This is a genomic window from Streptomyces sp. NPDC054765, assembly GCF_053612065.1.
The window spans coordinates 1-57671 of record NZ_JBSHBP010000004.1; the positions used below are offsets into that span (position 1 = coordinate 1).

The 57671-nt window shown below is 71.8% G+C and carries 38 protein-coding genes (1 of these 38 running past the window's edge); 13 read left to right on the forward strand and 25 right to left on the reverse strand.

Features of this window, described 5'->3' with window-relative positions:
* Nucleotides 1–45: 45 nt before the first annotated feature.
* The 3 genes from pyk to pta form a co-directional block, all read right to left on the reverse strand.
* A complete protein-coding gene (gene pyk / locus ACWGJY_RS04095; RefSeq protein WP_453259229.1) occupies nt 46–1473 on the reverse strand; it encodes a pyruvate kinase in 1428 nt (475 codons plus the stop codon).
* 61 nt (nt 1474–1534) lie between these two features.
* Nucleotides 1535–2746, reverse strand: a complete 1212-nt coding sequence (locus tag ACWGJY_RS04100; RefSeq protein WP_453259230.1) for an acetate kinase — start codon at nt 2744–2746, stop codon at nt 1535–1537.
* A 63-nt stretch (nt 2747–2809) separates the two neighbouring features.
* Complete coding sequence (gene pta / locus ACWGJY_RS04105) at nt 2810–4960, reverse strand: phosphate acetyltransferase (protein ID WP_453259231.1); 2151 nt, start codon at nt 4958–4960, stop codon at nt 2810–2812.
* A 234-nt stretch (nt 4961–5194) separates the two neighbouring features.
* Between pta and ACWGJY_RS04110 the strand changes: the two genes are divergently transcribed.
* Nucleotides 5195–6220: an ATP-dependent 6-phosphofructokinase gene (locus ACWGJY_RS04110; RefSeq protein WP_453259232.1), complete on the forward strand. Its 1026-nt coding sequence runs from the start codon at nt 5195–5197 to the stop codon at nt 6218–6220.
* A gap of 88 nt (nt 6221–6308) precedes the next feature.
* On the opposite strand, the gene ACWGJY_RS04115 is transcribed toward ACWGJY_RS04110, so the two are convergent.
* The 4 genes from ACWGJY_RS04115 to ACWGJY_RS04130 all read right to left on the reverse strand — a co-directional run bounded on the left by ACWGJY_RS04115 (nt 6309) and on the right by ACWGJY_RS04130 (nt 12481).
* A complete protein-coding gene (locus ACWGJY_RS04115; RefSeq protein WP_453259233.1) occupies nt 6309–8861 on the reverse strand; it encodes an ABC transporter permease in 2553 nt (850 codons plus the stop codon).
* Between the two features lie 79 nt (nt 8862–8940).
* The gene (locus ACWGJY_RS04120) at nt 8941–9741 is read right to left on the reverse strand and encodes an ABC transporter ATP-binding protein (protein ID WP_453259234.1); all 801 of its coding nucleotides are present in this window, start codon (nt 9739–9741) and stop codon (nt 8941–8943) included.
* A 351-nt stretch (nt 9742–10092) separates the two neighbouring features.
* The gene (locus ACWGJY_RS04125; protein WP_453259235.1) at nt 10093–10782 is read right to left on the reverse strand and encodes a response regulator; all 690 of its coding nucleotides are present in this window, start codon (nt 10780–10782) and stop codon (nt 10093–10095) included.
* 37 nt (nt 10783–10819) lie between these two features.
* On the reverse strand, nt 10820–12481 hold the full coding sequence (locus ACWGJY_RS04130; protein ID WP_453259236.1) for a sensor histidine kinase: 1662 nt from the start codon (nt 12479–12481) through the stop codon (nt 10820–10822).
* Between the two features lie 167 nt (nt 12482–12648).
* On the opposite strand from ACWGJY_RS04130, the gene ACWGJY_RS04135 reads away from it, so the two are divergent.
* The gene (locus ACWGJY_RS04135) at nt 12649–14055 is read left to right on the forward strand and encodes a cation:dicarboxylate symporter family transporter (RefSeq protein WP_453259237.1); all 1407 of its coding nucleotides are present in this window, start codon (nt 12649–12651) and stop codon (nt 14053–14055) included.
* Nucleotides 14056–14154: 99 nt separating this feature from the next.
* On the opposite strand, the gene glgB is transcribed toward ACWGJY_RS04135, so the two are convergent.
* From glgB to glgX, 11 genes are all read right to left on the reverse strand, one after another.
* Nucleotides 14155–16635 (reverse strand): 1,4-alpha-glucan branching enzyme, encoded by a 2481-nt coding sequence (gene glgB, locus ACWGJY_RS04140; protein WP_453259238.1) that lies wholly within the window; start codon nt 16633–16635, stop codon nt 14155–14157.
* A gap of 95 nt (nt 16636–16730) precedes the next feature.
* On the reverse strand, nt 16731–18239 hold the full coding sequence (locus ACWGJY_RS04145) for a maltokinase N-terminal cap-like domain-containing protein (protein ID WP_453259239.1): 1509 nt from the start codon (nt 18237–18239) through the stop codon (nt 16731–16733).
* A 327-nt stretch (nt 18240–18566) separates the two neighbouring features.
* Nucleotides 18567–20285: a maltose alpha-D-glucosyltransferase gene (gene treS / locus ACWGJY_RS04150; protein ID WP_453259240.1), complete on the reverse strand. Its 1719-nt coding sequence runs from the start codon at nt 20283–20285 to the stop codon at nt 18567–18569.
* Nucleotides 20282–22285, reverse strand: coding sequence for a maltotransferase domain-containing protein (locus ACWGJY_RS04155; RefSeq protein WP_453259241.1), 2004 nt, complete (start codon nt 22283–22285; stop codon nt 20282–20284). Before ACWGJY_RS04155 ends, treS begins: the two co-directional genes overlap by 4 nt.
* 795 nt (nt 22286–23080) lie before the next feature.
* A complete protein-coding gene (locus tag ACWGJY_RS04160) occupies nt 23081–24712 on the reverse strand; it encodes a M4 family metallopeptidase (protein WP_453259242.1) in 1632 nt (543 codons plus the stop codon).
* 288 nt (nt 24713–25000) lie between these two features.
* The gene (locus ACWGJY_RS04165; RefSeq protein ID WP_453259243.1) at nt 25001–27280 is read right to left on the reverse strand and encodes a M4 family metallopeptidase; all 2280 of its coding nucleotides are present in this window, start codon (nt 27278–27280) and stop codon (nt 25001–25003) included.
* Nucleotides 27281–27888: 608 nt separating this feature from the next.
* Entirely contained in the window at nt 27889–29724 is a 1836-nt protein-coding gene (locus ACWGJY_RS04170) for an ABC transporter ATP-binding protein (RefSeq protein WP_453259244.1), read from the reverse strand.
* Entirely contained in the window at nt 29721–31550 is a 1830-nt protein-coding gene (locus tag ACWGJY_RS04175) for an ABC transporter transmembrane domain-containing protein (protein WP_453259245.1), read from the reverse strand. Before ACWGJY_RS04175 ends, ACWGJY_RS04170 begins: the two co-directional genes overlap by 4 nt.
* A 45-nt stretch (nt 31551–31595) precedes the next feature.
* On the reverse strand, nt 31596–33557 hold the full coding sequence (locus ACWGJY_RS04180; protein ID WP_453259246.1) for an ATP-binding cassette domain-containing protein: 1962 nt from the start codon (nt 33555–33557) through the stop codon (nt 31596–31598).
* The gene (locus ACWGJY_RS04185) at nt 33554–35518 is read right to left on the reverse strand and encodes an ABC transporter ATP-binding protein (protein WP_453259247.1); all 1965 of its coding nucleotides are present in this window, start codon (nt 35516–35518) and stop codon (nt 33554–33556) included. The genes ACWGJY_RS04180 and ACWGJY_RS04185 overlap by 4 nt, the downstream gene beginning before the upstream one ends.
* Nucleotides 35519–35642: 124 nt before the next feature.
* Nucleotides 35643–37898, reverse strand: a complete 2256-nt coding sequence (glgX, locus tag ACWGJY_RS04190; protein WP_453259248.1) for a glycogen debranching protein GlgX — start codon at nt 37896–37898, stop codon at nt 35643–35645.
* Nucleotides 37899–38140: 242 nt separating this feature from the next.
* Between glgX and ACWGJY_RS04195 the strand changes: the two genes are divergently transcribed.
* The 8 genes from ACWGJY_RS04195 (at nt 38141) to ACWGJY_RS04230 (ending at nt 47678) form a co-directional block, all read left to right on the forward strand.
* Nucleotides 38141–39457 (forward strand): Ig-like domain-containing protein, encoded by a 1317-nt coding sequence (locus ACWGJY_RS04195; RefSeq protein WP_453259249.1) that lies wholly within the window; start codon nt 38141–38143, stop codon nt 39455–39457.
* Nucleotides 39458–39629: 172 nt separating this feature from the next.
* Nucleotides 39630–40862, forward strand: coding sequence for a L,D-transpeptidase (locus tag ACWGJY_RS04200; RefSeq protein WP_453259250.1), 1233 nt, complete (start codon nt 39630–39632; stop codon nt 40860–40862).
* 83 nt (nt 40863–40945) lie between these two features.
* A complete protein-coding gene (locus tag ACWGJY_RS04205; protein WP_453259251.1) occupies nt 40946–41713 on the forward strand; it encodes an enoyl-CoA hydratase/isomerase family protein in 768 nt (255 codons plus the stop codon).
* A gap of 264 nt (nt 41714–41977) precedes the next feature.
* Nucleotides 41978–42529, forward strand: a complete 552-nt coding sequence (locus ACWGJY_RS04210) for an ATP-binding protein (protein ID WP_453259252.1) — start codon at nt 41978–41980, stop codon at nt 42527–42529.
* 392 nt (nt 42530–42921) lie between these two features.
* On the forward strand, nt 42922–45003 hold the full coding sequence (locus tag ACWGJY_RS04215) for an alkaline phosphatase family protein (RefSeq protein WP_453259253.1): 2082 nt from the start codon (nt 42922–42924) through the stop codon (nt 45001–45003).
* A gap of 260 nt (nt 45004–45263) precedes the next feature.
* Complete coding sequence (locus ACWGJY_RS04220) at nt 45264–45800, forward strand: hypothetical protein (protein WP_453259254.1); 537 nt, start codon at nt 45264–45266, stop codon at nt 45798–45800.
* Nucleotides 45801–45855: 55 nt separating this feature from the next.
* A complete protein-coding gene (locus ACWGJY_RS04225) occupies nt 45856–46641 on the forward strand; it encodes a DsbA family protein (protein ID WP_453259255.1) in 786 nt (261 codons plus the stop codon).
* Nucleotides 46638–47678 carry a cytochrome c biogenesis CcdA family protein gene (locus tag ACWGJY_RS04230; RefSeq protein WP_453259256.1) on the forward strand — a complete coding sequence of 347 codons (1041 nt, stop codon included), beginning with the start codon at nt 46638–46640 and terminating at the stop codon, nt 47676–47678. The genes ACWGJY_RS04225 and ACWGJY_RS04230 overlap by 4 nt, the downstream gene beginning before the upstream one ends.
* 159 nt (nt 47679–47837) lie before the next feature.
* Here ACWGJY_RS04230 and dgt read toward each other — a convergent pair whose 3' ends face one another.
* The 5 genes from dgt to ACWGJY_RS04255 all read right to left on the reverse strand — a co-directional run bounded on the left by dgt (nt 47838) and on the right by ACWGJY_RS04255 (nt 52951).
* Entirely contained in the window at nt 47838–49163 is a 1326-nt protein-coding gene (gene dgt / locus ACWGJY_RS04235; RefSeq protein ID WP_453259257.1) for a dGTP triphosphohydrolase, read from the reverse strand.
* Between the two features lie 80 nt (nt 49164–49243).
* Nucleotides 49244–49597, reverse strand: a complete 354-nt coding sequence (locus ACWGJY_RS04240) for a hypothetical protein (protein ID WP_453259258.1) — start codon at nt 49595–49597, stop codon at nt 49244–49246.
* A 350-nt stretch (nt 49598–49947) separates the two neighbouring features.
* The gene (nadE, locus tag ACWGJY_RS04245) at nt 49948–50778 is read right to left on the reverse strand and encodes an ammonia-dependent NAD(+) synthetase (protein WP_453259259.1); all 831 of its coding nucleotides are present in this window, start codon (nt 50776–50778) and stop codon (nt 49948–49950) included.
* 131 nt (nt 50779–50909) lie between these two features.
* Nucleotides 50910–51464: a GH25 family lysozyme gene (locus ACWGJY_RS04250; protein ID WP_453259260.1), complete on the reverse strand. Its 555-nt coding sequence runs from the start codon at nt 51462–51464 to the stop codon at nt 50910–50912.
* Between the two features lie 266 nt (nt 51465–51730).
* Nucleotides 51731–52951, reverse strand: a complete 1221-nt coding sequence (locus ACWGJY_RS04255) for a glycosyltransferase family 4 protein (protein ID WP_453259261.1) — start codon at nt 52949–52951, stop codon at nt 51731–51733.
* A 236-nt stretch (nt 52952–53187) separates the two neighbouring features.
* On the opposite strand from ACWGJY_RS04255, the gene ACWGJY_RS04260 reads away from it, so the two are divergent.
* Together ACWGJY_RS04260 and ACWGJY_RS04265 are read left to right on the forward strand one after the other, a co-directional pair.
* Nucleotides 53188–53952: a response regulator transcription factor gene (locus ACWGJY_RS04260; RefSeq protein ID WP_453259262.1), complete on the forward strand. Its 765-nt coding sequence runs from the start codon at nt 53188–53190 to the stop codon at nt 53950–53952.
* A gap of 1 nt (nt 53953) precedes the next feature.
* Complete coding sequence (locus ACWGJY_RS04265) at nt 53954–55528, forward strand: ATP-binding protein (RefSeq protein ID WP_453259263.1); 1575 nt, start codon at nt 53954–53956, stop codon at nt 55526–55528.
* A 159-nt stretch (nt 55529–55687) separates the two neighbouring features.
* On the opposite strand, the gene ACWGJY_RS04270 is transcribed toward ACWGJY_RS04265, so the two are convergent.
* Nucleotides 55688–56647, reverse strand: a complete 960-nt coding sequence (locus ACWGJY_RS04270) for a M56 family metallopeptidase (protein WP_453259264.1) — start codon at nt 56645–56647, stop codon at nt 55688–55690.
* Entirely contained in the window at nt 56644–57072 is a 429-nt protein-coding gene (locus tag ACWGJY_RS04275; RefSeq protein ID WP_453259265.1) for a BlaI/MecI/CopY family transcriptional regulator, read from the reverse strand. Before ACWGJY_RS04275 ends, ACWGJY_RS04270 begins: the two co-directional genes overlap by 4 nt.
* A gap of 113 nt (nt 57073–57185) precedes the next feature.
* Here ACWGJY_RS04275 and ACWGJY_RS04280 point away from each other — a divergent pair, with 113 nt between their 5' ends.
* Nucleotides 57186–57671 carry the 5' portion of a DedA family protein gene (locus ACWGJY_RS04280; protein ID WP_453259266.1) on the forward strand. 210 nt of this gene lie beyond the right edge of the window, so only the first 486 of its 696 coding nucleotides appear in the window; the start codon lies at nt 57186–57188; the stop codon falls past the right edge of the window.

Sequence of the window (57671 nt, forward strand, 5' to 3'; positions counted from 1 at the left end):
GCCCCTCGAAGGGGGCGGCCCACCGCCGTTCCGCGTGCCGGGCGCTCAGCCCTGCTGGCTGCCGAGGTGGTGCACCCGCACCATGTTGGTGGTGCCGGGGACACCGGGGGGCGAACCGGCGGTGATCAGCATGGTGTCGCCCTCGCTGTAGCGCTTGAGCTTGAGCAGCTCGGCGTCGACCAGGTCGACCATCGCGTCCGTGTTGTCGACGTGCTGCACCACGAAGCTGTCCACGCCCCAGCTCAGCGTGAGCTGGTTGCGGGTGGAGCTGTCGGTGGTGAAGGCCAGGATCGGCTGGGTCGCGCGGTAGCGGGAGAGCCGGCGGGCGGTGTCGCCGGACTTGGTGAAGGCCACCAGCGCCTTGCCGTCCAGGAAGTCGGCCATCTCGCAGGCCGCACGGGCCACCGCGCCACCCTGTGTACGCGGCTTCTTGCCGGGCACCAGCGGCTGCAGGCCCTTGGAGAGCAGCTCCTCCTCGGCCGCCTCGACGATCTTCGACATCGTCTTGACGGTCTCGATCGGGTAGGCGCCGACGGACGACTCGGCGGAGAGCATGACCGCGTCGGCGCCGTCGAGGATGGCGTTGGCGACATCGGACGCCTCGGCGCGGGTCGGCCGGGAGTTGGTGATCATCGACTCCATCATCTGGGTCGCGACGATCACCGGCTTGGCGTTCCTGCGGCACAGCTCCACCAGGCGCTTCTGCACCATCGGGACCTTCTCCAGCGGGTACTCCACCGCCAGGTCACCACGGGCGACCATGACGGCGTCGAAGGCCATCACGACCTCCTGCATGTTGGCCACCGCCTGCGGCTTCTCCACCTTGGCGATGACCGGGACCCGGCGGCCGACCTCGTCCATGACGCGGTGCACGTCCTGGACGTCCTTGGCGTCGCGCACGAAGGACAGGGCGACCATGTCGCAGCCCATCTTCAGGGCGAACTTGAGGTCCTCGATGTCCTTCTCGGACAGCGCGGGGACATTCACCGCGGCGCCGGGCAGGTTGATGCCCTTGTGGTCGGAGATGACCCCGCCCTCGATGACGATGGTGCGCACCCGCGGGCCGTCGATCTCGACGACTTGGAGGGCGACATTGCCGTCGTTGATCAGGACCGGGTCGCCCTTGGAGACGTCGCCGGGCAGGCCCTTGTAGGTCGTCCCGCAGATGGTCCGGTCGCCGGGCACGTCCTCGGTGGTGATGACGAACTCGTCGCCGCGCACCAGCTCCACCGGGCCGTCGGCGAAGGTCTCCAGGCGGATCTTGGGGCCCTGGAGGTCGGCCAGCACGCCGACCGCGCGGCCGGTCTCCTCGGAGGCCTTGCGGAGGCGGTGGTACCGCTCCTCGTGCTCCGGCTGGGTCCCGTGGCTCATGTTGAATCGGGCCACGTTCATGCCGGCTTCGATCAGCGTCTTCAGCTGCTCGTAGGAGTCGACGGCGGGGCCCAGGGTGCAGACGATTTTGGAACGGCGCATGGGCGGAATCCTATCGGTTTGTTTCGGAGCGGAATATTTCGGTAGGCGGAAACACCGAGTCCTAGGCGCTGACCAGGGCGTATGTCTGCTGGGCGATCTCCAGCTCCTCGTCCGTCGGCACGACGGCGACCGCGACCCGAGCGTATTCCGGCGAGATCAGCCGGGGCTCGTCGGACCGTACGGCGTTGCGCGAGACGTCCACGGCCATCCCCATTTCCTCCAGGCCCGCGAGGGCGGCCTCGCGCACCGGGGCGGCGTTCTCCCCGACGCCCGCGGTGAACGCCACCGCGTCGACGTGGCCGAGCACCGCGCTGTAGGCGCCGATGTACTTCTTCAGCCGGTGGATGTAGATGTCGAAGGCGAGCCGGGCGCGCGCGTCACCCTCGTCGATCCGGCGCCGGATCTCCCGCATGTCGTTGTCCCCGCACAGCCCGGTCAGACCGCTCTTCTTGTTGAGCAGCACATCGACCTCGTCCTCCGACATCCCGGCCACCCGCTTGAGGTGGAAGGTCACCGCCGGGTCGATGTCACCGGAGCGGGTACCCATGACGAGCCCTTCCAAGGGGGTCAGCCCCATCGAGGTGTCCACACAGCGGCCGCCGGCCACCGCCGAGGCGGAGGCGCCGTTGCCCAGGTGCAGCACGATGACGTTGACCTCGGAGGGGTCCTTGCCCAGCAGCGCCGCGGTCTTGCGGGAGACATAGGCGTGCGAGGTGCCGTGGAAGCCGTAGCGGCGGATGCGGTGCGCGTCGGCGGTCTCCACGTCGATGGCGTAGCGGGCCGCGTACTCCGGCATCGTGGTGTGGAAGGCGGTGTCGAAGACCGCGACCTGCGGCAGGTCGGGGCGCAGCGCGCGGGCGGTCCGGATGCCGGTGATATTGGCCGGGTTGTGCAGCGGGGCGACCGGCACCAGCCGCTCGATCTCCTGGAGCACCGCGTCGTCGATCACGGTCGGCTCGGTGAACTTCAGCCCGCCGTGCACCACCCGGTGCCCGATCGCGGCCAGCTCGGGGGAGTCGAGGCCCAGCCCGTCGGCGGCCAGCTCGGCGGCGACGGCCTTCAGGGCGGCCTCGTGGTCGGCGATGGCGCCCTCGGTGTCGCGTGTGGCGCCCCCGGAGTGCAGCGGGCTGTGGGCCAGGCGCGAGGCCCCCTCGCCGATCCGCTCCACCAGCCCGGCGGCGAGCCGGGAGCCGTCGTGCATGTCGAGCAGCTGGTACTTCACCGACGAAGAGCCGGAGTTGAGGACGAGGACGCGGGTGGCGGTGGCAGTCATGGAGCGCTTTCCGATGGGGTGCGGGGACGGGGGTGTGGGGGTGGGGATGGGGGAGCCGCCGGGTCAGGCGGTGTGGCCGGCGCCGGGCTGGGCGCCCTGTGCCTGGATGGCGGTGATGGCCACGGTGTTGACGATGTCCTGGACCAGGGCGCCGCGCGAGAGGTCGTTGACCGGCTTGCGCAGCCCCTGCAGGACCGGGCCGACGGCGACCGCACCGGCCGAGCGCTGCACGGCCTTGTAGGTGTTGTTGCCGGTGTTGAGGTCCGGGAAGATCAGCACGGTGGCCTTGCCGGCCACGTCGGACTCGGGGAGCTTGGTCCGCGCGACCGCCGCGTCCACCGCCGCGTCGTACTGGATCGGGCCCTCGACCAGCAGGTCGGGGCGCAGCTCGCGGACGATCTCGGTGGCCTTGCGGACCTTGTCGACGTCCGCGCCGGAGCCCGAGGTGCCCGTGGAGTACGACAGCATCGCGATCCGCGGCTCGACACCGAACTGGGCGGCGGTGGAGGCCGACTGGATGGCGATGTCCGCGAGCTGTTCGGCGTCCGGGTCCGGGTTGACCGCGCAGTCGCCGTAGACCAGCACCCGGTCGGCCAGGCACATGAAGAACACCGAGGACACGATCTGGGCGCCCGGCCTGGCCCGCCCGTCGCCCGCCACCGCCCCACCTGACGCGCTCCGCGCGGCACCAGTCGTTTTGATGATCTCGAAGGCGGGCCGGATGGTGGCGGCGGTGGAGTGCACCGCGCCGGAGACCATGCCGTCGGCCAGGCCCTCCTGGACCATCAGGGTGCCGAAGTAGGAGACGTCCGCGACCACGTCGAAGGCCAGCTCGATGCTGACGCCCTTGTGGGCGCGCAGCGCGGCGTACCGCTCGGCGAACCGCTCGCGCAGCCCGGAGGTCTGCGGGTCGATGATCTGGGCGCCCGCCAGGTCGATGGCCAGGTCGGCGGCGCGCCTGAGGATCGCCTCCTCCTCGCCCAGCAGCGTCAGCTCGCAGACATCGCGGCGCAGCAGGACGTCCGCGGCCCGCAGCACCCGCTCCTCGCTTCCTTCCGGGAGGACGACCCGGCGGCGGCCGGAGCGGGAGCGCTCGATCAGCTCGTGCTCGAACATCATCGGTGTGACCCGGCCGGAGCGGGCGACGGAGATGCGGTTCGTCAGCTCCACGGTGTTCACATGCCGCTCGAACAGACCGAGCGCGGTCTCCGCCTTCCGCGGCGAGGCGGCGTTCAGCTTGCCCTCGATGGCGAACAGCTCGGCCGCGGTCGGGAAGGAGCCGCCGGGCACGGAGACCACCGGGGTGCCGGGGGCGAGCCGGGCGGCCAGCGCCATGATGTCGGGGCCGGGCTTCTCGTCGAGGGTGAGCAGCACACCGGCGATCGGCGGGGCGCCGGCACTGTGCGCGGCGAGCGAGCCGATGACCAGGTCCGCCCGGTCCCCGGGGGTCACCACGAGAGCGCCGGGGGTGAGCGCCTTGAGGAAGGTCGGCAGCATGGCGCCGCCGAAGACGAAGTCCCGGGCGTCCCTGGCGAGCCCGGAGTCGTCGCCGAGCAGCACCTCGGCACCGAGGGCCTGCACGATCTGGCCGACGGTCGGCGCGGAGAGCGAGCCGTCCTCGGGGAGCGCGTAGCAGGGCACGGGGAGCTGCGCGGAGAGCCGGTCGACGACGGCCTCACGGTGCCCGGGGGCGACCCGGTTGACGACCATGGCCACGACATCGCAGCCCAGCGAGTGGTAGGCGCGGTAGGCGTTGCGGGCCTCGGCGCGTACCGACTCGGCCTGCTGGCCCTGGCCGCCGACGACGGCCAGCACGGAGGCGCCGAATTCATTGGCGAGCCGTGCGTTGAGGTTCAGCTCGGCCGGGAGGCTGGTGGCCGCGAAGTCCGAGCCGAGGACGAGCACGTACTCGTAGTCCCTGGCCACCGCATGAAAGCGGTCGACGAGCCGGGAGACCAGCTCGTCGGTGCCGCGTTCGGCCTGGAGGGCGGCGGCCTCCGCGTAGCCGAGGCCGTAGACCGTGTCGGGGGACTGGGTGAGCCGGTAGCGGGCCCGCAGCAGATCGAACAGCCGGTCGGGCCCGTCGTTGTGGATCAGCGGGCGGAAGACCCCCACCCGGTCGACATGGCGGGTCAGGAGCTCCATGACTCCCAGCTCGACGACCTGGCGGCCGTCGCCGCGGTCGATACCGGTCACGTACACGCTCCGCGTCACGCGTGCTCTCCGATCCATTCCGTGGGCGGCAAGGCGCAAAATTCAGCCGTTATGGTGAGCTTGTCCCTCTTGACAATACCTGCGTATGTGGATAAGTCGCTCTCCCAGTTTCCCTTGCGGAGCCCGTGCGAGGACAGTAGGGGTGAGGTCCGTGTACGAGGGGAGGGCCGGTCGTCCGTGAAACAATCGGACCGGCTCACACGAACCAACAGCGAGCACAGGAGACACAGCACGATGCGTATCGGAGTCCTCACCGCAGGCGGCGACTGCCCCGGCCTGAACGCTGTGATCCGGTCTGTTGTCCACCGCGCCCTCACCGGACACGACGACGAGGTCATAGGTTTCGAGGACGGCTTCAAGGGCCTGCTCGAAGGACGCTTCCGCAAGCTCGACCTCGACGCGGTCAGCGGCATCCTCGCCCGCGGGGGCACCATCCTCGGCTCGTCCCGTCTGGAGCGCAACCGGCTCCGTGAGGCCTGTGAAAAGTCCAAGGACCTCTCCAAGGACTACGGCATCGACGTCCTGATCCCGATCGGCGGCGAGGGCACCCTCACCGCCGCCCGGATGCTGGCGGACGCCGGAATGCCGGTCGTCGGCGTCCCCAAGACCATCGACAACGACATCTCCTCCACCGACCGCACCTTCGGCTTCGACACCGCCGTCGGTGTCGCGACCGAGGCGATCGACCGCCTCAAGACCACCGCGGAGTCGCACCAGCGGGTCATGGTCGTCGAGGTGATGGGACGGCACGCGGGCTGGATCGCGCTGGAGTCCGGAATGGCCGGCGGAGCCCACGGCATCTGTCTGCCCGAGCGTCCCTTCGATGTGGACGACCTGGTCACGATGGTCGAGGAGCGCTTCGCCCGGGGCAAGAAGTTCGCGGTCGTCTGTGTCGCCGAGGGCGCCCACCCGGCCGAGGAGACCATGGAGTACAAGAAGGGCGCGATCGACCAGTTCGGGCATGAGCGGTTCACCGGTATCGGCAACCACCTCGCCGTCGAGCTGGAAAAGCGCCTCGGCAAGGAGGCCCGCCCGGTCATCCTCGGCCATGTCCAGCGCGGCGGTACCCCCACCGCGTACGACCGGGTGCTCGCCACCCGCTTCGGCTGGCACGCCGTCGAGGCCGCGCACCGCGGCGACTTCGGCAAGATGACCGCACTGCGCGGCACCACCATCACGATGGTGCCGCTGCACGAGGCGGTCACCGAGCTCAAGACCGTGCCCGCGAGCCGGATGGACGAGGCCGAGTCGGTCTTCTGATCCCGGCGGTTCCCGCAACCACCAACGGCGGCGCGCCGTCCCGCGGTTGAGGGGCGGCGCGCCGCCGTGGTGCGGGGCGGTCGGGCGGTCACTGCGCGCCGATGGCCGCCAGCACGTTCAGCCGGGCCGCCCGGCGGGCCGGCCAGAGGGCGGCCAGCACGCCTACCACCAGCGCGATCAGCAGGAACAGCCCCAGCCTGCCCCAGGGCAGCAGCAGTTCGTACGTGGGGAGCCCGTGGCTGATCAGGTTGCCGGAGGCCCAGGAGAGGAAGATGCCCACGCCGATGCCCAGGATCGCGCCGAACAGCGAGATGACCACGGATTCCAGCCGGACCATCTGCTTGATGCCGCTGCGGGCCAGTCCGATCGCCCGCAGCATCCCGATCTCGCGGGTCCGCTCGAAGACCGACATGGCGAGGGTGTTGACGACGCCCACCACCGCGATGATCACGGCCATGCCCAGCAGTCCGTAGACGATGTAGAGCACGGTCTCGATCTCCCCGGCGTTCTCCTTGCGCAGGTCGGCGTGGTCCTGGACCTTCAGCAGCGGGCTGTCGCCGAGGGCGTGCCGGATCTGCTTCTCCAGCGCCTGGGTGCTGCCGGCCTCGGTCTTCACCAGCAGCTCGTCGTTCTTCAGCTGGGTCAGATGCGGGTCCACCAGCGACGTGCCGCTGATCGCCTCGCCGACCACCGGGTTGTCCGCGTAGATCCCGACGATCTTCAGCTTCGTCTTCTTCTTGTCCAGGAAGGTCCCGTCGAAGGTGTCGCCGGTCCGCCAGCCGTGCTCCTTGGCCGCGGACCGGGAGACCGCGATGCCGTCGGCGCCGGGCGCCGTCAACGAGCCGCTCGTGAAGTCCAGTTGGGCGACCTTGCCGATCGCCGCGAGGTCGGTGCCGGTCAGGCTCAGGGAGGAATTGCCGGTCGCGACGCCCGAGTGGCGCAGCGGGGCCATCGCCTCGACGCCGGGGATCTGCGCCACCTTCTGCGACAGCTTGGTGTCCAGACCGATGTACGTCAGGGTCGCGATCTTGTAGTCGGCCTTCAGCCCGTTGGCCGTCATCTTGTCCATGGCCTGCTGTGCCGAGTTCCCGACGACCGTCATGCCGGTCATCAGGGTGAGGCCGATCATCAGCGCCGATGCGGTGGCCGCCGTACGGCGCGGGTTGCGCAGCGCGTTCTCCTTGGCCAGCTTGCCGCCGATACCGAAGAGCCGGGTGGTGACCACGCCCGCCAGCGAGACCAGGGGCCGGGACAGCAGCGGCGCGAGGATGATGACGCCGGTGAGCGTCAGCATCGCGCCCGCCATGGCGACCGGCAGGTCGTCGGAGGACTTCAGCGTGGTGACGTAGAGCATGACCGCGACACCGAGGCCGGTGATGACCGCGCCGAGGGAGTTGCGGATCACCAGACTGCGCGGCGCCGGGGGCGCCTCGACGGTGCTGAGCGCCTCCACCGGGGCGATCTTCGCCGCCTTGCGGGACGGCAGCCAGGCGGCCAGTACGGTCACCACGACACCCACGCCGAGCGAGGAGAGCACCGCGGTCGGGCTGATGATGACCGGCCCGTCCGGGAAGCCCGCGCCGTTGGCGTCGAGCACCGCCCGCAGGCCCACCGCGATCGCCGTGCCCAGCCCGAGCCCGATCACGGACGAGACCAGGCCCAGCACGGCCGCCTCGATGAGTACCGAGCGCACCACCTGCCGGCGGGAGGCACCGACCGCGCGGAGCAGGGCGATCTCCCGGCTGCGCTGGGAGATCAGCATGGTGAAGGTGTTGGCGATGATGAAGATGCCGACGAAGAGCGCGATACCGGCGAAGACCAGCAGCGTCTGGCTCAGGGACTTGTTCCGTTCGGTGACCATCCGGGACTGTTCGGCGGCGAGTTCGGTGCCGCTGGTCGCCTCGGCGCGGCCCTTGGGCAGCACCTCGCGGACCTTGCCGGTCAGCGCCTGCTGATCGGCGCCGGGCGCGGCGCCCACCACCAGGTCGTCGAACTGGCCGGGGTGCAGATACAGCTTCTGTGCGGTGGCGGTGTCGAAGAGCGCGAGGCTGCCGCCCGCGGTCACCTGCGGGTCGTCGGTCGTGACGATGCCGACCAGCTTCTTCGTCAGCACCGGGCCGTCGGTGGCGAACCGCACGGCGTCGCCCACCTTGTGGCCGGCCGCCTTGGCGGTGGCCTCGTCCAGCGCGATCTCGTTCCCGGCGACCGGTCCGCGGCCCTGCAACAGCGGATAGCGGGCGTCGTAGCCGTCCTTGTCCGGCTGGAAGTTGACGGCGAGGTTCTGCCAGCCGTTGCCGATCGGGATGCCGTCCGGGCCGGCCAGGGTGGCCGTGCCGGTGACATTGGGCCGCACGGACTCCACACCGGGCAGTGCGCGGACGGTGCGCACCAGCTTGTCGTCGAGGAGGGTGGTGCGCTTGCCGTCCTTGCCGGTATCCGGCCCGTTTTCGCCGGAGACGGCGTGGACGGAGACGGCCACGTCCTTGAGGTTCTTGCTGGAGGCCTTCTTGATGGCCTCGCCGACGGTGTCACTGAAGATGAGGGTGCCGGCGACGAAAGCGACGCCGAGCAGCACCGCGAGCGCGGTCATCATCAATCGGGCTTTGTGCGCAAGGACATTGCGCAGGGCGGTTCGCAGCATGGTGGTGTCAGTCCTGGGTCCGGTGGGCTCGGGAGGAGGGCAGCGCCCCGGGGGGGGGCGGCGGTGCGGCGCGCCGGCGTCAGCGCGTACGGCCCTTGGCGTCGAACAGCCGCATCCGGTCCAGGACGGCGTCCGCGGTCGGCTCGTGGAGTTCCTCGACGATCCGGCCGTCAGCGAGGAAGACCACCCGGTCCGCATAGCTCGCGGCGACCGGGTCATGGGTGACCATCACGACCGTCTGCTCCATCGCCCGCACCGACTCCCGCAGGAAGCCCAGCACTTCGGCACCGGAGCGGGAGTCGAGGTTGCCGGTCGGCTCGTCCGCGAAGATGATCTCCGGCTGGGCGGCCAGCGCCCGTGCGACCGCGACCCGCTGCTGCTGGCCGCCGGAGAGCTGCGCCGGCCGGTGCGTGAGCCGCCCGGACAGGCCGACGGTCTCGATCACGGCGTTGAGCCACTCCCGGTCGGGCTTACGGCCCGCGATGTCCATCGGCAGCGTGATGTTCTCCAGCGCGCTCAGCGTCGGCAGCAGGTTGAACGCCTGGAAGATGAAGCCGATCTTGTCCCGGCGCAGCCGCGTCAGCTGCTTGTCGTTCAGCGACGCCAGCTCCATGTCGCCGATCCGGGCCGAGCCGGAGGAGATCGCGTCCAGGCCGGCCATGCAGTGCATCAGCGTGGACTTGCCGGAGCCGGACGGGCCCATGATGGCCGTGAACCGGGCCTTGCCGAACTCGACCGAGACGGAGTCCAGCGCGACCACGCGGGTTTCCCCCTGACCGTAGACCTTGCTCAGATCCGTGGCGCGGGCGGCGACGGCGGCACCGGCACGGGTGGGGGCGGGGGAACCGGGGTAACCCGGGAAGGCAGCCGCGTGGGACACGGGGACTCCTGGAGAGGGGACGGAAGACTCGATGTCCCTATTCTCGAATGTGCAGGTCAGCGTGGACCTCAGCCGCAAGGCCCGAAAGCCGTACCGGCCGGAAGTGCCATCGCCGTGCCCGGTGTCATTCTCTGGACGGACGGCCGTCCGACCTGCGGCCGACGGGGCATCCCGGGGCGTCTGGGGGATGCGGGCGGAATCCAGGGCCGCCGCTCGCCGGCCCGCCCGCGCCCGGAATTCCGCCCGGATGCCGTCCGGAAAAGCGCGCCCCGCCCTGCCGGACTCATCGGCGCTGCCCCCAACCGGCCACGGCGGGCTGCCCGCTGAAAGCGGGTCACCGGTCACCGCCGGTCAATGGCCCGACCATCGATAGCGCAGTTCGGGGCGGCCGACCTGGCCGTACTGGGGGGCGCGGGCGGCCCGGCCGCTCTCCACGAGATGTTCGAGATAGCGGCGGGCCGTGATCCGGGAGATGCCCACGTCGGCGGCCGCCTCGGCGGCCGTCAGCCCGCTCCCGGCGGCCCGCAGCACATCGGTCACCGCCCGCAGGGTGGCCGCGGTCAGGCCCTTGGGCAGCGCGGCCGGACGCGGTGCGCGCAGCGCGGCGATCGCCCGGTCCACCTCGTCCTGCCCGCTGGCCTCGCCCGTGGTGGCACGGAACTCCGCATAGCGGGTGAGCCGGTCGCGCAGGGTGGCGAAGGTGAACGGCTTCAGCACGTACTGCACCACACCGAGCGAGACGCCCTCGCGCACCATCGCCAGATCGCGGGCGGAGGTGACCGCGATGACATCGACGGTGTGGCCGGCCGCGCGCAGCGTCCGCACCAGCTGCAGCCCGTGGCCGTCGGGCAGGTAGAGGTCGAGCAGCAGCAGGTCGACGGCGTGCGCTTCGAGGTGGCGGCGGGCGTCGCCGCCGGAGTGCACGGTGCCGGAGACGGTGAAGCCGGGCACCCGCCCCACGTACAGGGCGTGTGCGTCGGCGGCGACCGGATCGTCCTCGACGACGAGGACCCGGATGTCGGAGGGGGTCACCGGGCACATCCTCTCCCGGCCGTCCGGATGGCGCCCACCGCCCCGCTCATGCCGTCGCCCCCGTCCGCAGCGGCAGTCGTACGGTGAACCGGGCGCCGCCCTCCGGCGGCCGGTCCAGGGTGACGGTGCCGCCGTTGCGCCGTACGGCCTGCTGGACCAGGGCCAGGCCCAGACCGCGGCCCCGGGCGGGCGCGACCGTGTGCCGCTTGGTGCTCCAGCCCCGCCGGAAGATCTCCTCGGCGGTGCCGGCGGCCACCCCCGGGCCGTTGTCCGCCACCCGCAGCAGCAGCTCGTCGCCGTCCACCCGCGCGGTGACGTGCACCCGCGCCGGCTCGGCGGCGGTGTGCTCCTGGGTGGGGGCGGCGGCGTCGAGGGCGTTGTCGAGGAGATTGCCCAGCACCGTCACCAGGTCGCGGGCCGGCAGACCGGGCGGCAGCAGTCCGTCGTCGATCCGGCTGTCGGGGGTCAGGGTCAGCTCCACGCCGCGCTCATTGGCCTGGGCGGCCTTGCCGAGCAGCAGCGCGGCGAGCACCGGCTCGGCGACCGCGCCGACGACCTGGTCGGTCAGCGCCTGGGCCAGCTCCAGTTCCGCGGTCGCGAACTCCACGGCCTCCTCGGCGCGCCCCAGCTCGATCAGCGAGACCACCGTGTGCAGCCGGTTGGCGGCCTCATGGGCCTGCGAGCGCAGCGCCTCCGTGAAGCCGCGTACCGAGTCCAACTCGCCGGAGAGCGCCTGGAGTTCGGTGTGATCGCGGAGAGTGACCACACTGCCGCGCCGCTCGCCGCCGGAGACCGGCGCGGAGTTGACGACCAGCACCCGCTCGGCGGTCAGCTGTAGTTCGTCGACGCGCGGGCCGGGCGCCAGCAGCGCCTCGGTCAGCGGCTCCGGCAGCCCCAGCTCCGTGACGCGGCGGCCCACCGCGTCGTCCGACAGCCCCAGCAGCTCCCGCCCGCCGTCGTTGATCAGCGCGACCCTGTGCTGCCCGTCGAGCATCAAAAGCCCCTCGCGTACGGCGTGCAGCGCGGCCTGGTGGTAGTCGTGCATCCGGCTGAGCTGCGCCGCGTTCATCCCGTGGGTGTGCCGCCGCAGCCGGGCATTGATCACATACGTCCCCAGGCCGCCCAGCGCCAGCGCCGCCGCGGCCACGCCGACCAGCGCGAGCACCTGGTCACGCAGCTGCTGGCTGATCGTCTCGATGGTGATCCCGGAGCTGACCAGGGCGGTGATCCGGCCGCCGTGCCGCGGATCGCGGACCGGCGCGACGACCCGCACGGACGGCCCGAGCATCCCCATATGTGTCTCGGGGAAGACCGAGCCGCGCAGCGCCGGGCCGATGTGCCCCAGGTACTTCTTGCCGATCGCGGACGGCTCGGGATGCGTCCAGCGGGTCCCGTCCGGGGCCATCACCACCACGAAGTCGACACCGGCATCGTGCCGCAGCCGCTCGGCGTACGGCTGGAGCGCGGCCGTCGGGTCCTTGGTCCGCGCCGCCGCCACCACCGCCGGGGAGTCGGCGACGGCGGTGGCCGCCGCGGTCGCCTGCCGCCGCGCGGTCTCCTCGGCCTGCCGTCCCGCGCTGACGTACGCAAAGACCGCGCAGCCCATGACGACCACCGCCACCAGCACGACCTGCATCGCGAAGAGCTGCCCGGCGAGGCTGCGGGGGCCGCGCAGCCGCCGGGACGGGCGGGGTCGGGGGAGTCGCATGCAGAACAGTCTGCACGGTCGCTTCCGGAACCGGCCGTGCGGTCACTTTTTGCGTGAACGAAATGCACGTAAGGGTGACGGGCGCCACAGCGGCGTGCATAGTCGCCGGGACTTGTTGTGTGACAGAGCCGCAGATCAGCGCACAGCCGTAGACCGAGGAGGCAGCCGTGGCTGCACAAACCCCGTTGTCCGGGGGCACCACCGAGGAGACCGTGCCGGCGAAGCGGGACCGGACCCACTTCCTCTACCTCGCCGTGATCGGGGCGGTGCTGCTCGGCATCATCGTGGGCTTCGCCGCCCCCGGCGTCGCCGTCCAGCTCAAGCCGCTCGGCACCGGGTTCGTCAACCTGATCAAGATGATGATCTCGCCGGTCATCTTCTGCACCATCGTGCTGGGCGTCGGCTCGGTGCGGAAGGCCGCCAAGGTCGGCGCGGTCGGCGGGCTGGCACTGGGCTACTTCATGGTGATGTCCACCGTCGCGCTGGCCATCGGCCTGGTCGTCGGCAATCTGCTCGACCCCGGGTCCGGCCTCCATCTGACCGAGACCGTCCGGCACGCGGGCCACGCCCAGACCGAGGGCGGCGGGGAGTCGCTGCCCGACTTCCTGCTCGGCATGATCCCCAAAACGCTGGTCTCCGCCTTCACTCAGGGCGAGGTGCTCCAGACGCTGCTGGTGGCGCTGCTGGTCGGCTTCGGACTGCAGTCGCTGGGCTCGGCGGGCGAGCCGGTGCTGCGCGGCGTCGGGCACCTCCAGAAGCTGGTCTTCCGCGTGCTGGCCATGATCATGTGGGCGGCGCCGGTGGGTGCCTTCGGCGCCATCGCGGCGGTCGTCGGCGAGACCGGCGTGGACGCGCTGAAGTCGCTGGCCGTCATCATGATCGGCTTCTACACCACCTGTCTGCTGTTCGTGATCGTGGTGCTCGGCGCGCTGCTGCGGCTGGTCGCCCGGGTCAGCATCTTCCAGCTGCTGAAGTACCTCGCCCGGGAATTCCTGCTGATCCTGTCCACCTCCTCCTCGGAGTCGGCACTGCCCCGGCTCATCGCGAAGATGGAGCACCTGGGCGTCAGCAGGCCGGTGGTCGGCATCACCGTCCCCACCGGCTACAGCTTCAACCTCGACGGCACCGCCATCTATCTGACGATGTCCTCGCTGTTCGTGGCCGAGGCGATGGGCAAGCCGCTGCCGCTCGGCCAGCAGATCTCGCTGCTGGTGTTCATGGTCATCGCGTCGAAGGGCGCGGCGGGCGTCACCGGCGCGGGCCTGGCGACGCTGGCCGGCGGGCTGCAGTCGCACCGCCCCGAACTGGTCGACGGCGTCGGCCTGATCGTCGGCATCGACCGCTTCATGAGCGAGGCGCGCGCCCTGACCAACTTCGCCGGCAACGCGGTGGCCACCGTCCTGATCGGCACCTGGACCAAGGAGATCGACAAGGCCCGGGTAACGGAGGTGCTGGCCGGCCGGCTGCCGTTCGACGAGAAGACGCTGGTCGACGACGCCTCCGCCCAGCCGGCCGCCGCACCCGTCGTCGAGCCGCGGGACGGCGGGGCGCAGAAGACGTCCGTCAAGCTCTGATCCCGGGACGCAGGAGGGGAGAAGGGGCGGGTGCCGGCACCCGCCCCTTCGGCGTTCCCGGGCGGCGGTCTCCGCGCGCCCTCGCGGTGGTGCGGGCGCTCAGACCGGTCGCAGCCAGACGGTGGCCAACGGCGGAAGCACCGGGGTGAGGGAGGCGGCGCGGCCGTTCCAGGGGGTCGGTTCGGCCGTGAGGAGACCGGGGTTGGTGACGCCGCTGCCGCCGTAGCGCGGGTCGTCGGTGTTGAGAACCTCCCGCCAGGCGGGGACGGTGCCGGGGACACCGAGCCGGTAGGCATGGCGGACGACGGGCGAGAAGTTGGTGACCGAGAGCAGCGGGGAGCCGTCGGCCGCGAAGCGCAGGAAGGAGAAGACGTTGTCCTCGCTCGCGTCGCCGTCGATCCAGGCGAATCCGGCCGGGTCCGTGTCGCGCTCCCACAGCGCGGGCGTGGCGGCGTACCGGCGGTTCAGCTCGCGGACGAGATCGCGTACGCCCCGGTGGTCCGGCTCCGCCTCGTACGACGGGTCGAGCAGCCACCAGTCCGGGCCGTGGCTCTCCGCCCACTCCGCGCCCTGCGCGAACTCCTGCCCCATGAAGAGGAGTTGCTTGCCGGGGTGGGCCCACATGAACCCGAGGTAGGCCCGGTGGCCGGCCCGCTGCTGCCACCAGTCGCCGGGCATCTTCGACACCAGCGCCCGCTTGCCGTGCACCACCTCGTCGTGGGAGATCGGCAGCACATAGTTCTCGGAGTAGGCGTAGATCATGGAGAAGGTCATCTCGCCGTGGTGGTACTTGCGGTGCACCGGCTCCTTGGAGACATAGCCCAGGGAGTCGTGCATCCAGCCCATGTTCCACTTCAGCCCGAAGCCCAGACCGCCGAAGCCGCCGGGCCCGACGTGGTGGGTGGCGCGGGTGACGCCGTCCCAGGCGGTGGACTCCTCGGCGATGGTGACGACGCCGGGGCAGCGGCGGTAGACCGTCGCATTCATCTCCTGGAGGAAGGCGACCGCATCGAGGTTCTCCCGGCCGCCGTGGATGTTCGGCGTCCAGCCGCCCTCCTCGCGGGAGTAGTCGAGGTAGAGCATCGAGGCGACGGCGTCCACGCGCAGCCCGTCGACATGGAACTCCTCGCACCAGTAGACGGCGTTGGCAACCAGGAAGTTGCGGACCTCGGTGCGGCCGTAGTCGAACTCCAGGGTGCCCCAGTCCGGGTGCGCGGCCCGCTGCGGGTCCTGCGGCTCGTACAGCGGGCGGCCGTCGAACTCCGCCAGCGCCCAGTCGTCGCGCGGGAAGTGCGCCGGCACCCAGTCCATCAGGACGCCGATCCCGGCCCGGTGCAGTGCATCGATCAGGAACCTGAAGTCGTCCGGGGTGCCCATCCTCGCCGTGGGCGCATAGAACCCGGTCACCTGATAGCCCCAGGAGCCGCCGAAGGGGTGCTCGCAGACCGGCATGAACTCGACGTGGGTGAAGCCCAGGTCCTTTACGTAGGCGGGAAGTTGGACGGCCAGCTGGCGGTAGGTGAGGCCGGGGCGCCAGGAGGCGAGATGCACCTCGTAGACGGAGAACGGCGCCTCGTGCACGGGGCGCTCGCCGCGCCGGGCCATCCAGTCGGCGTCCGTCCAGCGGAAGTGCGTGGTGTCCACGACCGAGGCATTGGCCGGCGGGCACTCGGTCCGCCGGGCCATCGGGTCGGCGCGTACGGTCCGCGAGCCGTCCGGCCGGGTGATCTCGAACTTGTACAGCTCGCCCTCGCCGATGCCCGGCACGAAGAGCTCCCAGACGCCCGAGGAGCCCAGCGAGCGCATCGGGTGGCCGGTGCCGTCCCAGTAGTTGAAGTTGCCGACGACCCGGACGCCCCGGGCATGGGGCGCCCAGAGGGTGAAGCGGGTGCCGCGCACGCCCTGGTGGTCCATGATCCGCGCGCCGAGCGCCTGCCACAGCTGCTCGTGCCGGCCCTCGCCGCACAGATGCAGATCCAGCTCGCCGAGCGCGGGCAGAAAGCGGTAGGGGTCCTGCACCGTCAGCGAGTTGTCGCCGTAGTCGACCAGCAGCTCGTACTCCGGGACGGTGCGCAATGGCAGCACCCCGGCGAACAGCCCGTCGCCCTCGGCGGGCAGATCCGCGCGCAGACCCTTCGCGAGGACCGTGACGCCCTCGGCACAGGGCCGCAGGACCCGGATGAGCAGCCCGCCGCGCACGGGGTGGGCGCCGAGCAGCCCGTGCGGGTCGTGATGGGCACCGCCCAGGAGCCGGCCGCGGTCCTCGTCGGACAGCGGGGCGGCGGCCCGGACGCCGTGGCTGCCGGACCCCGGCTGCGCCGCACGGGACGGACCCGCGGGCCGCTCGGCCCGGCCGGGCGCCGCGGTCGCCTCGCGGGGTGCGGCCGCTTCGCGGGGTGCGGCCGGCCGGGTGACGGCGGCGGCCCGGACCGCAGGGCCGGCGAAGGTGCCCCGCTCGGCGGTGGCCGGCGGCCGGGACGCCGCCGTGTGGCCGGACCGCCCCGCCGCGCTGTCGTCGGTCGCACCCGCAGCGGGCGCGGGGTCGGGAGTGGTGGGGCGGGACGGCGGGCGGGCGGTCACGAGTGGGCCTCCTCGGGGCGGGGCGGGGCGGGACGGGACGTCGGTCGGGTCGGTGGGGCGTACGGGCAGCGGCTCGGCGGTTCGTCTGCGGCCCCTCACCCCCAGCCGTTGTCGGACCCGGCGGACCGGGCCGGGCCGGCCCCGTCCGCCCCCACGGCAGGCTCCCCGCCGGCCGCCAGCCGCCGGATGGCGGCCATCGGGACGGACAGCCAGTCGGGCCGGTGCCGGGCCTCGTAGAGCACCTCGTAGACGGCCTTGTCGGTCTCGTAGGCGCGCATCAGTTCGGGCACGGAGCGCGGATCGAGCCCACCGGCCTCCGCATAGCCCCGGCAGTAGGCCTCGCGGGTGCGCCGGGCCCACTCCAGCGACCAGGGGTCCCCGCCGGCCGGTCCGCTGCGCGCGGCGTAGTCGAAGGAGCGCAGCATCGCGGCGATATCGCGCACCGCCGGCTGCGGGCGGCGCCGCTCGGCCAGCGGGCGGGCGGGTTCGCCCTCGAAGTCGATCAGCGACCAGCGGCCCTCGTCGGCGGAGCGCAGGGTCTGGCCCAGATGCAGATCGCCGTGGATGCGCTGGGCGGCCCAGCTGCGCCCGTCGTGGCCGATCGCGGCCAGCGCGTCGAAGGCGGTGCGCAGCCGGGGGCGGTAGGGCTGCAGCACGGGCACCGCACGGGCGGTGGCCGCCAGCCGCTCGTTCATCCCGGCGGCGATCGCCGCCAGCTGCGGGCGGCGCAGCTCGGTGGTCGGCAGTGTCTGGGCGAGCGCGGTGTGCACCTCGGCGGTGGCATGGCCGAGCGCCCGCGCCGAGCCGGTGAAGTCGGCGCGGACGGCCAGCGCGTGCAGCGCCAGCTGCCAGCCGTCCGCCGAACCCGGCAGGAACGGCTGGAGCACGCCGAGCGTCGTCGCCTCGCCGCCCTCCTCGGCCGCCGCCGACTCGAACCATGCGGCGGGCGCGGGCACCCGGCCGCACTTGGCGTCCGCCAGCGCCCGCGGCAGCTCCAGATCCGGGTTGATGCCCGGCTCGATCCGCCGGAAGACCTTCAGAATGAAGGAATCGCCGTAGACGATCGAGGAGTTGGACTGTTCGACGGCGATCGGCCGGCCCGGCAGCCCGGAGGGGATGTCGGCGCCGGGTTCCCGGCAGAAGCGCAGCGCGCCGAGCCGGCCCGGCACCCGCAGCCGCTCCAGCAGCAGCCCGCACAGCCGGTTGTCGAGCAGTGCGTCGTAGACGGTGCGGCCGCGCAGTGGGCCGCCGCCGGGACGGCCGATCACGGCGGGCGCCAGCTGCGGTGACAGCGCCGGATGCACCCCCAGCAGAAGCTGGTAGCAGTCGTCGCCGGCCGGTGTGCGGCTCGGTGGCGCGCTCTGCTGGGCGCGGACGAGCAGGAGCAGCAGACCGGGCGCGCTCGCGTCGGTGCACGGCAGCAGCTCGGTCGCCGAGAGCAGCGTGAAGCCGGTGATCAGCCGTCCCTTGCCGGCGAACCAGCGCTGGCGCGGTACCCACTCGGCGAGCAGGGGCGCCAGCGAGGACAGCAGATCGGGTGCGGCGACGAGCGGGCGGTGATCAGGGGTGTTTCGGGTGGCACGGGTCGAGGCGGTGTCCGACATGGCGTCGCGTCCTTTCCCCGGGCACACGACATATAGGGCAAAGTGTCCCGGAATACGGCCTGGACTGTGCGATGGCGCGGTGGGGGTACCCCCAGACGGAGTCCGGGAGAGCATCGTGCGAGATCGTCCGTACGGCAGCGGTATTCCGGCGTGCCCTGCTCCGCTGCACGGCGGCTCCCCCTGCCGGGCCGGGGGCCGACGACGGCTCACCCGGCCCGTGCGGTACTGGGGAGGCTGCCCGGGTGAAAGGTCAAAAAACGCCCGTACGCGCCATGCGGCCGCGTACGGGCGTGTTCCCGGCACCCGTGCCCGGTCGGGGCACTGGGGCTAGCCGGAGTTTCTGCGCAGCCGGAACCAGTAGAACCCGTGGCCCGCGAGGGTCAGCAGATACGGCAGCTCCCCGACGGCCGGGAAGCGGACACCGCCGATGAGTTCCACCGGATGGCGGCCGCTGAACGCCCGCAGGTCCAGCTCCGTGGGCTGGGCGAAGCGCGAGAAATTGTGCACGCACAGCACCAGGTCGTCATCCGCGCCGCCGCTGCCCGGTGCCTCCCGCAGGAAAGCCAGCACGGCCGGATTGGTGGAGGACAGCTCGGTGTAGCTGCCGAGCCCGAACGCCGGGTTCTGCTTACGGATCTCGATCATCCGGCGGGTCCAGTGCAGCAGCGAGGAGGGCGAACTCATCGCGGCCTCGACGTTGGTGACCTGGTAGCCGTAGACCGGATCCATGATCGTCGGCAGGAAGAGCCGGCCCGGGTCGCAGGAGGAGAATCCGGCATTGCGGTCCGGCGTCCACTGCATCGGGGTGCGCACCGCGTCCCGGTCGCCGAGCCAGATGTTGTCGCCCATGCCGATCTCGTCGCCGTAATAGAGAATCGGCGAGCCCGGCAGGGACAACAGCAGGGCCGTGAAGAGCTCGATCTGATTGCGGTCGTTGTCGAGCAGCGGGGCCAGCCGGCGGCGGATGCCGATATTGGCGCGCATACGCGGGTCCTTGGCGTACTCCGCGTACATGTAGTCGCGCTCTTCGTCCGTGACCATTTCGAGGGTCAGCTCGTCGTGGTTGCGCAGGAAGACGCCCCACTGGCAGCCGGACGGGATCGCCGGGGTCTTGGCGAGGATTTCCGAGACCGGATAGCGCGATTCACGGCGTACCGCCATGAAGATGCGCGGCATGACCGGGAAGTGGAAGGCCATATGGCATTCGTCGCCGCCGACACCGTAATCGCCGAAATAGTCGACGACGTCCTCCGGCCATTGATTGGCCTCGGCCAGCAGCACGGTGTCGGGATAGTGTGCGTCGATCTCCGCGCGGACCCGTTTGAGGAAGGCGTGCGAGGCGGGCAGATTCTCGCAGTTGGTGCCCTCCTCGGCGTAGAGGTACGGCACGGCGTCCAGCCGGAAGCCGTCGACCCCCAGGTCGAGCCAGAAGCGCAGCGCGGAGATCATCTCCTCCTGGACCGCCGGGTTCTCGTAGTTGAGGTCCGGCTGGTGGGAGAAGAAGCGGTGCCAGTAGTACTGCTTGCGGACCGGGTCGAAGGTCCAGTTGGAGGCCTCGGTGTCGACGAAGATGATGCGGGCGTCGGCGTACTGCTTGTCGTCGTCGGCCCACATGTAATAGTCGCCGTACGGCCCGTCGGGGTCGGTGCGCGACTCCTGGAACCACGGGTGCTGGTCGCTGGTGTGGTTCATCACCATGTCGATGATGACCCGCATGCCGCGATGGTGCGCGGCGTCCACGAAGTCCACGAAGTCGGCCAGATCGCCGAATTCGGGAAGCACCGCGGTGTAATTGGCGACATCGTAACCGCCGTCCCGCAGGGGGGATTTGAAGAACGGCGGCAGCCAGAGGCAGTCCACCCCCAGCCATTGCAGATAGTCGAGCTTCGCCGTGATGCCCTTGAGGTCGCCGATGCCGTCGCCATTGCTGTCCTGGAAGGAGCGCACCAGGACTTCGTAGAAGACGGCCCGTTTGAACCAGTCGGGATCGCGGTCCTTCGCCGGGGTGTCCTCGAATGTGTCGGGGACAGGCTCATTGACGATCAATTGGGTGACCCTCCGATCGGTGAGGACGGTCGCAGCGACAGCACATGGGCGGGCGCGAGCGAGCGGCCCGGCTCCAGGCGCACATAGTTGTCCCTGCCCCAGTGGTAGGTATCGCCGGTGAGCTCGTCGCGCACCGGAAAGGACTCGAGCCGGCCGAGGCCGAGTTCCGGCATGTCCAACGACACCGTCGCCTCGTGGGTGTGGTGCGGGTCGAGGTTGACCACCGTGAGCACCGTGTCGGCCCGGTCGCCGTGCCCCTCGTGCTTGGAGAAGGCAATGACGGCTTCGTTGTCGACGTGGTGGAAATGCAGATTGCGCAGCTGCTGCAGGGCAGGGTGCCGGCGGCGGATGCGGTTGAGCGTGGAGATCAGAGGGGCGATGGTGCGTCCCTCCCTGGCCGCCGTGTCCCAGTTGCGCGGCCTCAGTTGGTACTTCTCCGAGTCGAGGTACTCCTCGCTGCCGCGGCGCAGCGGCGTCGACTCGCAGAGTTCGTATCCGGCGTAGGCCCCCCAGGCGGGGGAGAGGGTGGCGGCCAGGACCGCGCGCACCTCGAAGGCGGGCCGGCCGCCCTCCTGGAGGTAGGCGTGCAGGATGTCCGGAGTGTTCACAAAGAAGTTGGGCCGCAGATAGCCGGCACTGTCGCCGCTCAGCTCGGTCAGGTAGGAGGTCAGCTCCTGCTTGGTGTTGCGCCAGGTGAAGTACGTGTACGACTGGTGGAAGCCGATCCGGGCGAGGGTGTGCACCATGGCCGGCCGGGTGAAGGCCTCGGCGAGGAAGAGCACATCCGGGTCGGTGCGGTTGATCTCGCCGATCACCTTCTCCCAGAAGGCCACCGGCTTGGTGTGCGGGTTGTCCACGCGGAAGATCCGTACGCCTTTCGCCATCCAGAAGCGCAGCAGCCGTTCGGTCTCGCGGACCAGTCCGCGGAAGTCGGCGTCGAAGGCGATCGGGTAGATGTCCTGGTACTTCTTCGGCGGGTTCTCGGCATAGGCGATCGAGCCGTCCGCGCGGTGATGGAACCACTGGGGGTGCAGGGTGACCCAGGGGTGGTCGGGGGAGCACTGCAGCGCGAAGTCCAGGGCCACCTCCATCCGCAGCTCGCGGGCCGTGCGCACGAAGTGGTCGAAGTCCTCGAAGGTGCCCAGGTCCGGGTGGAGCGCGTCATGGCCGCCGGCCGCCGAGCCGATCGCCCAGGGGGAGCCGACATCGTCCGGGCCGGCCGAGAGCGCATTGTTGGGGCCCTTGCGGAAGGAGGTGCCGATGGGGTGGACCGGCGGCAGATAGACCACGTCGAAGCCCATGGCGGCGACGGCCGGGAGTCGTTCGGCGGCGGTGCGCAGGGTCCCGCTGACGGCCGTGCCGTCCGGGGCGACGGTGGCGCCCTCGGAGCGCGGGAAGAGCTCGTACCACGAGCCGTACAGCGCCCGCCGGCGCTCGACCACCAGGGGCATCGGGCGCGAGACGGTCAGCAGTTCGCGCAGCGGGTGGCGGTCCAGCGCGGCGGTGACCTGGGGGGAGAGCGCCGCGGCCAGTCGGGTGGCGGCGGGCAGGTCGGGGTTGCGCAGGGTGTCCACGGCGGCGAGCACCGACTCCCGGCCGTCGCTCTTGGGGACCTCCGAGGCCGCCCGCTCATGGAGCCCGGCGCCCTCGGCGAGCACCAGCTCGGTGTCGATGCCCGCCGGGATCTTGATGACGGCGTGGCGCCGCCAGGTGGTGACCGGATCGGACCAGGCCTCGACGGTGAACGACCAGCGGCCCTCGATGCCGGGGGTGACCTCGGCGCTCCACCGGTCGGTGCCGGGCACCCGTTCCTGCATCGGGGTCCAGGAATCGCAGCGGCCGGCCGGATTGCGCAGCACCACGTTCGCCGCGACGGCGTCGTGCCCTTCGCGGAAGACCGTGGCCGAGACTTCGAACGTCTCACCCACCACCGCCTTCGCCGGGCGGCGGCCGCAATCGATCTGCGGGTGGATGTCCAGAACAGGAATGCGACCGATCATGGGCTCACCTGGGCTTGTGATGCTTTGCGGGGTTTTGTCCTTTGTATCCGCTCCACGGCCAGGGGGCCGGGTGCGGGCATGGGCGCTCCTGTCCGCTTTCACTCGGCTGGCGGATGGCACGGCGGGGCGGGTCGGCGCTCCCCCGGCCTCCGGTCGGTGGTTCCCCCGGTGGATCCTGTGCAGGTGTGCAACGCGGGTGAGGAAGGGCGTACCCGGTGAGCCTTCCCGCGGACGGCGGCCGGACAATCCGGCGGAAGGTGAATGACCGGTACGTGGCCACGGACCCGCCGTGGCCCGGCAGAAACTCCCCCGCCCCCGCGCGGGAGACTGCGGCGCTGCGCTGACACGGTCGGCGTTCGCCTCCTCAACTCGGTGTGATCTCAGCGGAGTTGCGGTGTGCGGGTGTCCGGTGGTGCCGCGCCGGGGCCCATCGGCGCCACAGGGCAGCCTCCCTCTGCCGGGGAGTCCGTACAAGGGCGCATGCGGGGGTGGAATCAGCCATATCGGGGACGCCGCGGCCGGGCGGGCCGCCGGGTGTGGTGGAGCGGTGAACCAGGCATTTCCGCAGGTGAGTTGCCGGAAAAGCCGGGGGCCGCCCTCATGGCATGCCGGTGGCATGCGAAAGCCGGTGGCATGCGAAAGGCGGCGGCATGCGAAAGCCCGTGGCATGCGAACGGCGGAGGCATGCGAAGGCGGAGGCATGCGAAAGGCGGTGCCCGGAGAAGAGTTCTCCGGGCACCGCCCGCACCGGGGTGGGCTCACCCCGGGATGATCAGCACGTTCCCGCTCGGTGCGTTACTTGACGGCGACACCGTTCCATGCGGCCTCGACGCCCTTGACCTCGGGGCTGCCGGCCTTGTACAGGTCGGTGGCGGCCTTGACGGTCGCCTCGCGCGCACCCTTGTAGTCGGTGTTCGAGGTCATGTACTCGGTCAGGGCCTTGAACCAGATCTTCTCGGCCTTGTCCCGGCCGATGCCCTCGACCTTGGAGCCGTCGGCCGTCGGGCTGTCGTACTTGACGCCACCGATCTCCTTCGCGCCGCTGCCCTCGGACAGCAGGTAGAAGAAGTGGTTGGCGACGCCTGAGGAGTAGTGCGGGTCGAGGCCACCGGTGCTGGAGTCCCAGAAGTCCTTCGACTGACCGTCCTTGGACGGCTTGTCCATGTAGCGCAGCGGCTTGCCGTCACCGTTGATGTTGATCTTCTCGCCGATGAGGTAGTCGCCCGGGTCCTGGGCGTTCTTGGCGTAGAACTCGACCGAGGTGCCGAAGATGTCCGAGGTGCCCTCGTTCAGGCCGCCGGACTCACCGCTGTAGGTGAGGTTGGCGGTGGCGGAGGTGACACCGTGCGACATCTCGTGCGCCGCGACGTCGAGGGCGGTGAGCGGGGCCTTGTTGCCCTCGCCGTCGCCGTACGTCATGCAGAAGCAGCTGTCGTCCCAGAAGGCGTTGACGTAGCTGTTGCCGTAGTGGACGCGCGAGGAGGCACCCTTGCCGTCGCCCTTGATGCCGTTGCGACCCTGGACGTTCTTGTAGTAGTCCCAGGTCTCGGCCGCGCCGTAGTGGGCGTCGACGGCAGCGGTCTGCGGGTCGTCGGCCTTGCCGGTGCCCCACTTGTCGTCGTCGTCGGTGAAGGCCTTGCCGTCACCGGACTCGCCGTTCTCCAGGTTGGTGGTCTTGTGACCGCCGCGCTCCTTGTCGGTCAGCGTGTAGCCGCTGCCCTCCTTGGTGGTGCCCAGGTCGACGCTGCCGCTGAACTCGCTCTCGCCCTTGCCGGTACGGATCTCGTCGTACTGGAACAGCTTCTTGCCGCTGTTGGCGTCCGTGATGAGGTGCATCCGGCTGGGGGTGCCGTCCTTCTTGACACCCTTGACGATGGTGTCGTAGGCGAGGACGGGCGTGCCGGAGGCGGCCCAGACGACCTTCTTGGGGGTCTGCGCGTCGGCCTTCTTGGCGCTGAGCGACTTCGCCGCGATGCCCTGGGCGGACTGCGCGGCAGCCGCCGGGGCGATCTTCGCCGTGGTGGAGGCCACCTTCACCGACTTCTCGGTCGACTTGGTGGTGCTCTTGATCGCGCCGCCCTTGGCGGTGTGCACGACCAGGTCGCCGCCCAGCACCGGCATTCCGGCGTAGGTGCGGTCGTAGCGGGTGTGCGTGGTGCCGTCGGCGTCCTTGATGACGTCCTTGACGACCAGCTTCTCCTGCGCGCCCAGGCCGAGTTCCTTGGCGGTCTGCGCCTTGGTGGCGCTCGCGTCACGCAGCAGTTCCGCGCGGTGCGAGGCGCTCAGCTTGAGGGGTGAACCGTCCGCGGTGGGGGCCTGGACGGGCGAGGCACCGGCGGTACCTGCGGTGATACCGGCGGCCAGGAGGGCCGCCGCCGCGAGGGCGGTACCGGTGACACGGGCCTTACGGGACATGTGGGGGGTCACGCGTGCTCCTTCAACTTTGCCAAGTGGTGGGGGTGCAAAGCGATGCGGGTGTGACGTGCGTTCGGGAAGACTGCCATTCGAACGCGTGCATGTCAGGAGGGTGTTCGGAGTTTGGCTGAAAATTGTCCGTAGAGAGGTGATCGCTGTTCGTATAACGGAGCTGGGCGCCACCCCCGAAGATCCGGGAGTGACGCCCAACAGGGTTGCCCAGCGGGTCAGTTGCGACGTGCGGTGATCCGCCGACCCGCCTATGTCACACCAGGGTGACGGCCGGGTGCCGACGCACGATCAGAACGTCAGCTTCCAGCTGTTGATGTAGCCGGAGTCCTGTGCATAGACGTCCTGAACCCGCAGCTTCCAGGTGCCGCTCGCCTTCTCGGAGGAGGCGTTGACGGTGTACGTCGTCTTCACGTCGGCCGCCGAGTCGAACGCGCTGGAGTTCTTCAGCCGGTAGGCCGTGCCGTCCGGGGCGATCAGGTCGATGACCAGGTCGCCGCGGTAGCTGTGGACGATGTCCACCCCGACCTTGAGCGTGCTCGGGGCGTTGCCGCTGCGGGTGACGTTGACCGGCGAGGCGACCGCCGCCCCCGCGTCCGGGATGGCCACGTCGTCGGTGTTCTCGAAGACGTTGCCGCCGCCGGAGGTGCTGACCGTCCAGGTGAAGGCGGCCGTCCCGGTCTTCTTCGCGGCGTCGGTGACCGTGACCGTCACATTGCTGGTGCCGGCCGCGGTCGGCGTCCCGGAGATCAGCCCGGAGGCCGCGTCGATCGACAGTCCGGCGGGCAGCCCGGTCGCCGCGTACGACAGCGCGCCCGCGGTGCCGCTGGTCGCCTTGATCTGCAGGCCGGCGGGCTGGCCCACGGTGCTGGACTGGTTGCCCGGGTTGGTGACGGTGACCGCGCCGCCGTCCGGGACGCGCGCGCCGACGTTGACCGCCGCCCAGGTGTTGGCGACGGTGTTGTACGTCGCGCTGCCCTGGCCGAACAGGTCCGCCGCGGCCTGCAGGGTGGCGGTGCGGGCGCCCGCGTAGTTGGTGTTGGCGCTCATGTACTGGCTGAGTGCCTTGAACCAGACCTTCTCGGCGTTGGCCCGGCCGATGCCCGGCACCGGCAGGTTGTCGAAGGTCGGGCTGTCGTAGTGGACGCCGTTGATGTCCTTCGCGCCGCTGCCCTCGGACAGCAGGTAGAAGTAGTGGTTGGCGACACCGGACGAGTAGTGCACGTCCTTGTTGCCGACGGTGCTCGACCAGTAGTCCGCCGACTGACCGTCCTTGGACGGCTTGTCCATGTAGCGCAGCGGGGTGCCGTCGCCGTTGATGTTGATCTTCTCGCCGATGAGGTAGTCACCGGGGTCGGCGGGGTTGTTGGCGTAGAACTCCACCGCCGTGCCGAAGATGTCCGAGGTGGCCTCGTTGAGGCCGCCGGACTCGCCGCTGTAGTTGAGCCCCGCGGTGGCCGCGGTGACGCCGTGCGACATCTCGTGGCCGGCCACGTCGATGGCGGTCAGCGGGTCGGCGTTGTTGCTACCGTCGCCGTACGTCATGCAGAAGCAGCCGTCGTCCCAGAAGGCGTTGACGTAGCTGTTGCCGTAGTGGACGCGGGAGTAGGCGCCGACGCCGTCACCGCGGATACCGCTGCGGCCGTGCACGTTCTTGTAGTAGTCCCAGGTCTCCTGGGCGCCGTAGGCCGCGTCGACACCGGCCGTCTGGGCGTTGGCGGTCGTGCCGTCGCCCCAGGTGTCGTCGGGGTCGGTGAACAGCGTGCCGGTCCCCGAGGATCCGTGATTGAGGTCGTACGTCTTGTGGTTGCCGCGGGTCGGGTCGGTCATCGAGAAGTTCGGGGCCGAGCCCGAGGTCCCGAAGGTGACCTTGCCGCTGTACTCGCTGTTGCCGATGCCCTTCTCGATGCCCTGGTACTCGTAGAGCTTGGCGCCGGTCGTGGCATCCGTGATCACGTGCAGCTGGTTGGGGGTGCCGTCGTCCTGCAGCCCGCCGACCACCGTCTCGTAGGCGAGCAGCGGCTTGCCGTCGGCGACCCAGATCACCTTGCGCGGGGCCTTGGCGGCCTCGGTCTTCTTCGACCCGAGCGACTGCGCCGACTTCACGGCCTTCGCCTCGGCGGCGGCCGGCCGCACCTTCGCGGTGGTGGTCGGGACCGCGAGCCGGGAGCGTACGGCCTTGGTGACGCCCTTGAGGGCGCCGCCCTTGGCCTGGTGCACCACGAGGTCACCGCCGAGGACGGGCAGTCCGTCGTAGGTGCGCTCGTAGCGGGTGTGGACGGTGCCGTCGACATCCTTCGAGATGTCCTTGACGACCAGCTTCTCCATCGCGCCGAGCTTCAGCTGTCGCGCGGTCTCGGCGGTGGTGGCACTGGCTGCCCGGATCAGCTCCGCACGCTGGGACGGGGACAGCTTGGCCGGCAGCGCGCCGGGATCGGGGGTGGCATGCGTGGTGCCCGGCCGCGGGGCGGCCGCCGTGCCGGTACCGGCCTGGACGCCGACTGCCAGCATCGCGGTGACGGCGACGAGTGCACCGGTCGCAACAGCGCGTCCATGGGGGGTGCGTCTCACACTGACTCCTTCTGCGGTGGCCGCTGCGTGGCGATGCGGCCGAGGGGGACCGGGCGGCAAAACGGCCGTCCGGGCAGAGCGAGGCAGAACTCTTGGAGCGTGTGGGGGGAGACGTACGGGTGGAGCGGGGCGTACGGGTAGTGCGGGGCGTACGGGTGCAGCGGGTGGAGCAGGTGGAACCTGCGGCCGCAGGACGGGTGCTGTGGGGATCCGTGCGGCGACTGCGGGGAAGAGTCCCACCGCAAGTGGCTTGTTGTCAGGCACCGTTCAACGAATTGGCCGGAAACCGTCCGTTGCGCGAAATCGGTGTCCGGAAGACGGACGGCCCGTGATCGGCGGCGCAACCCGTCCACGCCCTTTCAAACCTCCCAAAACCGCTTGAACCGCAGCTCATAGCCGTCCGGATCCCGTCCATGAAGATCCGTCCCCAGGGCGGCTCCCCGGGCTCCGGGGGCAGACCGGAGCGCTTCTCCCCGGCGTACCTCCTCACGCGCCGTCGGCGCCACGTACGGTGACGGTCCGCCCGAGGCCCGGCGAGCGGGACGACGGGACGGTGAGGACCGGGCGGTGAAGGCGGGACTGCGAAGGCGGGATGGTGAAAAACCGCCCTAGCCGTGCCAGGAGCGCCACAGGGCCGCGTACGCGCCTTCCGCCGCCACCAGCTCGTCGTGGGTGCCCAGTTCGGTCAGCCGGCCGCCCTCCATGACGGCCACCCGGTCCGCGTCGTGTGCGGTGTGCAGCCGGTGGGCGATGGCGATGACCGTACGGCCCTTGAGGACGGCGGCCAGTGCGCGTTCGGTGTGGCGTGCCGTACGGGGATCGAGCAGTGCGGTGGCCTCGTCCAGGATCAGGGTGTGCGGATCCGCCAACACCACGCGTGCCAGAGCCAGCTGCTGGGACTGGGCGCCATCGGGGCGGTGGCCGCCGGCACCGAGACCGGTGTCCAGGCCGGCCGGCAGTTCCCCGGCCCAGTCGGCGCCCACGGCGGCGAGGGCGGCGCGCAGCGTGGCGTCATCGGCCTCGGGCGCGGCGATCTGCAGATTGTCCCGGACGGTGCCGAGGAAGACATGGTGCTCCTGTGTCACGAGGACGACCTGCCGGCGCAGCGTCTCCGGGTCCAGTGCGGCGATCGGCACCCGCCCGACCGTCACCGAGCCGCTGCGCGGCGCGTCGATACCGGCCAGCAGCCGCCCCAGGGTGGACTTGCCGGCTCCCGAGGGGCCGACCAGGGCCAGGCGTTCGCCGGGGCGGACGGTCAGGTCCACGCCCTGCAGGACATCGCGGGGGGCGGCGGAGCGCGGGCCGCTGCCCGTGCTGTCGTAGGCGTAGTGGACGGCGGTGACGTCGATGCGGTCGCCGTCGGGGGAAGCCTCGGGGGACGGGTGAGGCAGGAGGGCCGCCGGGGTGGTCCCGGCCGTCCGCGGTGACCGGGCCAGGCCCTCGACGCGGGCGAACGCGGCGCCGCTGCTCTGCAGTTGTTCGACCCAGAGCAGGATCGTCGCCAGCGGCTCGGACAGCTGCCGCAGATACAGTGCCGCGGATACCACCACGCCCAGGCTGATCCCGCCCTGCCCCTGCAACGCCCCGCCGATCAGCAGGACGCCGACCACGGGCAGGACATAGGAGACGTCCACGGCGGGCAGCAGCACGCTGCGCAGGAACAGCGTGCGGGTGCGGGTGCGGCGGCACCGCTCGACGGCCCGCTCGCTCGCCGCCGTCCGGCGCTCCTCCAGCCCCAGGGCCTCGACGGTCCGGGCGCCCGTGGCGGTGGCCGCCAGCAGCTCGGCCAGCGCCGAGGTCGCCGCCCCCTCCGCCAGATACGCGGCGTGTGCCCGGCGCAGATACCACCGGACCGTCACCAGGCCGCACAGCAGCCCCAGCCCGCACGCGCCGAGCAGCGGTTGGAGCACCACCACCGCACCGAGCAGGAACAGCACCTGCGATCCGGCGATGAACACCTCCGGCGCCGCGTCCCGCAGTGTCTGTGCCACCGAGGTGACGTCCGAGGTGCCACGGGCCGTCAGATCGCCGGTACCCGCCCGCTCCACCGTCGCGGCGGGCAACGCCAGCGCCCGGTCGACGTACTGCTCACGGATCCGCGCCACGGTTCGCTCACCGAAGCGGTGCCCGACGAACCGGGCGTACCGCGCCAGCAGCAGCTGCGCCACCGCGCACACCAGGATGACCATCGCCAGCCGGTCCACCGCGCGTACCGAGCCGCCGTCCCGCACGGTGTCCACGATCCGGCCGAGCAGCCACGGGCCGGCCAGGCCGGCGCCGGCGGCGAGTGCGTTCAGCGCGAGCATCAGGGCGAAGGCCCGGCGGTCCCGCCCGATCAGCCGGAGCGCCGCCCGCCGGGTGGCGGCCGGATCGGCCACCGGGAGCGCCGCGCCGTCCGCCGGCGCGTCGTCGGTCCGTCCGGACCGTGGGGTGGCTGCCCTCATCGCGCGCCCTCCTCCGCCACGGACACCCCGGCCGCGCCCGCGGGGCCGGTGCCGTCGTCCTCCCTGTTCTTCCCGTTCTCCCCGTACTCCCCGCCCTCGCCGCGGGAGACCAGGCGGCGGTATCCGGGCTGACAGCCGAGGAGTTCACGATGGCTGCCGACGGCCGCGACCGTGCCGTCGACGAGGAAGTACACGCGGTCGGCCCGGTCGAGCAGGAGGGGGGAGGCGCTGGTGACGACCGTCGTCCGGCCCGCACGGGCGGCGTGCAGCCGGGTCGCGATGGCCGCTTCGGTGTGTGCGTCGACCGCCGAGGTCGGTTCGACGGCGAGCAGCACCTCGGGGTCGGCCAGCAGGGCCCGCACCAGTCGCAGCCGCTGGCGCTGCCCGCCGGAGAGATTGCGGCCCCGGGCCTCGACCGGTGCGTCGAGCCCGTCGGGCAGACCGTGGACGATGTCCTCGGCCATGGCCGTACGCACGGCGTGGCCGATCGCCTCCTCGGTCCGGTCCCGGCGCCCGGAGATCACCTCGCGCAGCGTCCCGGAGAACAGATCCGCTTCGTTGTCCGCCACGAGGATCCGCTCGCGCAGCTGCGGTGGCGCGATCTCGTCGAGACGTACCGCACCCCAGGCCGCGGCCGAATCCGCGAACCGGCCGAGGCGGTCGACCACCGCCGCCGACTCGGCCGGCCGGGCGGTGGCCAGCGCCGTCAGCAGGCCGGGCGCCACCTCGACGCCCGAGACCGGATCGTGCAGCGCGGACGGGATGCCGGGAGGGTCCTGCGCCACGCCGGTATCGCCTGGGTGGTCCGTGCGGTCCGGCTCCAGCGCCAGGAACCGCACGACCCGCCGGGCGGCCACCAGTCCCCGGGTGAGGTCGTAGCCGCCCTCGATGAAGAACGACACCGGCACCACCAGCGCCGCCGCATAGCCGTAGACCGCCACCAACTCACCCACGGTGATGGACCCTTGGGCCGCCATCCGTGCCGCCGGCCAGGTCACCGCGGCCAGGAACAGCGTCGGCAGGCCGACCCCGAGCGCCTGGACCCAGCTCGTTACCGCACCGACGCGGTACCCCTCGTGGCACAGCGTCTGCGATGCGCGCCGGTAGCGGTCGGCGAACACCTCTTTCCCGCCGAGGCCGTTGAGTACCCGCAGCCCGCCGACCAGGTCCGTCAGTCGCTCCGCCAGCCCGCTCTGCCGTTCGCGGTACCGCGTCTCCGCTCCCTGCAGCCGTCCCAGCAGCGGTCCGACCAGCACCGCGAGCAGTGGCACACCCAGCAGCACCACCACGGCCAGTACCGGCGAGACGGCCAGCAACAGGACGGCGACGACCGCATACGCCAGCACCCCGCCGACGCCGGGCCCGGTCATCGTCAGCGTCTGGCTGATCACCGCGACATCGCCGATCCCGATCGTGACGACCTCCCCGGCCGTCACCTTGTGGGACAGCGAGGCCCCCAGCCGCAGCGTCTGCGCCACGACGGCCCGCACCGTACGGAAGGTGGCGTCCATGCGGATCCGGGTCATCGTGCGATGCCGCATGACCGCCAGCCAGGCGTTCACCGCTCCGACGGCCAGCAGCGCCGCCACCCAGCCGGCCAGCACCGGCATCCGGCCGGGCACCAGCCCGTCGTCGATGGCCCGGGACAGCACATACGGCGGCAGCATCAGCCCCACCATCCACAGACTCCCGTACGAGGCGCCCGCCGCCACCCGCCTGCGCTGGCTGACCACCAGCCACCACAGATACCGCCCGGCACCGCGATGGCCGGGAACGACCGGGCCGCCGTCCGCCGTGGCCGCGATGCCGTCCGCCGAATCTGTCATGCTGTCCGCCCCCTCATGCGTCCGCCCCTCATACCGTCCGTCCCCTCAGGTCGTCTGCGGGCCCACGCTGTCCCGCCATGCCCGGTGCAGCTCCGCGAACCGGCCCCGGCCGGCGATCAGGTCCTGTGGCGGGCCGTCCTCGATGATCCGGCCGTCGGCCATGACCAGGACCCGGTCGGCGATCTCGACGGTCGAGAGGCGATGCGCGATCACCAGGGCCGTACGGTCCTGCAGCACCGTGGCCATGGCGCGCTGCACCGCGCGTTCGCCGGGGATGTCCAGGGAGCTGGTGGCCTCGTCGAGGATGAGGACGGCGGGGTCGGCGAGCAGGGCGCGGGCGAAGCCGACCAGTTGGCGCTGCCCGGCCGAGATACGGCCGCCGCGCTTGCGGACGTCGGTGTCGTAGCCGTCCGGCAGTGCGGTGATGAAGTCATGGGCGCCGAGGGACTCCGCGGCGCGTTCGATCTCCTCACGGGTGGCGTCCGGGCGGCCGAGGGCGATGTTGTCGGCGACCGTGCCGGAGAACAGGAACGCCTCCTGGGTGACCATGACGACATCGCGGCGCAGCGTGGTGGTGGACAGCGCCCGCAGATCGACACCGTCGAGCAGCACCTGGCCCTCGGTCGGGTCGTAGAAACGGGCCAGCAGCTTGGCGAGGGTGGACTTCCCGGCGCCGGTGGCACCCACCACGGCGACGGTCGCGCCCGCCGCCAGGGTCAGATCGAAGCGGGGCAGCACCTCGCCGCCGGAGCGGTAGGCGAACCGGACGCCGCGGAAGGTGATCTCGCGGCCCGCCCGGCCCGCCGCGACGGCCGGCAGCGCGGCAGGTGCCCCGGGCTCCGGGACGCCGGGGCGAAGGGCCAGCAGACCGGCGATCTTCTGGAGGGAAGCGGCCGCGGATTCGTACGAGTTGAGGAACATCCCGAGCCGGTCGATGGGGTCGTACAGCCGCCGAAGATAGAGCACCCCGGCTGCCAGCACACCGAGCGCCAGCCCTCCCGTGGCCACGCGATAGGCGCCCCACACGACGAGCGCGGCCACTGCGGTGTTGGCCACCAGCCGGGAGGAGACGGCGTAGCGCGCCATCTCCAGGGAGGTGTCGCCGTTGACCCGGGCGTGGTCGTGGTTCAGCCGGGCGAAGGCGGCGTCGTTCGGGCGCTCGCGGCGGAACGCCTGCACCGGGCGGATGCCGTTGAGGGTCTCGGTGAACTTCACGATGACGCCCGCCATCGCCGTGGACTTCGCGCTGTAGACCCGGTGCGAACGGCGCCGGAAGGAGCGTACGAGGAGGGCGAGCGGTCCGGCGGAGACGAGGGCGGCCGTGCCGAATCCCCAGTCCAGCCAGACCAGGGTGGCGGTGATGCAGACCGTCGAGAGAACGATCGTGATCAGCTCCTGCAGCCCCTCCTCCAGGAGTTCACGCAGCGACTCCACGTCCGTGGTGGCGCGGGAGATCAGCCGGCCGGACGTATAGCGCTCGTGGAAGTCCAGGCTCAGCGCCTGCGCATGCCGGAAGATCCGGCCGCGGAGGTCGAGCAGCACATCCTGACTGACCCGGGCGGAGAGCTGGACGAAGCCGAACTGCAACCCGCCGGACGCCACCGCGCACAGCACCGCCGCCACCGCCACGGCGATCAGCGGCCCGTGATCGCCCGCCCGCAGCGCCGGCACCGCCCTGTCGAGCGCGTAGGCGACCAGCAGCGGACCGGCCTGCACGGCGGCCTGCTGGAGCAGCAGCGCAACGGCCACCCACCGGACCCGGCGCCGGTGCGGCGCCAGCAGGGAAGCCAGGAGGGTGCGCGAGGCCCCCTTGGGGGTGGGGAGCACATCGCGGGCGAAGGCGTCGGTGGCGGGGGAGCCCTCGGCCTCCGGGGTGCCCTCGGCCTCCGGGCGGTGGGGCGGGGCAGGAGGCCGTTGCTGCGGGCCGGAGTGCCCTGCGGGAGGCCGTTGCTGCGGGGCGGACTCCTCGGGGTCGTCGGGCGGGAGGCCGGTTGCAGTGGTGGTCAACGTGCGCCCTCTCCCTCGCCGGACATCAAGGTGGCGTACTCGGGGTTGTCCCGGAGCAGTTGGTGGTGGGTGCCCACGGCGGCGATCCGGCCGCCGGACAGCAGCGCCACCCGGTCGGCGAGCTGGACCGTGGACGGCCGGTGGGCGACGACCAGGGCGGTGGTGGCCGCCAGGGCCCGGCGCAGCGCCGCCTCCACCAGGGCCTCGGTGTGCACATCGAGGGCGGAGAGCGGATCGTCGAGAATCAGGAAGCGCGGCCGGCCGACCACCGCACGGGCCAGGGCGAGCCGTTGCCGCTGCCCGCCGGACAGGCTCAGCCCCTGCTCACCGACCTGGGTCGCGCTGCCCTCGGGGAGGGCGTCGACGAATCCCTCCGCCTGCGCCACCGCCAACGCCTGCCGGAGAGCGCCGTCTTGGGCACCCTCTCCGCCCATCAGCACGTTCTCCGCGGCGGTCGCCGAGAAGAGTGTGGGCTCCTCGAAGGCCACCGCGACCAGCGCACGGGCCTCGTCCCGGCTGAGCGTCGCCAGATCGTGCCCGTCGAGGGTGATCCGGCCCGCGGTCGGGTCGTAGAGCCGCGGCACCAGTGCCGTGAGCGTGGTCTTCCCGCTGCCCGTCGCCCCGACCAGCGCCATCGTCTCGCCGGGCCGGATGTGCAGGGTGAGGTCCTTGAGGAGGGGCGGGGCGTCCGGCGGCGCATCGGGGTAGCGGAACTCGATGCCGGAGAAGACCAGTCCGCCGGTGCCGGGCGACGCGGGGAACCGCTGGGCTGGTGCGTCCGTGGGCCGTGCGGTGGGGGTCGGCGCGTCCGTGGTCGGTGCGTCCGCGGGGCGGGCGGTTGCGGTCGGTGCGTCCACGGGCGGCGCGCTCCCGGTCGGTACGTCCCTGTCCCGTGCGTCCCCGCCCCGTACGTCCCCGGTCCCCCTGCCCTTCGCCGATTCCTCCACCGCGGGCTCATCCATGACCTCGAAGTACCGGTCGGTGGCCGTTGCCGCCTCGTTGCCCATGGCCAGCAGGAAGCCGGTCGATTCCACCGGCCAGCGCAGCGCCAGCGCCGTCGACAGGAACGCGACGAGGGTGCCCGCGGACAGCTCGCCGTCCGCCACCTGCACCGCGCCGCACACCAGGGCGCCGCCGATCGCCAGCTCCGGAAGGAGGGTGATGCAGCTCCAGATCCAGGCCAGCAGCCGCGCCTTGCCGAGCTCGGTGGCCCGCAGCGCACGGGTCAGCTCGTGGAAGGCACGAGCCTGGCTGCGATGGCGCCCGAAGCCCTTGATGATGCGGATGCCGAGCACCGACTCCTCGACCACCGTCGTCAGATCGCCGACCTGGTCCTGGGCCCGGCGGGCCGCCCGCCCGTACTTCGCCTCGAAGATCGCGCACAGCACCATCAGCGGTGGCACCGGTGCCAGCAGCACCAGGCCCAGCGACCAGCGCTGGACCATGAGGATCACCGCGCCTACCAGAATGGTCACCCCGTTGACGAGCAGGAATGTCAGCGGGAAGGTGAAGAACATCCGCAACAGCTGAAGGTCGGTGGTCCCCCGTGACAGCAACTGGCCGGAGGGCCAGCGGTCGTGGAAGGCGACCGGCAGCCGCTGCAGATGGCGGTACAGCGCCTCGCGCATCGCCGCCTCGACCCCGGCCAGCGGGCGCGCCACCAGCCAGCGCCGCAGTCCGAACAGCAGCGCCTCCGCCAGTCCGAGGAGCAGCAGGAAGACGCCGCCGAGCCATGCCCCGCCCGGGTCGCGCTCCGCTACCGGCCCGTCCACCAGCCACTTGAGCACCAGCGGGATGACCAGGCTGATGCACGAGGCGAGTATCGCCACGCACGCGGCCGTGCCCAGGCGCGCCCGCACCGGGCGGATGAACGGCCACAGGCGCAACAGCGAGCGCACTGCGGAGCGTTGGGGTAAGGCGGTCCGGTCGGTCGGGTTCGTCGTCTGCGCGGTGTCGGCCATCATTCGCGAGCGTAAGCCGCCCCACTGACAACGTTCACCTGGATTTCTGCCGCGCACCGCAGCGGCCCGCTGTTTCGAGCCGCCGGCGGGCCGCCGCCCGCGCACCGGCCGCCGGGCCCGTGCCTCATCCCGGCACCGCCCGGAGCAGCACCACCGACCGCCCGGCCAGCGTGATCGAGCTGCCCGCCGCGTACGGCGGTTCCGCCGCCCCCGGCTGGTCCTCCCGTGCGGTGTCGACGAGGAGCTCGTAGGCGCGGGCCCAGGGCGGTCCGGGCAGGGTGAACGTGCGGGGCCGGGCGGCGGCGTGGAGGATGGCGAGGAAGCTGTCGTCGACGATGCGGATGCCCCGGGCATCGCGCTGGGAGATGTCGTTCCCGGAGAGGTACATGCCCAGCGTGGCCCCCGGGGTGAACCAGTCCTGTTCGGTCATCTCCGTACCGTCCGCGGTGAACCAGGCGAGATCACGCAGACCGCCCTGCTGATCCGGCCGCCCGGAGAAGAATGCCCGGCGGCGGAGCACGGGGTGCGCGCGCCGCAGGGCGATGAGCCGGGCGGCGAGGCCGGCCAGCGGCCGCCACTGCGGATCGTCCAGCAGCGACCAGTCGACCCAACTGGTCGGACCGTCCTGGCAGTAGGCGTTGTTGTTGCCGTGCTGGGTGCGGCCCATCTCGTCACCGGCGACCAGCATCGGCACGCCCGTCGAGAGCAGGAGGGTGGTCAGGAGGTTGCGCAGCTGGCGGTGGCGCAGCCCGGTGACGGCCGGGTCGTCACTCTCGCCCTCGGCGCCGCAGTTCCAGGACCGGTTGTCGTGGGTGCCGTCGCGGTTGCCCTCCCCGTTGTCCGCGTTGCGTTTGTGTTCGTAGGTGACCAGGTCGCGCAGGGTGAAGCCGTCGTGCGCGGTGACGAAATTGACCGAGGCGTACGGGCGGCGGCCGCCCCAGGCGTAGAGGTCGCTCGATCCGGAGAGCCGGTAGCCCAGGTCGCGGACATCGTGCTGGGCCCCGCGCCAGAAGTCGCGGACGGTGTCGCGGTAGCGGTCGTTCCACTCCGTCCACAACGGCGGGAAGGCGCCGACCTGATAGCCGCCGGAGCCCACGTCCCAGGGCTCCGCGATCAGCTTGACCCGGCGCAGCACCGGGTCCTGGGCGATCACCGCCAGGAACGGGGAGAGCATGTCGACGTCGTGCAGGGAGCGGGCCAGCGCGGCCGCCAGATCGAATCGGAAGCCGTCCACACCCATCTCGGTGACCCAGTAGCGCAGCGAATCGGTGATCAGACGCAGTACCTGGGGCTGGACGACATGCAGGGTGTTGCCGCAGCCGGTGTAGTCGGCGTAGCGGCGGGCTTCACCCGCCAGACGGTAGTAGCCGCGGTTGTCGATGCCCCGCAGGGAGAGCGTCGGGCCCAGCTCGCCGGCCTCCGCGGTGTGGTTGTAGACGACGTCGAGGATCACCTCGATCCCGGCGTCGTGCAGCGCCCGCACCATCCGTTTGAACTCGCCGACCTGCTGCCCCCGGGTCCCGGTGGCGGCATATCCGGCATGGGGCGCGAAGTAGCCGATGGAGTTGTAGCCCCAGTAGTTGCGCAGGCCCCGGCGCACCAGATGGTCCTCATGGGCGAACTGGTGCACGGGCAGCAGCTCGACGGCGGTGACGCCGAGCCGGACGAGGTGCTCCAGCGCCGCGGGGTGCGCGAGCCCGGCATAGGTGCCGCGCAGCCGCTCCGGGATACCGGGGTGGCGCATCGTGAAGCCGCGCACATGCAGTTCGTAGAGGATGGAATCCGGCCATGGTGTCTTGGGCCGGCGGTCGTCCTCCCATTCGTCGGCGCCGCCCTCGTCCCCGGTGTCCTCGCCGACCACGACGCCCTTGGGGACGTACGGCGCCGAGTCCCGGTCGTCGCGCACGGTGTCGGCGACCTGCTGCTCCGGCCAGTCGCGGACATGTCCGTAGAGCGGGGCGGGCAGTGCGAACCCCGGTCCTGACGGCTCGGTACGGGTGCCGAAGTCGCCGTCCACGGCCCTGGCGTACGGGTCCAGCAGCAGCTTCGCCGGATTCCAGCGGGCGCCGCTCCAGGGGTCCCAGCGGCCGTGCACCCGGTAGCCGTAGCGCTGGCCGGGGCGGACGCCGGGCAGAAAGCCGTGCCAGATCTCATGGGTGAGCTCGGTCAGCGCATGGCGCGTCTCGCGCTCCGCGTCGTCGAAAAGACACAGCTCCACGGCCTCGGCGCCGCCCGCCCACAGGGCGAAGTTGGTGCCGGCGATGCCATCGGGGCCGGTGCGGTACCGGGCCCCCAGTGGGGTGGGGTTACCGGGGCGGATGTCCGCGGGTGGGGCGAGTGGTTCATCCGCCACCGCCTCCTGCTCGGGTGCGCTCGACACGTGCCGGCCTCCTGCGGCTCATGGCTCGGTCGGGCGGTGTCCCGGCATGGGGGTGCCCCCCAGCGCCGGCTGGGGGAGTCCCGGCCGTGCAGGTGTCCCGCCCTCCCCGTTGTTCTTCCCGCAACCAGGCGTTGCCGCACGCTTCTCACGGCGAGGGCTGATTGTTCCGCGCCGCGCTGTTCGTGACATTCCCTTACGCGACATACCTCCCAACTTGGGCATCATCCGTCACAATCCGGTATATGACCGCCCATCAGCAGGACCGAGCAGGGGACCGAGCCGAGCACTGCCAGGGAATCCGGGTGCGGAGCCGGGTGCCGGACCGGGCGCGGGGCCGGGCGGGCCGCCCGGCGGCGGTGCGGGCGGCCCGCCGTACCCGCGTCGTGCTCGCCGCCGTGGCCGGGCTCGCCGGGGCGGTGGCGCTGGCCGGCTGCGGCGATGCGGAGGTGTTCGACGGCGGTAAACCGCGCTCCCCGGAGGAAGCGATCCGGGTCGTCCCGCACAACGGCGCGCACGGCGTACGGGCCGACGGACGGTTCGAGGTCCGGGTGCCGGAGGGGCGGCTGGAGCGGGTCGAGGCCGGCCGGACCGGTGGGGCCGGCCGGCAGCCCGTCGCGGGGCGGATCTCGCCGGACGGCATGACCTGGCGGCCGGTGCCCGGACGCCTCCAGCTCGGTGCGAAGTACACCGTCGACGTGGTGGCGCTGGACGGCGCGGGCCACCGTTCGGCCCGCCACACCACCTTCACCACCGCTGCGCCCGTCCGCCGCCTCACCGGCCGTTTCTCGCCGCAGAGCGATGCCACGGTCGGGACCGGCCTGATCTTCTCGCTGGTCTTCAACCGGCCGGTCGCCGACCGCGCGGCCGTCGAACGCGCCGTCAAGGTCGGTGCCCGGCCCGCCGTCGGCGTCGCCGCCCACTGGTTCGGCCACCGCCGGCTGGACTTCCGGCCCCGGGAACGCTGGCGTCCGGGCACCGAGATCACCGTGGATCTGCGGCTGCGCGGGGTGAAGGCCGGAGCGGGCGTCTACGGGACGCAGCGCCGGACCGTCCACTACCGGGTGGGCCGGGACCAGGTCAGCGTGATCGATGCCGCCCGGCACACCATGACGGTGCGCCAGGCCGGCCATGTGGTGGCGGTGCTGCCGGTCACCGCGGGCGACGACGAGAACCCCACCTACAACGGGACGATGGTGATCCTGGAACGGCATTCGATGACGCGGATGGACGGCGACACCGTCGGCTTCGGCGGTGAGTACGACATCCCGGACGTGCCGCACGCCATGCGCCTGACCAGGTCCGGGACCTTCCTGCACGGCAACTACTGGGCGCCGCCGGAGGTCTTCGGCGGCCTCAACACCAGCCATGGCTGCGTCGGGCTCAAGGACATCAAGGGCGGCGGCCCCGGCACCCCGGCCGGCTGGTTCTTCGGCCGCTCGATCGTCGGCGACACCGTGGTGGTGCACGGCTCCCCGGAGCGCACGGTCGCGCCGGACAACGGCCTCGGCGGCTGGAACATGCCGTGGGAGCTGTGGCGGGCCGGGTCCGCGCTTCACTGACCGGCGACCCGCCCGCCGCCTGCTCCCGCACCACCCCCGCACTTGGGACTGAACGGTGACGTTCACGGGGAGTTCACTGTCACCGCGGTGTGGTTATCTAACGGCAAGCGCGCGGCTGTCCGCGTCCGCGCGCGGGGCACCGCGGGCCGTGCGAGGGGAAAAGGGGCCAGTCGTGAACGTCCAGCCGAATTCGGGGGAGCCGGCTCGCCGGCGTCGATGGCCGCGCAGGAGCGGGGGTCCGGCCCTCCTGCTAGGTGCGATGCTGCTGCTGGTGAGCGCGTGCGGCGGCGACGGCGACGGTGACAAACCGGCCGGCAAGGCCGGGGACAGGGCCGCCTCGCAGGCGGCCGTGACGATAGCGCCCAAGGACGGCGCGCGGGACGTCGCCACCAGCGGTGTGCTGAAGGTGACCGCCCGGAAGGGCACGCTCAAGTCCGTCAAGGTCAAGGACGGCAAGGGCAACGAGGTCGACGGGCAGATAGCGGGCAGCGGCGCCCTGTGGCGGCCGAGCGGCCATCTCGGCGCCTCGACGGAGTACACCGTCGACGCCATAGCGGTGGACGGCCAGGGCCGGGAGGCCGCCGAGCACTCCAGCTTCACCACCCTCGTCCCCAAGAACACCTTCATCGGCCAGTACACCCCCGAGAACGGCCAGCAGGTCGGCGTCGGAATGCCGGTCTCGCTCCGCTTCACCCGTGGTATCACCGACCCCAAGGCCGTCGAGAGCGCCATCAAGGTCAGCGCGGAGCCGTCGGTCCCGGTCAAGGGCCACTGGTTCGGCAACGACCGGCTCGACTTCCGCCCCGAGAAGTACTGGGCGGCCGGCACCAAGGTCACCCTCAAGCTCGACCTCAACGGCGTCGAGGGCCGGCCCGGTGTCTACGGCACCCAGACCAAGGAGGTCTCGTTCACCATCGGCCGCAGCCAGGTCAGCACGGTCGACGCCGAGTCGAAGCAGATGACCGTGGTCCGCGACGGCAAGCGGATCAAGACCATCCCGATCACCTCGGGCGCGCCGGGCACCGAGACCTACAACGGCAAGATGGTGATCAGCGAGAAGCACCTCGTGACGCGGATGAACGGTGACACCGTCGGCTTCGGCGGCGACTACGACATCAAGGACGTGCCGCACGCGATGCGGCTGAGCACCTCCGGCACCTTCATCCACGGCAACTACTGGTCGGGCAGCGCGACCTTCGGCACCCGCAACGCCAGTCACGGCTGTGTGGGCCTCTTCGACCAGCGCGGTGGCGGTGACAGCTCCACCCCGGCGGCGTGGTTCTTCCGCAACTCCCTCATCGGCGATGTGGTCGTCGTCAAGAACTCCCATGACGAAACGATCCAGCCGGACAACGGCTTCGGCGACTGGAACCTCTCCTGGGAGAAGTGGCAGGCCGGCCGGTAGGACGGCCGCGGGACGGCCGGGCCCGGTGCACTGTGACGGAGTGCACCGGGCCCGATGCCGTTAACGCGTACTAACCTTCCGGCATGACTGTGAATCTCGAGGTCGCCGACGGCGTCGGCATCATCTCCCTGGACCGTCCGCCGATGAACGCACTGGACATCGCCACCCAGGACCGGCTGCGAGAACTGGCCGAGGAGGTCACCCGCCGCGACGAGGTGCGTGCCGTCGTCATCCGGGGCAGTGAGAAGGTGTTCGCGGCCGGCGCGGACATCAAGGAAATGCAGGCCATGGACCACCCGGCCATGGTGGCGCGCTCCAAGGCCCTGCAGGACTCGTTCACCGCCGTGGCCCGGATTCCCAAGCCGGTGGTCGCCGCGATCACCGGCTATGCGCTGGGCGGCGGCTGCGAGTTGGCGCTGTGCGCCGACTTCCGGATCGCGGCCGACAACGCCAAGCTCGGCCAGCCGGAGATCCTGCTGGGCCTCATCCCGGGCGCAGGCGGTACCCAGCGGCTGGCGCGGCTGGTGGGCCCCTCCAAGGCCAAGGACCTGATCTTCACCGGGCGTCAGGTGAAGGCCGACGAGGCGCTCACCCTCGGGCTGGTCGACCGGGTGGTGCCGGCCGCCGAGGTCCACGAGCAGGCGCACGCCTGGGCGGCGCGGCTGGCGGCCGGTCCCGCGCTGGCGCTGCGGGCCGCCAAGGAATCCGTCGACGCGGGTCTGGAGACGGACATCGACACCGGTCTGACCGTCGAACGCACCTGGTTCGCGGGGCTGTTCGCGACCGAGGACCGCGAGACCGGCATGCGCAGCTTCGTCGAGGAGGGTCCGGGAAAGGCCAAGTTCCGCTGAAACAGCTGATGTTGGCGGGAGGGGTGAGGTTTGGCCGCGGTGCAATGCCTCGTGTGGGCGAAAAAGAAAAGGCTTAATTGCACCTTAAGGCAGCCTTGTTGACGTGTCCGGCCGCGCCCTCGGACATCCCGTGCCACCGCAGGTCAGCCAGGCCGCACCGGAACCTTAACCGCCGTTGGCAGATGTCTCGCCGGGGGGCTGGAACCGACGATTCCGGACAATCGATTCCGTCGGTTCCGCCCCCGTGGACGCCACGCAGCAGCCATGATGGGGCGCATGGCGGGCCTCGAAGGAATGGAGCATCCGCGGCCACGGAGCGATCCGGCCGCCGCACGACGGGGCATCCCCGGTGCGGACGGAGACACCGCGCCGGCTCGCCGGGCACCGGAGTCCGTGGCACTCGATCTGGTCGGCGACCCCACCCTCGGTGCGGTCCGGCTGCCCTCGCGCCCCCAGTCCGCCGGCATCGCCCGCCGGCTGACCGCCGCCGTACTCCTCACACAGTGGTCCCTGACCCCCCAGCTCACCGAGCATGCCGTGCTGCTGGTCTCCGAGCTCGTCGGCAACGCCGTGCGGCACACCGGGGCCCGTACGTTCGGGCTCCGGATGCTCCGCCGCCGTGGCTGGATCCGTATCGAGGTGCGCGACCCGTCCCGCGGACTGCCGTGTCTCATGCCGGTCCAGGAGATGGACATCAGTGGCCGCGGACTCTTCCTCGTCGACAAGCTCTCCGACCGCTGGGGCGTGGATCTGCTGCCCCGCGGCAAGACGACCTGGTGCGAGATGCGGATCGCCGACCGCGCAGATGGGTGGTAGAGGGGGCGCTGAGCCGGCTGATGCGCTCGCGCCGCCTGGTGCGCGACGTTGAGACCCTGCCCCCTGCACGAAGTCGCGATCCGCCGGCAGTCCGGCGCAAGGACCGACGCCTCCATGCCTCCAGCTCGGTGCGGCACGACCGATCCCACAGCCGCATCGCGGCGGCTGTCCTCATCCCAGCAGCTGACCCTGCCCGACCACGCCATGAAGAACACGACTTACGACTGTCGTGAAGGGCGCACGCCACCACATATACGCAGAAGTTGACAACCTCGCAGTCGATGTCCTGCTGATCGCTCGGCCGGTGTTCACGCAGAGTTGGTGTCGTATCGCTTCGATGAGCGGGCTGCCCCACCCATCCCCGACTCTCCATGCCCATGTGAGGAGCTTCCATGGTCCCCGATCCGATCATCCCGACGTCCGAGTCCGAGCTCGGCGACAGACCCGAGACGACGACCGGCACCACCCGCCGTAGGTTCCTCCAGGGCACGGGGGCCGCCGCCGGGGCGCTGGTGCTCGGCGCGACCGCCGGGGCGGGCGGCGCGTACGCCGCTCCGACGCCCAGGTACGTCGTGCCAAAGGGCTTCAAGGGCAACATGTCCGACCTGAAGCATGTCGTGATCCTCATGCAGGAGAACCGGTCCCTCGACCACTACTTCGGCACGTTCCCCGGCGTACGCGGCTTCCACGACAAGCAGGCACTGCGGTTCCAGGACGGCACCACCGTCTTCCAGCAGAAGGACGGCAGCGGCAACATCGTCACCCCGCAGGCCGACGACGGAGCCTGGGGCAACGACCACGGAGCCTGGGGCGACGTCGACCATCGCAAATGGGACCTGTGGGTGCAGCACAACGGCGCCAGCTGCATGAACTACCACAGCGACGCCTACATGAGCTTCTACCACTCGGTCGCCGCGCAGTACACCATCGCCGACCAGAACTTCTGCTCTGAGTTCGGGCCGACCGACCCCAACCGAAAGTACCTGTGGAGCGGTACCGCCAACAGCGAGACGGGCAACACCGATGAGTCCAACTACTCCCGTTCCTGGATCACGGTGGCCGAGCAGCTCCAGCAGGCCGGCATCGACTGGCGGCTCTACTCCGACAACAGCGGCAACGGACGACAGGGGTACCTCAGCACCTGGGTCGGCGACTACGGCGACAACGAGCTGAAGTACTTCAAGGGGTTCGACCCGGAGGGGCTGAGCGCCGACGACCCCAAGCTGCGGCCCGGCACCGGGCTGATCTGGCGCGGCAACGCCACGTACTACTCCGGCACGACCTCGCCGAGCGACGACTCGGACGACAACCTCGACGCGGTCCTCAAAGACTTCCATGACGCCTGCCGGCCGGGCGCGGAACACCCGCTGCCGGCGGTCTCCTGGATCGTGGCGCCGTACGGCTGGTCCGAGCACCCGAGCGCGGACACCCTGCACGGCGAGCGCTACGTCAAGAAGGTGCTCGACAGCCTGCAGAGCAACCCCGATATCTGGAACCACACCCTCTTCATCCTCAACTACGACGAAAACGACGGGAAGTTCGACCACGTGCTGCCGCCGTGGCCCGAGCCGGGCACGGCGCGTGAGTACGTCGGCGACTACCCGCTCGGCTTCGGCCCGCGGGTGCCGATGCTGCTGGTCTCGCCGTGGACCCGCGGCGGGTACGTCGCCTCGGAAGTCTTCGACCACACCTCGACGATCACGTTCCTCGAGACCTGGGCGACCCACCTCGGCAAGCCGTTCCGCTGCCCCAACATCAGCGACTGGCGGCGCTCGATCGCGGGCGACCTGACCAGCGCGCTCGACTTCGCCCACCCGCAACCGGGGCCGGCCACCTTCCCGGACCCGCTCGCCGAGCAGTCGGTGTCGATCGCCGCCGACCACATGAAACCGCGCCCGCTGAGCTTCCATCCGCACGCGACGGTCTCGGAGGACCACGCGTCGGGGACGGTCACCGCCAGGATGACCCTGACCGGCGGCCCGAAGGACAAGGCCTTGAGCTTCCAGGTCTTTCCCGACAAGTACCAGGCGTTCTCCAGCACGCCGTTCACCGTCACCGCGCGCAAGCCGCGCGAGTACACCTGGGACGCCAAGGCCACCGACGGCAAGTACGCGTTCTCGATCTACTCCAACGACGGCTTTGTGCGCTCCTTCGCCGGCCAGGTCGCGCCCGCCGGAAAGCGGGACGGTGGCCTCCCGCGCGTGGAAGCCGACCTGCTGAAGGGCGAGGGCACCACGCACGAGGCCCAGGTGAAGCTCACGTTGCACAACGACGGCACCAAGCCGGTGCACTACACGCTCACCGCTCACGACTACCTCGGCGGCACCCGGAAGGTCACGGTGGCGCACGGCGAAACGAAGGTCGTCATGTGGCCGACCCAGGAGGGCTACTACGACGTGGTCGTCACTGTCGACACCGACACGACCTGGACGCAGCGCTACGCCGGCCGGATCGCCACTGCCGGAAAGGGCTGATCGGCAGGACATCCGTGGCGACGGCGGCCGTCCTGACCGCCGTCGCCACGGTGCTCGCCGTGGTCGGGGACCGGAAACGCAGCGGCAGCCACCGCGCCGGTCCCCGGACGCTGCCGAGAGCCGGTTTCCCTGGCCCAGGTGCCCCACCGGCCCGGCCGGGGTGCCCCGACGGCCCGGAGGCCGGTCGGTGCTCCGCTCGCGCGGTGACGGTCCGTAGGATGGGACGTCATGCTCGCGCGAGGTACGGAGAGGAGGAGGACATGCACCAGGTGCGCCGGTCGGCCACGCTGACGCTGCTGCTCCTCCTCGCCGTCACCTTCGGGCCGCTGCTGTGCCGCATCGGCGGCGACCAGGCCTGGCTGGCGGGCCGGGCGGTGTCGGCCGCGGCGGCATGGCGCACCGGCGATACGACGGCGGCCTCCCCGGCCACGGCCTCCCCGGCCACGGCCTCCCCGGCCACGGCCTCCCCGGCCACCGCGAGCCGGGCCACCGCGAACCCGGCGGGCGTCGACGCACCCGCACGGCCGGCCGCCGCCGACAGCGGTCCGCGGCTCGATCCCGATGCCCCGATCGCCGTTGCCCATGCGCCCAAGAGGTGCTCGGACCGGCATGCGCCGGGGCCCGGCGAGTCCGCCCCGCTGCCCTCCCCGCACCGCGGTGAGCCCCTCGCCCCCGCCACCACCGGCCCGGGGCCGCTCGCCGCGGACCTGCCCGCGCAATGCGCGCTCGCCCGGCCGCCGACCGCCGGCGCGCCCGCCATCGATCACACCGCGCTCCTGCCCGTACTGCGGATATAGGCCGCTGCCCCGACGCACCCGGCCTGCATTCCCCCCGTACGTCTGGAGCTTCCGCATGCCCGTTTCCGCCTCTCCCACCCGCAAACTGGCCGCCATCGGCGCGGTCATCGCCCTCGTCGTGGCCGTCATCGCCATCGGGGTCGCCGTCGGCACGTCCGTCGAGGGCGACCGCGGCACCGACCGCACCGGCGCCCCCGAGGCCGCCTCCTCCGCCGCGCCCGAGGAGGACCCCGCACAGCAGAAGATGTTCGACGACCTCGCCAAGCGGACCAGCCGGCGCCAGGGCGGCGACCCGCTGGCCGTCGGCAGGAAGGACGCCCCGGTCGTCCTGGTCGAATACGCCGACTACCAGTGCTCGTTCTGCGGCCGCTTCACCCGCGAGACCCAGCCCGCACTGATCAAGAAGTTCGTCGGCAAGGGCACCCTGCGCATCGAGTTCCGCAACTTCACCGTCTTCGGCGCCGACTCCGAGCGGGCCGCCCGCGCCTCCTGGGCCGCCGGGCAGCAGGGCAAGTTCTGGCAGCTCCACGACGCCCTGTACGCCAAGACCCGTAAGGGCCAGGCGCTTGCCGAGGACAAGCTCGTCGAGCTGGCCCGCACGAGCGGGGTGGCGGACATCGAGAAGTTCCGCGCGGACCTGAAGAGCGCGGACGCCGACCGGGCGCTGAAGAAGGACCAGGACGAGGGGTACCAGCTCGGGGTGCAGTCCACGCCGTCCTTCCTCATCAACGGCCGGCCGGTCGCCGGGGCCCAGCCCGCCGGGGTCTTCGCGCAGGCGATCGAGGACGCGGCGGCGCGGGCGGCCGGGAACGGACCGGCGGCCAAGGGGGCCGGGAAGTGAACGACATCGGCTATCTGGCGGCCTTCCTGGGCGGTGCGCTGGCGCTGCTCAGCCCGTGCAGTGCGTTGCTGCTGCCGGCGTTCTTCGCCTACTCCCTGTCGACCCCCGGCCGGCTGGTGGCCCGTACCGGGGTGTTCTATCTGGGGCTGGCCACGACGCTGGTGCCGCTCGGCGCAGCCAGCACGGCGGCCAGCCGGCTCTTCAACGGCCACCGCGATCTGCTGATCGCCGTCGGCGGCTGGGTCGTCATCGCGATGGGTCTCGCCCAGATCCTCGGCCTGGGCTTCGCCTCCCGGCGTGCGCAGGCCGCCGCCGCGAGAATCACCCCGCGGTCGGCCGTCTCCACCTTTCTGCTCGGCTGTGTCTACGGCCTGGCCGGCTTCTGTGCGGGCCCGATCCTCGGCGCGGTGCTGACGGTGACGGCGGTCAGCGGCTCGCCGCTGTACGGCGCCTCGATGCTCGCCGTCTACGCACTGGGCATGGCGCTGCCGCTGTTCGTGCTGGCGCTGCTGTGGGACCGCTGCAAGCTCGGCACCCGGGGCTGGCTGCGAGGCCGTGAATTCACCCTCGGAAAGCTCCGGCTGCACACCACCTCGGTGCTGTCCGGGGTGTTCTTCATCGGCATCGGGGTGCTTTTCCTGCGGTTCAACGGGACCAGCGCACTGCCCGGAATTCTCGACGCGGACGCCGAATTCCGGGCCGAGGAATGGGCGGCACGGATCGGCAACGGTGTACCGGACCACGTCCTGATCGCGGTGGCCGCGCTGCTCGTCGCCGGGGTGCTCGGCCGGATCGCGCTCCGCCCGGAGAAGAAGCCGCGGGGCGGTACGGCACCGCTCCGCGGCGGTGGCGGGGCCGGGAGCGGGCGGTCGTCGGGCGGAACGGAACGGCCGGGGGAGGACGCCGGCCGGCCAGGGGGAGACGTCGACCGGCCGCGGGAAGACGTCGACCGGCCGCGGGAAGACGTCGACCGGCCGCGGGAAGAGGCCGACCGGCTGCAGGAAGAGGCCGACCGGCCGCGGGGCGGGACCGAATAGCCGCGGGGCGGGACCGAATAGCCGCGGGGCGGGGCCGGATGGCCGCGGGGCGGGGCCGGATGGCCGCGGGGCGGGGCCGGATGGCCGCGGGGCGGGGCCGGATGGCCGCGGGGCGGGGCCGGGCCGTGGAAAGACGGCGCCGGAACCCCGCCCCCGGGCTCACAGCCACACGTTGTCGTTGACCGACCCCAGGCCCGTGCCCGACAGCCGCCGGTGCAGGGCCAGTGCCTGGTCCTCGGTCAGCGAGGCGACATGGTCCGCGGCGGCACGCAGCCGGTCGCCGTGCAGTGCCAGCTCCTCGGCGCGGTCCGGTGGCAGCAGTTCGGGTGCGTCATGGGTCCAGCGCAGCAGCTCGCTCACCACCCGCCGCTTGCCGTGCTGCTGGGTGGCCAGGGCCGGGCGGTCGATGACGTAACACCACACCAGTTCCTTGAGCAGATCGCAGGCGGCCCGCCGCTCTGCCGGGATCACCAGCCGCGCCCCGTAGCGGATCGCCGCCGCGCCGCCCACCTCCAGCTCGATCCCACGGGTGAAGTACGAGATCAGATCGGCGGTGCGGCGGTTGACCGCGACCGCGTCCTCGTGGCTGCCGCTGTAGGGGGCGGGCACCGCCAGCCGCTTGCCGATGTCCGCCATCATCACCAGCGCCGCCGCACGGTCGAAGGCCCCGCCCTCCCGCGCCCGCTTGGCCTGGACGTAGTCCAGGAAGCGGCGGATCTCCCGCTCGGTGTCGGCGCCCGCGGCACCGTCCGGCGGGAACAGCGCGGCCAGCGGGATCAGGCCCGTACGGTAGAAGTCCTCGACGTCATGGCAGGCGTAGGTGACATCGTCCGCCCAGTCCATGACCTGCTCCTCGACCGGTACGGCGGTGTCCGGCCGGGCGGCCCGCACCCAGGAGAACGCCTCCCGGTCGGCGACGTAGACGCCCCACTTCACATGCCGCGCCGGATCCTGGTCGACGGGCGCCCGCTCCCAGGGGTATTTGGTGGCGGCATCCAGACAGGCGCGGGTCAGATGCAGTCCGCGGTGGCCCGGGTATTTGTGGGCGGCGAGGAAGGTCAGCACCCGCAGGGTCTGCGCATTGCCCTCGAAGCTGTCCAGCACCCCGTCCGCGAAGTGCAGCTCGTCCATCGTGGCGCGCAGCGCCAGCTCACCTGCGTGCCCGAAGGGCGGATGGCCGATGTCGTGGGCCATGCACGCGGCCTCGACGAGCGCCGGATTCGGCCCGCCGTACCGGCGCTCCAGCCGCTCCGCCATCCGCCGGCCGAGCTGAGCCACCTTCATCGAGTGCGTCAGCCGGGTGTGATACGCGCCCAGCTCGGCGCTCGCCACCACCTGGCTCTTGCCGGCCAGCGCCCGCCACTGGGTCGAATACAGGATCCGGTCGACGTCATGCTCGAAGCCGGACCGCTGCCCGTCGTCGGGCACCCGTCGCCGCAGGGAGTGCTGCTCCAGGTCCTCATCGCTGTACTTGGCTGGTCGCATGCGCGGATGGTAGTCCCACCCTGTCCGCCGGCGGCCGGCCGGTGGCCCCGGGACCGTCCGCCCCGGGGCGGACGGAACACCTAAGCGCTCAGCCGGCGCCGCCAGCGCGGGTGCGGACGGGCGTGCGGGCGGGCGTGCGGGTGGTGGGCGTCCGCCCTGCGACGGCGGTCGTTGCAGAGCAGGCACTTGCCGTAGCCCGGCGGGAGAGGATCTTCCGGGTCGCCGTACAACGGGTCGACCGCGCCGTTCGGATGTATGGCGCAGCCGGTCGGGCCGGTCTCCGCGCCCAGCGAGCCGGCAGCGGCCAGCGCTTGGCGGAGGACGTCGACGAGCTGGTCCGCATCGCGCCGGGTGGGCGCGGACTGCAGGGCGGAGGCAAGGTCGGAGGCGGTGGTCAGCGCGGTCTGGAGTTCGCGCAGGTTTGCGTAACCCATGCCTCGGAGCGTAGGCGGACCCACTGACAGTTGATCTTCCGATCGCACTTCGCGGCTTCCCATGGCGGCATGCATGCCCGCTCCGGCCCACGATTTAGCACCGGGAGGGTGACGGGCGCCTTGCCGGTCCATGAAGGGCGGGGTGGGCCCGGGGTGCCGTCCCCCCCACCCCCGGACCCACCCCCCGCCCCCTCCCCCGAAGGGGGAGAGGGGGAGGGGGCGGGGGCGGCTGGGGGAGAGCCCCGAGCGGGGCCCGGAGAGCCCCGAGAGGGCCGGGAAGAGCCCCGAGAGGGCCGGGAAGAGCCCCGAGCGGGGCGGGAAAGAGCTCCGAGCCGAGGCCGCCGCCTCGCTCAGGGCGCGATCGGCAGTGCCCGCTTGTGGTCCGTGAGGCGGTAGCGGCGGACGATGGCCTGGGCTGCCGCGATGTCGACCGGCCTGCCCTCCAGGAAGTCGTCGATCTGGTCGTAGCTCACACCGAGCGCGTCCTCGTCCGGCTTGCCGGGGTCGAGCGTCTCCAGGTCGGCCGTCGGCACCTTGTGCACCAGCTCATCCGGGGCGCCCAGCGCCGCCGACACCGCGCGCACCCGGCGCTTGGTCAGCCCGGTGAGCGGCACCACGTCGGCCGCGCCGTCACCGAACTTCGTGAAGAAGCCGGAGACCGCCTCGGCCGCGTGGTCGGTGCCCACGACCAGGCCGTTGTGGGCACCCGCGACCGCGTACTGCGCGATCATGCGCTGGCGCGCCTTGATGTTGCCCTGGACGAAGTCCTGGTGGCGGGCGTCGCGGAAGGTGAGGCCGCCGTCCAGCGCGGCCTGCAGCGCCGCGTCGCTGGCGGGGCGGATGTCGACGGTCAGTTCGCGGTCGGCGCGGAGGAACTCCAGCGCCCGCCGGGCGTCCTTCTCGTCCGCCTGCACGCCGTACGGCAGCCGCATCGCGTAGAACGTCGCCTCGTGCCCGGCGGCGCGGGCCCGTTCCACGGCGAGCTGGCAGAGCCGGCCTGTGGTGGTGGAGTCGACGCCGCCGCTGATCCCCAGGACCAGCGAGCGCAGGCCCGTGGAGGTCAGCCGCTCGGTGAGGAAGACCACCCGGCGCTCGATCTCCTGCTCGGCGTCGAAGGACGCGGTCACCTGGAGATCCCGGGCGATCTCCTGCTGCAGGGCCTTGAACGCCGGGTCGGTCACGGCTGCTCCTCGTGTTCTCGTGCTGCGTCGCGCGGTGCGGGTGACGCGTTGTTCCCGTGCCGCCGCGCAGGGTTTCCTACGCCGGTCAGGCGCGGTTCCGCGGAAGCGGAACGGCACGCCGGTAGGAAACCTTATGCCGGGTGCGCCCACTTCTTGAGGGCGGCCTTGGTCGGGAAGTCCGCGACGTCCTTGTCCAGCGGCTGGTCGGTGTACTGGTGGATGCGCCACTTCGCCTTGATCCGCGGATTCCCGGCGGAGACGTAGTCGGCGATCCACAGGCCGTCGGCCACGTAGGACGTGCTGTCGTGGTGGAGCCAGAAATCATGGTTGCAGTAGAGGAGCACCCGGTGGGTGGGGCGCAGCCTCTTCACCTCGGCCAGGAACTGGTCCTTTTGCGCATTGCTCGCATACGTCCCGTCGCCGGTGCTCTCCCAGTCGCAGGCGAGGATGTCGCCCTGGGCCGAGGCGCATTTCTCGACGAAGTAACTCGCCTGGGCGGCGATGTTCCCCGGCCACAGAAAGTGGTAGAAACCGACCACACAGCCCGCTGCGCGGGCCGTTGCCGCCTGTGCGGACTGATGCGGATTGACGTAGGAGCGGCCTTCGGTCGCCTTGACGAAAACGAAGTCCAGCCCTGCGGCGGAGTACGAGGTGTTGTAGGCGCTGACATCGATACCGTGCAGCATGAACGGCCTCCTGCCGATCGGACCTGCGGATTCGAAGTCTCAACTGCTCGAAGCGTCAACCGTGTTGCAGCATGTTCCGAACGTTCCCGGTCGCCCGGGTTCCGGCGTTCCGGTGATCAGGTGTTCCTGCGGTCCGGCGTTTCTGCGATCCGGTTTTTCTGCGTGCGATTCAGTCTCGTTCCAGCAGTTCAGCATGTTTGCTACCGGGGACGCCAGATCGTGGTAAGGAAGTTCCTTGTGCCGCGGTCAAGTTGAGGCGGGCCGCTTCAGCGCCGCAGCGCCCGGCGCACCAGTCGTCGTGCGCGGGCGCGGGCCCGCCCGAGAGTGCGCCGCCAGGCGCGGCTTCCGCGCGTCGACCGCAGTTCCTCGAAGAGGAGTTGATAGCGGCCGGCGATCGGCTCCGGGTCGTAGCGGTGTGAGCTTTCCAGTGCGGTCCTGGCCATGTCGCGGCGGCGCTGCGGGTCCTCGATGAGCTGGAGGAGGGCGCCGGCCAGCGCCCGGCCGTCGCCGCGCGGCACCAGCAGCCCGTCCGTACCGTCGTGGATGATCTCGGCCGGGCCCAGCGGGCAGTCGGTGCTGACGACCGGCACCCCGCAGCGCATCGCCTCGACGATGGTCATGCCGAAGGACTCGGCGTCCGAGGCCGAGGCGACGATCGACGCCTTGGCGAACTCCGCCTCTATCGGGGAGCGCGGCCCGGTCAGCTCCGCCTGCCGGCTCAGCCCGAGCCCGTCGATCAGGCCCTGGAGCTGTTCGCGCTCGGCGCCGCCGCCGTGTATCCGCAGCTGCCAGTCGGGGTGCTTGACGGCGACCGCGGAGAACGCCTCGATCAGCAGGTCGAACCGCTTGCCGCGGACCAGCCGGCCGGCCGCCGCGATCACCTTCGCGGTGCCCTCGGACGGCGGCCCGGCAGGCGCGGGCACGATGTTGGGCACGGCCAGCACCCGGACCCCGGGCAGCGGCATCCGTGACCGGTAGACGGCGGCATCCGCCTCGGTGGTGGTGACCAGGGCGTCCAGCGTCCGGTAGTGGCGCGCGAGTTCCGACCGGAGCTGCTTGTTGTGGGCGTCGTGCCGGAGGTGCTCCTGGGCGATGCGCAGGGCCTGGCGGGGGCCGAAGCGTGCCAGGTAGACATTGATGCCGGGCCGGGTGCCGATCAGCACCTCCGCGTCGGTGGCGCGCAGGAACTCCGCGGCCCGGACGTCGACCAGCCGGTTGTACTGGTGGTGCCGCTTCTCGGCGAGCGGGAAGTCCTGCGCGGGCTCACCGAAGAGCGGATCGGCCATGTCCTCGCTGCCCACCCGGGTGTCCACCAGCGGCACCAGCCGCACCCGCGGGTCCAGGGTGAACCGGGGGACCTCGCGGTGCCGCAGCATCGAGACGATCTCGACGTCGTGCCGGTCGGCGAGCGCGGCGGCGAGGTTGAAGGTGGTGCGGATGGTGCCGCCGATGGCGTAGGCGTTGTGCAGCAGGAGGGTGATCTTCATGCGGTGTCGTGCTCTTCCCCGAGAGGTGCCGAGTCGTTCCGACCGGCCGGTGCGCTCGCGGCCCGGTCGGAACGACCGGCCCGTCCGGCACCGGGCCACGGTGGCGGTAAGGGGTAAGCCGATGGCGTGGCGAGGGTGAGAGGCCGGTAAGAACCGCCGGTGAGATCCGGGTAAGAAAGCCACCGCCGGACCGGCCGCCCGCCGCTGCGCCTCCGGGGCCTTGGCAGACTTGCCGGGTGACCCATTCCGTACTGCTCGCCGAGGACGACCGTCCGATCCGCACCGCGCTGGAGCGTGCCCTGACCCTGGAGGGGTACCAGGTCACCGCCGTCGCGGACGGCATCCAGGCACTCGCCGCGGCGCACCGCGAGCGGCCCGATGTGATCCTGCTGGACGTGATGATGCCGGGGATCGACGGACTGCAGGTGTGCCAGGTGCTGCGGGCCGAGCAGGACCGCACCCCGATCCTGATGCTCACCGCCCGGGTCGAGACGGCGGACCGGATCGCCGGTCTGGACGCCGGGGCGGACGACTACGTGGTCAAGCCGTTCGAGGTCGAGGAGGTCTTCGCCCGGCTGCGGGCACTGCTGCGGCGGACGACGGCGGGGACGGCGGAGGAGGGCGGTGCGGCTGCCGGCTCCGGCGGCAGCGATGAGACCGGAGCCGCCGAGGGCCCGTACGACAGCCGGGCGGCGGACAGCGGCGTCGTCGAGGCGGCGGATCTGCGGATCGACGGCCCCTCGCGCCGTGCCTGGCGCGGCGACCGGGAGCTGGAGCTGACCCGGACCGAATTCGAGCTGCTGGAGCTGCTGGCCCGCAATGCCGGGATCGTCCTGGACCATTCGACGATCTACGACCGGATCTGGGGGTACGACTTCGGGCCCGGCTCGAAGAACCTCGCGGTGTACGTGGGCTATCTGCGGCGCAAGGTCGATGTCCCGGGCAGCCACCCGCTGATCCACACGGTGCGTGGCGTCGGTTACGTACTGCGGGAGGACTGAGGTGTCCGGGCCCCGCGACCGTACCGGGACCGGACCCGGAAACCGGCCCGGCCGCCGGCTGCGCGCCCGGCTGCGGAGCTGGGCGGGTTCCTGGCGCCGCGGCGGGTCGGCGGCCTGGCTGCGCACCCGTAAGCCGGCCAGCCTGCGCACCGCCTTCGCGGTGGCCTTCGCGGCGGGGGCCGCGGCGGTGACCGTCCTCGTCGGCTTCCTCAGCTATGACGCGGCGGCCCGGCTGGTACGGGTCGACGAGAAGTCGGTGTTCTCGCAGGTCGTACGGGATCTGCGCAGTCAGGTCCAGGAGCGGCCGTTCGTGCCCGCCGACTACACGAGCTCCGACCCCGACCACGACGGGCCGCGCGACGACCTGACCCGTCCCACCCGTACCGATGTGCAGATCCTGGGCGCCGACGGCCGGATCGTGGAGCCGGGCCGCCCGGCCCTCCCGGCCGGTGCCGGCGAACGCCGGATCGCCGCCGACGCACACGCCGGCCGGTATGCGGAGCGGGAGGCGGACATCGGCGACGAGGAGTACCACGTCGCGACGGTGGCGCTCGGCGGCGGCCGCGGTGCGGTGCAGGTCGCGCAGAAGTTCAGCGAGACCGAGGATCTGCTCTCCGCGCTCCAGCAGCGCACCGCGCTGCTGGCCGCCGCGGTCATCGCGCTGTCCGGCGCGGGCGGCTGGTGGCTGGCGCGCCGGATCACCGGCCGGCTGGTGCGGCTGACCTCGGTCGCCGAGAACGTGGCGGAGCACGGGCGGCTGGACGTCCCGGTCCCGGTGGCGGGGCGGGACGAGGTCGCCCGGCTCGGGCGGGCCTTCGACGACATGCTCGGCCGGCTGGCCAGCGCGGTCCAGGACCAGCAGCGCCTGGTCCAGGACGCCGGCCATGAGCTGCGCACCCCGCTGACCTCGCTTCGTACGAACATCTCGCTGCTGAAGCGGTTCGACGAACTGCCGCCGGACGCCCGCGACGAACTGCTGGCCGATCTGGCGGGGGAGGCCCGTGAACTCAGCGATCTGGTCAACGAACTGGTGGACCTGGCGGCCGGACAGCGCGACGACGACCCGCTCTCGGACGTGAGCCTGGCCGATGTCGCGGAGAAGGCGGCGGCCTCGGCCCGCCGCCGCACCGGTCGCGAGATCACCGTACGGACCGTCCGCCCGGCGGTGGTCGAGGGCCGGCCCGCCGCACTGCACCGCGCGGTCACCAATCTGCTGGAGAACGCCGCCAAGTTCGACGCGGGCGGGACGGAGCCGATCGAGGTCGTCGTCACGGGCGCCCGCGTCGAGGTTCTCGACCGCGGCCCCGGTATCGCGGACGCCGACCTCGACCGGGTCTTCGACCGCTTCTACCGGGCGGCGGCGGCCCGCGGCCTGCCCGGCTCGGGCCTCGGCCTCGCCATCGTCCGCGAGATCGCCACCGCACATGGCGGCCATGCCTTCGCCACTCGCCGTCCGGGCGGCGGCGCCACTTTGGGCTTCAGGGTCGGGACGGGGAAGGACAACGGCAGAGGAGCCGGGGCCCATACGGGGACCGCGCCGGGAGTCTGCGGCCGGGAGCCCGAGGCCGGGCGCTGACACCGGGAGTCCTGGGCCGGGAGCCGCAGGCCGGGGCGCCGAAGCCGGGGTCTGCGACCGGGGGCCTGCGACCGGGGGCCTGCGACCGGGGGCCTGCGACCGGGGCCTGGGGCCGGGGCGCCTGAGACCAGGGCGCCGGCCGCAGGATTTCCCGGCCTCTCAGCGCGCCGCCTCCCCCTGGGCCACCTCCACCGTCTGGTGCAGATCGGCCGCGGCGTCCAGGGCGGCGGCCGCGGAGAAGGTGACGCAGGCGAGCAGGGCCGCGGCGATCAGCCGGCGGCCGTGGACGCCGGCGCGTACCGGAGCGTGGTCCGAGGCCCGCTCGGGGGTCAGCAGGGCGGCGACCCGGCGGGGCACCGGGCCGGTCGTCGCGGCGAGAACGGTGCGGGGACGGTGCGCCGCCGGGGCGGCGGGGCGGGCGGCCAGCGCGGCCCGGCCGATGGCGCGGGCCGTCACCCGGCGGTCGCCCACCCGGGACGCGGCCGATTCGTCGGCCCAGCGCTCCAGGGCATAGGCCAGGGGCGCGCGCAGGGACCGGAGCAGCGGATGGCAGACCGCGGCCAGCGCGGCCGTGAGCAGGAAGAGATGATGCCGGCCCGCGAGATGGGCGCGCTCATGGGCGAACAGCGCCTCCCGCTCGTCCGGCGACAGCGCCCGCAGCATCCCGGCCGTGACCACCACCCGGCCCGGCCGCCCCGGAAGGGCGTAGGCATCGGGTGCGGAGTCCGGCAGGACGCACAGATCGCCGGTGGCGGGGTGGGTGTCGGTGGCGAGCCGGGCGGTGCGCAGCTCGGTGTGATGGCGGTGGGCGCGGTGGGTGACGGCCAGCGCACAGGCGGCGAGCAGACCGGCGGCGGCAGCGGCCGCGGGGACCGATACGACGGGATCGTCGCCGAGCAGCGGTGCGGAGAGATGGCCCAGGGCGGCGACCGGGGGCAGCTGCAGCGCCCCGGCGGTCAGCAGCAGGCCGAGCGCCGCGGTCGTACAGGCGGCCAGCGCGACCGCGCAGCCGGTCAGCAGCCAGGCGGCGGCGCGCGGCGGCAGCGACTCCGCCAGCCGGCGGGCGGCCGGCACCGCGAGCAGCGGCATCAGCAGGGGAATCCATACGGCGAAGATCACGGGGCGGCTCCGGGTCCGGGCTGCGGGCCGGCGCCCGGCGCCTCGGGGGCGCCGTCCCCCGCGCCCTCCAAAAGGGTCCGCAGCAACTGCTCGTCCTCGCTGGTGAGCTGGGAGACGAAGCGGGCAAGGGCGCTGCCGCGGTCGTCCTGCTTGTCCAGCTCGCTGCGCATCCGCCGGGCGGTCAGCCCCGCGGAGTCCTGTATCGGCGAATAGGTGAAACCGCGGCCGGCCCGGGAGCGGGAGACCGCTCCCTTGTCGTGCAGCCGGGTGAGGATCGTGGTGACCGTGGTCCGCGCGAGCCGGCCGCCCAGCGCGCTCTGCACCCCGGCGGGACTCAGCGGCTCCCCGGCCGCCCAGAGCGCCGCGAGCACGCTCGCCTCCAGCTCGCCTGAGGGACGCCGCTGCACGGGTGATGTCTCCGACATGGAACGCCCTTCACCTTTTCGTCGTCTACAGTTCCGTAGACCGTCTACGTGACTGTAGTCGGTCGGGCCTGCCGGAGGCGGGCCCGCAACCCATTATGGGAGGGGCCGCCGACATGTCTGTAGCCGGCGCATTTCCGCAGGTGACAGCAGTCACCCAGGCCGTGAACGTGCTCGACGCCGGATCCCTGCTGGCCGCGTTCGGCGCGCTGGGCGTCGCCGTCGTGCTGTTCGCCGAGACCGGGCTGCTGGTCGGCTTCTTCCTGCCCGGTGACTCGCTGCTGTTCACCGCCGGACTGCTGTGCGCCCCGGGCACCACCGGCGCCGTCCACCTCGCGCTGCCGCAGGTGCTCACCGCCGCCGCCGTCGGGGCGCTCGCCGGATCCCAGACCGGCTACTGGATCGGCCGGCGCGGCGGCCGCGCCCTGCTGGCCCGCAGTCGCGCCCGCCGGCTGCACGAGGGCGCCGCCCGCGCCGAGGAGTTCCTCGCCCGCTACGGCCACGCCAAGGCCATCGTCCTCGCCCGCTTCGTCCCCGTCGTACGCACCGTGCTGAACCCGCTGGCCGGCGCCCTCGGCGTGTCCGCCCGCACCTTCGCCCTC

What these genes read in the sequence shown, in the direction of transcription:
- pyk (WP_453259229.1), bottom strand. Translation starts at nt 1,473, where the DNA reads ATGCGCCGTTCCAAAATCGTCTGCACCCTGGGCCCCGCCGTCGACTCC.
- ACWGJY_RS04100 (WP_453259230.1), bottom strand. Translation starts at nt 2,746, where the DNA reads ATGACTGCCACCGCCACCCGCGTCCTCGTCCTCAACTCCGGCTCTTCG.
- ACWGJY_RS04110 (WP_453259232.1), top strand. Translation starts at nt 5,195, where the DNA reads ATGCGTATCGGAGTCCTCACCGCAGGCGGCGACTGCCCCGGCCTGAAC.
- ACWGJY_RS04115 (WP_453259233.1), bottom strand. Translation starts at nt 8,861, where the DNA reads ATGCTGCGAACCGCCCTGCGCAATGTCCTTGCGCACAAAGCCCGATTG.
- ACWGJY_RS04125 (WP_453259235.1), bottom strand. Translation starts at nt 10,782, where the DNA reads ATGTGCCCGGTGACCCCCTCCGACATCCGGGTCCTCGTCGTCGAGGAC.
- ACWGJY_RS04130 (WP_453259236.1), bottom strand. Translation starts at nt 12,481, where the DNA reads ATGCGACTCCCCCGACCCCGCCCGTCCCGGCGGCTGCGCGGCCCCCGC.
- ACWGJY_RS04145 (WP_453259239.1), bottom strand. Translation starts at nt 18,239, where the DNA reads ATGTCGGACACCGCCTCGACCCGTGCCACCCGAAACACCCCTGATCAC.
- ACWGJY_RS04155 (WP_453259241.1), bottom strand. Translation starts at nt 22,285, where the DNA reads ATGATCGGTCGCATTCCTGTTCTGGACATCCACCCGCAGATCGATTGC.
- ACWGJY_RS04170 (WP_453259244.1), bottom strand. Translation starts at nt 29,724, where the DNA reads ATGAGGGCAGCCACCCCACGGTCCGGACGGACCGACGACGCGCCGGCG.
- ACWGJY_RS04175 (WP_453259245.1), bottom strand. Translation starts at nt 31,550, where the DNA reads ATGACAGATTCGGCGGACGGCATCGCGGCCACGGCGGACGGCGGCCCG.
- ACWGJY_RS04185 (WP_453259247.1), bottom strand. Translation starts at nt 35,518, where the DNA reads ATGGCCGACACCGCGCAGACGACGAACCCGACCGACCGGACCGCCTTA.
- ACWGJY_RS04195 (WP_453259249.1), top strand. Translation starts at nt 38,141, where the DNA reads ATGACCGCCCATCAGCAGGACCGAGCAGGGGACCGAGCCGAGCACTGC.
- ACWGJY_RS04205 (WP_453259251.1), top strand. Translation starts at nt 40,946, where the DNA reads ATGACTGTGAATCTCGAGGTCGCCGACGGCGTCGGCATCATCTCCCTG.
- ACWGJY_RS04210 (WP_453259252.1), top strand. Translation starts at nt 41,978, where the DNA reads ATGATGGGGCGCATGGCGGGCCTCGAAGGAATGGAGCATCCGCGGCCA.
- ACWGJY_RS04215 (WP_453259253.1), top strand. Translation starts at nt 42,922, where the DNA reads ATGGTCCCCGATCCGATCATCCCGACGTCCGAGTCCGAGCTCGGCGAC.
- ACWGJY_RS04220 (WP_453259254.1), top strand. Translation starts at nt 45,264, where the DNA reads ATGCACCAGGTGCGCCGGTCGGCCACGCTGACGCTGCTGCTCCTCCTC.
- ACWGJY_RS04225 (WP_453259255.1), top strand. Translation starts at nt 45,856, where the DNA reads ATGCCCGTTTCCGCCTCTCCCACCCGCAAACTGGCCGCCATCGGCGCG.
- dgt (WP_453259257.1), bottom strand. Translation starts at nt 49,163, where the DNA reads ATGCGACCAGCCAAGTACAGCGATGAGGACCTGGAGCAGCACTCCCTG.
- ACWGJY_RS04240 (WP_453259258.1), bottom strand. Translation starts at nt 49,597, where the DNA reads ATGGGTTACGCAAACCTGCGCGAACTCCAGACCGCGCTGACCACCGCC.
- ACWGJY_RS04250 (WP_453259260.1), bottom strand. Translation starts at nt 51,464, where the DNA reads ATGCTGCACGGTATCGATGTCAGCGCCTACAACACCTCGTACTCCGCC.
- ACWGJY_RS04255 (WP_453259261.1), bottom strand. Translation starts at nt 52,951, where the DNA reads ATGAAGATCACCCTCCTGCTGCACAACGCCTACGCCATCGGCGGCACC.
- ACWGJY_RS04275 (WP_453259265.1), bottom strand. Translation starts at nt 57,072, where the DNA reads ATGTCGGAGACATCACCCGTGCAGCGGCGTCCCTCAGGCGAGCTGGAG.